Origin of the sequence: Delftia sp. WSY_12 (assembly GCF_043104645.1) — a bacterium.
Classification (GTDB): Bacteria; Pseudomonadota; Gammaproteobacteria; order Burkholderiales; family Burkholderiaceae_C; genus Comamonas; species Comamonas tsuruhatensis.
This window is the reverse complement of record NZ_JBICKW010000060.1, coordinates 1-56755: the sequence shown is the minus strand read 5'-3', so window position 1 is coordinate 56755 and position 56755 is coordinate 1. Positions and strand designations below refer to the sequence as shown.

Here is a 56755-nt window from a genome sequence, read left to right as displayed (position 1 = left end):
TGCAGTTGGCACTGGGTGTCTCCATTGCCCTGCATGCCGGGTTGCTCTCGTTCCGGTTCATCGATCCGGAACGCTTCGACCGCGTGTTCCAGGACACGCCGCTGGAAGTCATCCTGGTCAATGCCCGCGCCAACGAGCAGCCCGACAAGGCGCAGGCCATCGCCCAGACCTCGCTGGCCGGCGGCGGCGAAGCCGACAAGGGCCGGGCCTCCAGCCCCATGCCCTACTCGGCGCTCACCGCCGTGGGCGACGACTTCGAGGAACGCCAGCGCCAGATCGACTCCATGCAGGAGCAGCAGACCGTCTTGCTGACGCAGTTGCGCAAGCAGGTCGCGGCCCTGCCGCCGCTGGACCCGCGCGAGGCGGCAAAGCAGACCAAGGAGCAGCAGGCCCAGCAGGAAAAGCGCCAGCAGCTGGTCAAGCTGCTGGCCGAGATCGAAAAACGCATCAACGAAGAAAACGCCCGCCCCAAGAAGCGCTATATCAGCCCGTCCACGCGCGAGGCCGTCTACGCCATCTACTACGACGGCCTGCGCCGCAAGGTCGAGGACAAGGGCACGGAGAACTTTCCCGAGCAGGCCGGCAAGAAGCTCTATGGCGAGCTGGTCATGATCCTCACCGTCAACCACGACGGCCGCGTGCTGTCCACCGAGATCGTGCAGGGCTCGGGCAACCGCCTGCTGGACACCCGCGCCGAAGCCATCGCGCGTGCGGCCGGCCCCTTCGGCCACTTCGGCCCCGCCATGCGCGCCAAGGCCGACCAGATCGCCGTGGTCTCGCGCTTCAAGTTCACGCGTGAGCAGACGCTGCAGACCACGGTCCAGTAGCCCAGTAGCGCCCCGCCCTCTTCGCACTCCATTTTTTCGACATGACTTCCGTTGCCGCCACCTCCTCCGACCGCTACTGCGTCATGGGCAACCCCGTCGCGCACAGCCGTTCGCCCTGGATCCATGCCCGCTTTGCCGAACTGTGCGGGCAGGACCTGCGCTACGAGCGCCAGCATGTGGAGCTGGATGGCTTTGCCGAGGCCGTGCGCGCCTTCGTCACGGCAGGCGGACGCGGCTGCAATGTCACCGTACCCTTCAAGCTGGAAGCCGCACAGCTGGCCACCACCTCCAGCGAGCGCGTGCAACTGGCCGGCGCCGCCAACACCCTGGTGCTGGCGGCGGACGGCATCCATGCCGACAACACCGACGGCCTGGGCCTGGTGGCCGACATCGTGCGCAATGCGGGCGTGCCGCTGGCCGGGCGCGACCTGCTGCTGCTGGGCGCGGGTGGCGCCGCAGCCGGCGCACTGGGCTCGCTGCTTGCCGAGCGCCCGCGCCGCATCGCCGTGGTCAACCGCACCTTCGAGCGCGCCCAGGCCCTGGTGCAGCGCCATGCCGCCATTGCCGCGCAACATGGCGTGGAACTGGTGGCGCTGGAGCAGCAGGCCGTGGATGAGGATTTCGACGTGGTCATCAACGCCACCGCCAGCAGCCTGGCCGGTGCCGAGGTGCCCGTGCCGGCCCGCGTGCTGCGCACTGGCAGCCTGGCCTACGACATGATGTACGGCCCCGCGGCCCAGGGCTTCATGCAGTGGGCCGAACAGCACGGCGCCACGGCCCGCGACGGGCTGGGCATGCTGGTGGAGCAGGCGGCCGAATCGTTTGCGCTGTGGCGCGGCGTGCGCCCGCCCTCGGCCCAGGTGCTGAACGAGCTGCGCGCCCATATTGCTCAAGGCGGCTGAGCGCTTCATGAAATCCCTGGCACGCGCCCTGCTGCTGGTGCTGTGCGCCGGCCTGCTGCTGCAGCTGTTCTTCGTGCTGCGCATTGCGCTGATGGTGGTGGTCGATCCCGAGTCCACGGCCTTCCAGCGCTCCGAAGCCTGGCAGATGCTGCGCAGCTCCGAAGGCCTGCACTGGAGCCAGCAATGGCTGCCCTATGACCGCATCGCGCCCACGCTCAAGCGCGCCGTCATTGCCTCCGAAGACGACAGCTTCACCGAACACCACGGGGTGCAATGGGAAGCCATCGAGAAAGCCTGGCAGCGCAACCAGCGCGCCGAAGCCCGGGCCATGAAGGCCGACAACGGCAAGGCGCCCAAGATCTATGGCGGCTCCACCATCACGCAGCAGCTGGCCAAGAACCTGCTGCTGTCGGGCGAACGCAGCCTGCTGCGCAAGGGGCAGGAACTGGTGCTGACCCAGCTGCTGGAACTGATGCTGAGCAAGCAGCGCATCCTGGAGATCTACCTCAACAGCGTGGAATGGGGCCAGGGCGTGTTCGGCGCCGAGGCGGCTGCTCGCCACTACTTTCGCAAGAGCGCCTCCCAGCTCAGCGCCGCCGAGGCCGCGCGCCTGGCCGTGATGCTGCCCCAGCCCAAGCGCTTCGAGAAGCTGCCCAACTCCGGCTATCTGCTGCAGCGCACGCGCACGGTCATGCAGAGAATGCCCAGCGCCGTCGTCCCCTGAACAGCTACATTCACTCCATGCGCATCCTTGGAATCGACCCCGGTCTGCAGACCACGGGATTCGGCGTGATCGACGTCGACGGCCACCGCCTGGCCTATGTGGCCAGCGGCACCATCCGCACCACGGGCATCGCGCTCGGCGACCTGCCGGGCCGGCTCAAGCTGCTGTTCGACGGCATCTCGGAAGTCGCCAGCCGCTACCAGCCCGACACCTCGGCCGTGGAAATCGTCTTCGTCAACGTCAATCCCCAATCCACCCTGCTGCTGGGCCAGGCACGCGGCGCCGCGCTCACGGCCCTGGTCAATGCGGGCCTGCCGGTGGCCGAGTACACGGCACTGCAGATGAAGAAGGCCATGACCGGCCACGGCCGCGCGGCCAAGAGCCAGATCCAGGAAATGGTGCGCCGCCTGCTGCAACTGCCCGGCCTGCCCGGCACCGATGCCGCCGACGCCCTGGGCCTGGCCATTACCCACGCCCATGCAGGCGCCGCCATGACGAAGATGGCCGAGGTCACGCAGCTGCAGCGCCGCCAGCATGCGGTCTACAAGGGCGGCAGGGTCTACTAAGCTCCCTGTGTCGCCCCGTTGCAAAAAACTGGCGGCACCCAAAGCGAGAGATGCCGAGCAAGAGCCGCCTCGCGGCGATGGCATCGTCCCCCTCCCTTGCGAAGCAAGTAGAGAGGGGGAAGGCGCGCAGCGCCTCAGGGGGTGCTTCTATCTCAGACGATGCGTCCAAAGAACAGCACGGCGAAGAAGGTCACGCCGGCAATCACGGTCCACTTGAGGATGATGAAGCCCCAGCGCTTGTAGCGGGGCTGGCCCGTGCCCAGGTAGAACGCAAAGGACACGGCTGATGCCAGCAGCAGCACGGTGGCCAGCCAGCGGAAGATCAGCATGGCGGCGCCCGCCTCACCAGGCCCGCGCGGGCTGGGCGAAGCCCTTGGGCGCCTGGCGCTCGCTGTCGAAGCTGACCATTTCCCAGGCGTCGGGCTGGGCCAGCAGGGCACGCAGCAGCTGGTTGTTCATGCCGTGGCCCGAGCGGAAGGCGCTGTAGGCGGCCAGCAGGGGCCTGCCGATCAGGTACAGGTCGCCGATGGCGTCCAGGATCTTGTGCTTGGCGAACTCGTCGTCGTAGCGCAGGCCGTCGCTGTTGAGCACCTTGTAGTCGTCCATGACGATGGCGTTGTCCATGCCGCCGCCCAGCGCCAGGCCGTGGCTGCGCAGCATTTCCACGTCCTTGGTGAAGCCGAAGGTGCGCGCGCGCGCGATGTCGCGCGTGTAGTTGTCCTCGCCCATGTCGAACTCCACGCACTGGCCGGTGGAGTCCACGGCAGGATGGGCGAAGTCGATCTCGAAGCGCAGCTTGAAGCCGTGGTACGGGTCGAAGCGTGCCCACTTGAGGTTCTGGCCCTCGCCCTCGCGCACCTCGACGGGGCGGATGACGCGGATGAAGCGCTTGGGCGCCTTCTGCAGCTCGATGCCCGCGCTTTGCAGCAGGAATACGAAGGAGGCGGAGGAACCGTCGAGGATGGGCACTTCCTCGGCGGTGATGTCTATGTAGATGTTGTCGAGCCCGAGGCCGGCGATGGCCGACATCAGGTGCTCCACGGTATGCACCTTGGCGCCGCCCGTGCCGATGGTCGAGGCCATGCGCGTGTCGGTGACGGCTTCGGCGGATATCGGGATGTCCACGGGCTCCGGCAGGTCCACGCGACGGAACACGATGCCGGTGTCGGGCTGCGCGGGACGCAGCGTCAATTCGACGCGCTGGCCGCTGTGCAGACCCACGCCCACGGCACGGGTGATCGTCTTGATGGTGCGTTGTTGGAGCATCCGGCTATTTTAAAGTGCGGCAGCCGTGCGCAGGGCATGGCCCTGGCACGGCATTCGCTATCACAACCATGCAGCGACCGTATCGGCCGCTGCTCAGTCAGCCTGCTTGCGCAGGAAGGCCGGGATTTCCAGATCGTCCATGCCGCCGGAGGCCAGGGCATCGACGCGGGCAGCGGCCTGCGTGCGGTTGGTACGCCAGACGCTGGGCACCGACATGTTGTTGGCATAGTCGGCGCCGCCAGCGGCACCGCCGACCAGGCCGCCGGCTGCCGTTGCGGCACCCATGGAGGCCGAAGGCAGCTGGTAGCTCATGTTGTCGGTACCGGTGCGCAGGCCGCCCTGCACCACCTGCATGTTCTGGCGGCGTGCGCTGGGGCGCGACAGGCCGGTGGCCACCACGGTGACGCGGATTTCGTCACCCAGGCTGTCGTCGTAGGCAGCGCCGTAGATCACATGCGCATCGGGCGAGGCGTAGGCATTGATGGTGCTCATGGCCAGGCGCGACTCGGACAGCTTGAGGCTGCCCTTGGCGGCCGTGACCAGCACCAGCACGCCCTTGGCGCCCGACAGGTCGATGCCCTCCAGCAGCGGGCAGGCCACGGCCTGCTCGGCAGCGATGCGCGCGCGGTCGGGGCCGGCGGCCTTGGCCGTGCCCATCATGGCCTTGCCGGGTTCGCCCATGACGGTGCGCACGTCTTCGAAGTCGACGTTCACATGGCCGTACTCGTTGATGATTTCGGCAATGCCGCCCACGGCGTTCTTGAGAACGTCGTTGGCATGGGCAAAGGCCTCGTCCTGCGAGATGTCGTCGCCCAGCACGTCCAGCAGCTTCTCGTTGAGCACGACGATCAGCGAATCGACGTTGGCTTCGAGTTCGCTCAGGCCGCTGTCGGCGTTGGCCATGCGTCGGCCGCCTTCCCACTCGAAGGGCTTGGTGACCACGCCCACGGTGAGGATGCCCATTTCCTTGGCCACGCGCGCGATCACGGGCGCAGCGCCCGTGCCCGTGCCGCCGCCCATGCCGGCTGTGATGAACAGCATGTGCGCGCCTTCGATGGCAGTGCGGATGTCGTCCTCGGCCAGCTCGGCGGCTTCGCGGCCCTTGTCGGGCTTGCTGCCCGCACCCAGGCCGCTGCCACCGAGCTGGATGGTGCGGTGGGCGCTGCTGCGCAGCAGCGCCTGCGCGTCGGTGTTGGCGCAGACGAACTCCACGCCCTGCACGTTGCGCGCAATCATGTGCTCGACGGCATTGCCGCCGCCGCCGCCAACGCCGATCACCTTGATCTGCGTACCCTGGTTGAATTCTTCAACTTCAATCATGTCGATGGGCATGTTGGTTCTCCTGTAGCTCTCTGTAAGTGGTCACCACCGTCTGGGGAAAATTCTGTCTTCTGTCCGGTATTCGGAAGCCGGTGGGCGGGCCGGTAATGCGCAGTCGATGAAAGCACATATCAAAAGTTCCCCACGATGAAGTCTTTGAAACGGCCAAAAGCGGTCTTCATCGACCCACTCTTTTGTGCCACCTTGAAACCGCGCAGGCGAGCCAGGCGGGCCTCTTCGAGCAATCCCATCACGGTGGCGGCGCGGGGTTGAGCCACCATGTCAGCCAATGCGCTCGAATACTTGGGGATGCCGCGGCGCACGGGCTTGAGGAAGATGTCCTCGCCCAGTTCCACCATGCCCGGCATGACGGCGCTGCCGCCGGTCAGCACGATGCCCGAGGACAGCACTTCCTCGTAGCCTGAATCGCGCACCACCTGCTGCACCAAAGAAAAGATCTCTTCCACGCGCGGCTCGATCACGCCGGCCAGCGCCTGCTTGCTGATCATGCGCGGGCTGCGGTCGCCCAGGCCCGGCACTTCGACCTGGGCGTCGGGGTCGGCCAGCAGCTGCTTGGCATAGCCGCTTTCGACCTTGATGTCCTCGGCGTCCTTGGTGGGCGTGCGCAGCGCCATGGCGATGTCGCTGGTGATCAGGTCGCCCGCGATGGGAATCACGGCCGTGTGCCGGATGGCGCCGCCCGTGAAGATGGCCACGTCGGTGGCGCCCGCGCCGATATCGACCACGGCCACGCCCAGCTCGCGCTCGTCATCGGTGAGCACGGCCTGGCTCGATGCCAGCGGGTTGAGCAGCAGCTGCTCGACCTCCAGGCCGCAGCGGCGCACGCACTTGATGATGTTCTCGGCCGCGCTCTGCGCGCCCGTGACGATGTGGATCTTGGCCTCCAGGCGGATGCCGCTCATGCCGATGGGCTCGCGCACTTCCTGGCCGTCGATCACGAATTCCTGCGGCTCGACCAGCAGCAGCCGCTGGTCCGAGGAGATGTTGATGGCCTTGGCCGTCTCCATCACCCGCGCCACGTCGGTGGCCGTGACTTCCTTGTCCTTGATGGCCACCATGCCGCTGGAGTTCAGGCCGCGGATGTGGCTGCCGGTGATGCCGGTGCACACGCGCTGGATCTTGCAGTCGGCCATCAGCTCGGCCTCCTTCAGCGCCTGCTGGATGCTCTGCACCGTGGCGTCGATGTTGACCACCACGCCACGCTTGAGTCCGTTGCTCGGGGCCACGCCGAGGCCTGCGAGCTTGAGTTCGCCGTTGTACAGGACCTCGGCGACCACGACCATGACCTTGGCCGTGCCGATGTCCAGTCCGACGATCACATCTTTGTATTCTCTTGCCATATCAGCATCCGCCCCCGGTTGGTTCTGTCCTGTCGCTGTGTCGCTGCTTGGTGTGCATGTACATAGGTCTGTCCTCCCTCGTCTTCAGCGTCGGGGACGCACTGCAGCCGGCGCCTTGGCCGTGCCGGTGGTCACACCGCGCAGCCTCAGCGCATATCCGTCTTCGTAGCGCAGGTCGGCCGACTCGATGGCGTCGGCCTTGCGCTTGTATTGGGTCGTGATCTGGGGCAGCGTGCGCACGAAGCGCTGCACGCGCTGCAGCACGGCCTCCACGCTGCCGCCACCCAGTTCGATCTGTGCGTCGTTGGCCAGCCTGAGCTGCCAGCTGCCGCGCGCATTGAGCGTCAGCCCGTCGATCTCCACATCCAGCGGCCCCAGCGCCGGCACCAGCAGCCGGTACATCTGCAGCATCTGCGGGGCGCTGTCCTCGGGGCCCTGCAGGCGCGGCAGGCCGTCGCGGTCCAGCTCGCCCAGGTTGGCCTCGAAGACCTCGCCGAAGCTGTTGACCAGGCCGGTGCCCGAATCAGGCCCCCAGAAGGCCTCGGCCACATGCTCGTGCAGGATGACGCGCAGGCTGTTGGGATAGTCGCGGCGCACCTGCGCCTCCCGCACCCAGGGCACCTGCTCGAACGCCGCCTTGGCGGCCTTGAGATCCACGGTGAAGAAGTTGCCCGTGAGCACCGGCGCCACATTGGCGCGCAGCGTCACCGCGTTGTTGTGCACCAGCTCGCCCTCGACCACGATGCGGCCGATGTTGAAGGCCGGATGGCGCAGCGCCCACCAGCTCACCGCTGCCAGCCCCAGCGCAGCCACGCCCACGAACAGGACCGTGGCGGTCACGTTCATGAGCTTGACGTCGAAGGGGGCCGGCAGGGAGTAGCTCATGCGTGCTCCTGCTCCGGTTGCGCGTCCAGCGCGGCGCTGGCCAGGATGCCCAGGCACAGGTTTTCGTAGCTCACGCCGATGGCGCGGGCCGACATGGGCACCAGCGAGTGGCCCGTCATGCCCGGCGAGGTGTTGATCTCCAGCAGGAAGGGCTTGCGGTCGCTGCCGCGGATCATGATGTCGGCGCGCGACCAGCCGCGGCAGCCCAGCGTGCGGAAGGCCCGCACGACGATGCGCCGGATCTCGGCCTCTTCCTCGGCAGGCAGGCCGCTGGGGCAGTGGTACTGGGTGTCGTCGGTGAAGTACTTGTTCTGGTAGTCGTAGTTGCCTTCGGGCGCGACGATGCGGATCACGGGCAGGGCGTGGGCGCCCTCGCCGGTTCCGAGCACGGGGCAGGTGGTCTCGTCGCCTTCGATGAACTCTTCGCAGAGCACTTCGGGGTCGTACCGGGAGGCCAGCACATAGGCCTGCTCACATTCCTCGGCTGTCCAGACCTTGGTCAGGCCGATGGTCGAGCCCTCGCGCGAGGGCTTGACTATCATGGGCGCGCCCAGCGCCTGCAGCGCGGCGCGGGTCTCGTCGGCGCTGGCGACCAGCCGCCAGTCGGGTGTGGGCAGACCCTCGAAGCGCCAGATGCGCTTGGTCATGATCTTGTCCATGGCGATGCTGGAGGCCATCACGCCGGGGCCCGTGTACGGGATGCCCAGCAGCTCCAGCGCGCCCTGCACCGTGCCGTCCTCACCGTAGCGGCCATGCAGCGCGATGAAGCAGCGGTCGAAACCGTCCTTCTTCAACTCGCCCAGGTCCCGCTCGGCGGGGTCGAAGGCATGGGCATCCACGCCCTGCGACAGCAGGGCCTTGAGCACGCCCGTGCCCGACATCAGCGAGACCTCGCGCTCGGCCGAGCGGCCGCCCAACAGCACGGCCACCTTGCCCAGGGCCTTGACATCGATCTGGGTGCCGAAGCTGCTCATTGCGCAGCTCCCTGCTGCGCCTGCAGCTCTTGTTTCTGAAGCATTTCAACCAACTTTCCGGGCACGGCGCCAATCGAGCCGGCCCCCATGCACAACAGCACGTCGCCATCGCGGGCGTGGGCGGCCAGGGCCGCCGGCAGCTCGGCAACGTCTTCCACAAAGACCGGCTCGACCCGGCCGGCCACGCGCAGGGCGCGCGCCAACGAGCGGCCATCGGCCGCCACCACCGGCGCCTCGCCGGCCGCATAGACCTCGGTCAGCAGCACGGCATCGGCCAGGCCGATGACCTTGACGAAATCCTCGAAGCAATCGCGCGTGCGGCTGTAGCGGTGCGGCTGGAAGGCCAGCACCAGGCGACGGCCCGGGAAGGCGCCGCGCGCAGCAGCCAGCGTGGCCGCCATCTCGACAGGGTGGTGCCCGTAGTCGTCGATGACGGTGAAGATGCCACCGTCCGCTGCAGGGAGTTCGCCATAGCGCTGGAAGCGCCGGCCCACGCCCTTGAAGCTTTCGAAGGCGCGCAGCAGCGCCTCGTCGGCAATCTCCAGCTCCATGGCGACGGCCACGGCCGACAGCGCGTTGAGCACGTTGTGCTCGCCCGGCAGGCTCAGCACCACGTCCAGGTCGGGATAGCTTTGGCCGTTGCTGCGGCGCACCGTGAAATGCATGCGGCCGGCCTCGGCGCGCACGTTGAGGGCGCGCACCTGGGCGTCCTCGGCAAAGCCGTAGGTGGTCACGGGGCGGGCCACCTGGGACAGGATCTCGCGCACGGCCGGGCTGTCCACGCAGACGATGGCGCGGCCGTAGAACGGCATGCGGTGCAGGAAGTCGACGAAGGCGCCCTTGAGCCGGCCGAAGTCATGGCCGTAGGTTTCCATGTGGTCGGCGTCGATGTTGGTGACGACGGCCATCACGGGCAGCAGGTTCAGGAAGGAGGCGTCGGACTCGTCCGCCTCGACCACGATGTAGTCGCCCTGGCCCAGCTTGGCGTTGGCGCCCGCGCTGTTGAGCTTGCCGCCGATGACGAAGGTCGGGTCCAGCCCGGCCTCGGCCAGCACGCTGGTCACCAGGCTGGTGGTCGTGGTCTTGCCGTGGGCTCCTGCGATGGCGATGCCCTGCTTGAAGCGCATCAGCTCGGCCAGCATGAGTGCACGCGGCACGACGGGGATCTTGTGCGTGCGCGCAGCGACCACCTCGGGGTTGTCGGACTGCACGGCGGTGGAGGTGACGACGGCGTCAGCCCCTTCGATGTTCGCGGCCGCATGGCCGACGTGGGTGGCAATGCCCAGGCCTGCGAGCCGGCGCAGCGTGGCGCTGTCGGACAGGTCCGAGCCCGAGACGGCGTAACCCAGGTTGTGCAGCACCTCGGCGATGCCGCTCATTCCGGCGCCGCCGATGCCGACGAAATGGATGTGATGAATGGCGTGCTTCATGCGGCCAGTTCCTCACAGGCGGCGACCACCTCGGCGGTGGCTTCGGTCTTTTGCATTTTCTTGGCTTTTCCAGCGCGCTCCAGCAGCGTCGCACGCTGCATATTTTGTAGCATTTCGGCCAGGCTTTGGGCAGTCAGTGCGCTTTGTTGCATCAACCATCCACCACCGGCATCGACCAGGAAACGCGCGTTCGCGGTCTGGTGGTCGTCCACGGCGGCCGGGAAAGGCACATAGATGGCGGCTGCGCCCACGGCCGCGATCTCGGTCACCGTGCTGGCACCGGCGCGGCAGACGATGACATCGGCCTCGGCAAAGGCGCGCGCCGTATCGTCGATGAAGGGCGTCAGCTCGGCCTGCACGCCTGCCGCCGCGTAGTTGGCGCGCAGGGCGTCGATCTGTGCGGCGCCGCTTTGGTGGAGCACGACGGGGCGCACATCGGCCGGAATCAGGGCCAGCGCCTGCGGCACGATCTCGTTGAGCGCCTTGGCGCCCAGGCTGCCGCCCACCACCAGCAGGCGCAGCGGACCGCTGCGGCCCGCAAAGCGCTGCTCGGGCGCGGGCTGCTCGGTGAAGGCCTGGCGCAAGGGGTTGCCGACCCAGCGGCCCTTGGGGAACACGTTGGGGAAGGCGGTGAAGATGCGGTGGGAGACGCTGGCCAGCACCTTGTTGGCCATGCCGGCCACGGAGTTCTGCTCATGCAGCACCAGGGGCTTGCCGGCCAGCACGGCCATCATTCCACCGGGGAAGCTGATGTAGCCGCCCAGGCCCACGACCACGTCGGGCTTGACGCGGCGCACCACGGCCAGCGCCTGCCAGAAGGCACGCAGCAGGCGCATGGGCAAAAAGGCCAGGGTCATGATGCCCTTGCCGCGCACGCCCGAGAACTCGATGGTCTCCAGCGGGAAGCCCTGGGCCGGCACGATGCGCGACTCCATGGAGCCGGGGGCGCCCAGCCAGCGCACGTTCCAGCCGCGCTCGCGCAGCGCCTGGGCCACGGCCAGGCCCGGGAAGATATGGCCACCCGTGCCGCCGGCCATGATCAGGGCCGTGCGCTGGCGTTGCGTGCCTTGAGAGGTGGACTGCGTCATGCATGCCCTCCCTTCATCAGCAACTTGTTCTCGTAGTCCACCCTTAACACCACCGCTATCGCTATCAGATTCATGAGGATGGCCGACCCGCCGAAGCTCATCAGGGGCAGCGTCAGTCCCTTGGTCGGCAGCGCGCCCAGGTTCACGCCCATGTTGATGAAGGCCTGGAAGCCCATCCAGATCGCAATGCCCTCGGCCACCAGGCCGGAGAACACCCGGTCCAGCGCAATGGCCTGCCGCCCTATGAGCATGATGCGGCGCGTGAGCCACAGGAAGGTGACGGCGATCAGGAGCACGCCGACCAGGCCGAATTCCTCGCCGATCACGGCCAGCAGAAAGTCGGTGTGCGCCTCGGGCAGCCAGTGCAGCTTCTCGACGCTGCGGCCCAGGCCCACGCCGAAGATCTCGCCGCGCCCGATGGCGATCAACGCATGCGACAGCTGGTAGCCCTTGCCCAGGGCATGCTTTTCATCCCAGGGATTGAGGTAGGCAAAGATGCGCTCGCGCCGCCATTCGGAGGTGGCGATGATGAGCACGAAGGCCAGCACCACCAGGGCCGCGATCAGGAAGAACATGCGCGCGTTCACGCCGCCCAGGAACAGGATGCCCATGGCGATCACCACGATCACCATGAAGGCGCCCATGTCGGGCTCGGCCAGCAGCAGCACCCCGACCAGCACCACGGCCAGCCCCATGGGCAGCACGGCGCGGAAGAAGCGCTCCTTGACCTCCATCTTGCGCACCATGTAGTCGGCCGCATAGATGAGCACGGCGAACTTGGCCAGCTCGGACGGCTGGAAGTTCATGATGCCCAGGGACAGCCAGCGCCGCGCGCCGTTGACCACGGTGCCCACGTGCGGGATCAGCACGGCCACCAGCAGGACCAGGGACACCAGGAAGAGCTTGCGCGCCATGCGCTCCCAGGTGGCCATGGACACCTGGAAGGCCAGCAGCGCGCCGACGAAGGCCATGCCTATGGACATGGCATGGCGCATCAGGAAATGGGTGGGCGCGATCTTGCCGAAGCGCGGATTGTCCGGCATGGCGATCGATGCCGAATACACCATGACCAGGCTCCAGGCCAGCAGGCCTATGACCACCCAGATCAGGGCCTGATCCAGGCCGAGCACGCTGGCCGGCGTCTGCGTGGGCCGGTGGTACTGGGGACCGCCCAGGCGCACGGGCAGCACGTCGATGGCCTTTTCCTGCGCGCCTCCGAACCAGGAGCGCATGCGGCCCAGGGCCTGGTTCATGGCGTTCATCGCGCTCATGCAGCACCTCCGAGTTCATGCCCGGCATCCAGCGCCAGCGCGCGCACGGCATCGACGAACTGGTGGGCCCGGTCCTCGTAGTTGCGGAACATGTCCAGGCTGGCGCAGGCGGGCGACAGCAGCACGGCATCGCCTTCATGGGCGCGCGAGGCGGCCAGCTGCACGGCATCGGCCATGGTGGTGGCATCGACCAGGGGCACGCCGCAGTCCTGCAGCGCAGCGCGGATGCGGCCCGCGTCGCGGCCGATCAGCACGGCGGCGCGCACGTGGCGCGACACGGGTGCGGCCAGCGGAGAGAAATCCTGGCCCTTGCCGTCACCGCCCAGGATGACCACGATGCGGTGGTCAGGCCCCAGGCCCGACAGCGCGGCCACGGTGGCGCCCACGTTCGTGCCCTTGCTGTCGTCGTAGTACTCCACGCCGTTGACGCGGCCGATGGGCTGGACGCGGTGAGGCTCGCCCCGGTACTCGCGCAGGCCGTAGAGCAGGGGCGCCAGCGTGCAGCCGCCCGCGCTGGCCAGGGCCAGGGCGGACAGGGCATTGATGGCGTTGTGCCGGCCACGGATGCGCAGTGCGTCGGCAGGCATGAGGCGCTGGATGTACAGGTCTTCGGCGTTCTTGCCCTTGGCGGTTTCGTCGGCCTCATGGGCGCGCACCAGCCACGTCATGCCGCTGACCACTTCCAGGCCGAAGTCGCCGGGGCGGCGCGGCATGTCGCCGCCGAAGGTGATGTGGGCGCGCTGCTGGGGCTTTTGGCGCTTGCCCGGCGGCACCACGGGCGCCGGCAGCATGCGCATGACCTCGGGGTCTTCGCGATTGAGCACCATGGTGCCGCTGCTGCCGAAGATGCAGGCCTTGGCATCGGCATAGGCGCGCAGGCTGCCGTGCCAGTCCAGGTGGTCCTGGGTGATGTTGAGCACGGCGGCGGCCGTGGGCTCGAACATCTGCACGCCATCGAGCTGGAAGCTGGACAGCTCCAGCACCCAGGCCTGGGGCAGCGCTTCGGCATCGATGGCCTGGGTCAGCGTGTCCAGCAGCGTGGGGCCGATATTGCCGGCCACGGCCACGCGCAGGCCCGCATGCTCCAGCAGTTGGCCGGTCAGCGAGGTGACCGTGGTCTTGCCGTTGGTTCCGGTAATGCCCAGCACGGTGGGACGGTAGCCATGGGCTGCGGCCAGGGCCTTGAGCGCCATGGCGAAGAGATCGAGTTCGCCGCCCACGGGAAGGCCCTGGGCGCGCGCGGTATCGACCACGGGCGCCACGGCGGCCGGGCTCAGGCCGGGCGAGCGGTAGACCAGGCCCAGGCTCTGGCCGTCCACCAGTTGCGCCGTGAACTCGCCGGGCACGAAGCGCACCTGGGGCAATTCGGTGGACAGCTGCTGCAGCTGGGGCGGTGCCTGGCGCGTATCGGCCACGATGACTTCGGCGCCGCAGCGCACGCACCAGCGTGCCATGGCCAGGCCCGAGGCGCCCAGACCCAGCACGAGCACGCGCTGGCCCTGCAGGTGCTGGACCTGCTCGCCGGGCCAGCCGGCAGCCACGGGTGGCAGTACCTGTTCGGCTTCAACCGCCTCTTCGGTGGCGACCGGGGTGACCTCGGCGTCGGAGGAATCCGAGATGCTGGGGTCGGCAAAGATCTGGGCCACGAAGGCAGCGGCATCCCTGGCTGCCGTCAGCGTGGAGATGTCGGGTACAGGCTCGGTCATCGCCGCAGGGGCCGGGGCTGCCTCAAGCCCAAGCGCCTGCGAAGGCTCCGCAGCCAGCGGCTGCTCTGCGCCTTCCAGAGCCGCAGCCGGCGAATCGTCCAGGACCGGATCCGCGACCGGCTCGTCCGCCCGCTCGCCGGCAGACTCCGAGGCAAAGTCGGCCCCCTTGGCCAGTTCCGCATGCAGCGCCGGGACAGCGGGCTCGCCAGCCGGCAGCGCAGGAGGTTCGGTCTTGAAGTCTTCGGTGTTCATGGACTCACCTCAGCTTCAGCGTGGACAGGCCCAGCAGGCACAGCAGCATGGTGATGATCCAGAAGCGGATCACGACCTGGGTCTCCTTCCAGCCACTCTTTTCGAAGTGGTGGTGCAGCGGCGCCATCTTGAGCAGGCGGCGTCCCTGGCCATAGCGCTTCTTGGTGAACTTGAACCAGGTGACCTGCAGCATCACCGACAGCGCCTCGACCACGAAGATGCCGCCCATGATGGCCAGCACGATTTCCTGGCGAACGATCACGGCGATGGTGCCCAGCGAAGCGCCCAGCGCCAGCGCGCCCACGTCGCCCATGAAGACCTGGGCCGGATGGGCGTTGAACCACAGAAAGGCCAGACCCGCTCCGGCCATGGCCGCGCAATACACCAGCAGCTCGCCCGAGCCCGGGATGTGCGGGAACAGCAGGTACTTGGCGTAGCCGGCATTGCCGGTGACGTAGGCAAAGATGCCCAGGGCCGAGCCCACCATGATCACAGGCATGATGGCCAGGCCGTCCAGGCCATCGGTCAGGTTCACCGCATTGCTGGCGCCCACGATGACCAGGTAGGTCATGACCACGAAGCCGAGCACGCCCAGCGGGTAGCTGACTTCCTTGAAGAAGGGAACAAGCAGGCCGGCCTTGGGCGGCAGGTCCAGCGAAAAGCCCGACTGCACCCAGGTCACGAACAGCTCGAAGACCTGGGCATTGGTGTTCTCCGAAATGCAGAACACCAGGTAGAGCGCGGCCAGCAGTCCGATGACGGACTGCCAGAAATACTTCTCGCCCGAGCGCATGCCCTCGGGGTCCTTGTTGACCACCTTGCGCCAGTCATCGACCCAGCCGATGGTGCCGAAACCCAGGGTGACCAGCAGCACGATCCAGACGAAGCGGTTGGACAGGTCGAACCACAGCAGCGTGGACACGGCGATGGACAGCAGGATCAGCGCCCCGCCCATGGTGGGCGTGCCGCTCTTGGCCAGATGGGTTTCCATGCCGTAGCCGCGCACGGGCTGGCCGATCTTGAGCGAGGTCAGCATGCGGATCAGGCGCGGTCCGGCCAGCAGGCCGATGACCAGGGCCGTGAGCGCGGCCATCACGGCGCGCATCGTGAGGTACTGGAAGACGCGCAGAAAGCCGAACTCGGGGGACAGGCCCTGCAGCCATTGGGACAGCATCAGCAGCATGCGGCCTCCTTCTTGCAACCGTCATCCTTGCCGGCCGCCTCGACCGCCTGAACCACCTGCTCCATCTTCATGAACCTCGAACCCTTGACCAGAATGCTACCCACCTCAGGCAGCGCGGCACAGGCTGCCTGTTGCAGCGAGGCCATGTCTTCGAAATGCCGGGCACCTGCACCGAATGCGGTGGCGGCGGATGTGCTTTGCGCGCCCAGCGTGAACAGCCGGGCAATGCCCAGGCTGCGCGCCAGCGCGCCCGCCTCGGCATGGAATTGCGGCCCCTGGTCGCCGACCTCGCCCATGTCGCCCAGCACCAGCAGCTGGGGAGCGGGCAGTTCGCGCAGCACCTCGATGGCAGCGGCCACCGAATCGGGATTGGCGTTGTAGCTGTCGTCGATCACGGTGACCGGGCGGCCTTGCACCGAAACGCCCAGCGCGCGCGAGCGGCCCTGCACGGGCTCGAACACGCTCAGGCCGCGTGCGATGTCGGCCAGCGGCACGCCGGCAGCCTGGGCGCAGGCCGCTGCGGCCAGCGCGTTGCGCACGTTGTGGCGGCCGGCGATGTGCAGGCGCACCGGCGCCTCGCCCTCGGGCGTGGCCAGGGTGAACTGCCAGGCATCGCCCAGCCACAGCGCGTCACGCGCGTGGATATGGGCGTCGTCGCCAGACTCGCCGAACAGCAGGCATTGGCGGGCGCCCGCCAGCTCACGCCACAGCGGCGTGTAGGTGTCGCCTGCGGGGAACACGGCCACGCCGTCGGCGGGCAGGGCCAGCAGCACGCTGCCGTTTTCGCGCGCCACGGCCTCGACCGTGTGCATGAATTCCTGGTGCTCGCGCTGGGCGTTGTTGACCAGGGCCACCGTGGGTTGGCCGATGGCGGCCAGCTCGGCAATCTCGCCGGGATGGTTCATGCCCATCTCCAGCACGGCCACGCGGTGCTGGCCGGTCATGCGCATCAGGCTCAGCGGCAGGCCGATGGAGTTGTTGAAGTTGCCGCGCGTGGCCAGCGCCGCCTCGCCCGCATGGGCACGCAGGATGGAGGCCACCATCTGCGTGACCGTGGTCTTGCCGTTGCTGCCGGTGACGGCGATCAGCGGCAGCGCAAAGCGCGCGCGCCAGGCCGTGGCCAGCGCGCCCAGGGCGGCCAGCGAATCGGGCACTTCGATGCCGGACAGGCCTGCAGCCTCCAGGCCGCCATGGGCCAGGGCTGCGGCGGCACCGGCCTCGCGGGCCTGGACCAGGAACTGGTTGGCATCGAAACGCTCGCCCTTCAAGGCGACGAACAGATCCCCGGCCTGCAGCGTGCGAGTGTCGGTGTGCACGCGCGTGAGCACGGTCTGGCCGTTGCCGACCAGCCGTGCCTGGGGGATATGCGACTGGATCAGCTCCAGCGCTTGTTGCAAGGTCATCATGACCGCTTCTTTCCTTCACGGGCCGCCAGCGCCTTGCGCGCCTCGGCCATGTCGGAGAACGGATGGCGCTGGCCTGCCGTCTCCTGGTAGTCCTCATGTCCCTTGCCGGCGATCAGCACCACGTCGCGTTCGCTGGCGTGCGCGATCGCCTGGGCGATGGCCGCCGCGCGATCGGCCTGGGACTGCAGGTTCTCGCCCGGCTGCATGCCGGCCAGGATCTGGTCGATGATGCGGTCGGGCACTTCGCTGCGCGGGTTGTCGCTGGTGACCAGCACGCAGTCGGCATTCTTCTGGGCGGCCTGCCCCATGAGCGGCCGCTTGGTGGCATCGCGGTCTCCACCGCAGCCGAACACGCACCACAGCCGGCCCTGGCGCTGCTCGGCGGCCGGGCGCAAGGCGCGCAGGGCCTTGTCCAGCGCGTCAGGCGTGTGGGCGTAGTCCACTGCCACCAGCGGCTGGCCGGGCTGGACGATCTGCTGCATGCGGCCGGGCACGGGCTCCAGGTGGGCGCAGGCAGCGACGGCCTGGTCCAGGCTCAGGCCCAGGCAGCGCAGCGCTGCCAGCACACCCAGCAGGTTGGATACGTTGTACTGGCCCACCATGCGCGTGTGCATGCGCAGGCTGTGGCCGGCCTCGATCACGGTGAAGCTCAGGCCCTCGGCGCCCAGCGCGATGTCCTTGGCCTGCAGGCGCGCCGCGCCCTCGATGGAAATGCTCCAGACATCGAGCGCGGCAGAGGATGGGCGCGACTGCAGCGTGGCCCACAGGCGCGCGCCGTGCGCGTCGTCCACATTGACGACGGCGGCCTGCAGGCCGGGCCAGTCGAACAGCGCGGCCTTGGCATCCCAGTAGGCCTGCATGCTGCCGTGGTAGTCGAGATGGTCCTGCGTGAAATTGGTGAACATCGCCACGCGGATGCGCGTGCCGTCCAGCCGGTGCTCGACGATGCCGATGGACGAGGCCTCGATGGCGCAGGCCGCCAGGCCCGCATCGGCGTACTCGCGGAATGCGCGCTGCAGCCGCACCGGGTCGGGCGTGGTCATGCCCGTGGATTCCAGGGCGGGCGGGATGCCCACGCCCAGCGTGCCCACCAGGGCGCAGCCGCTGCGCTCTTGCAGCTTCACCTGGGCCAGCGCATGCGCCAGCCACCAGGCCGTGGTGGTCTTTCCGTTGGTGCCGGTGACGGCCAGCACGTCGATCCGGGCGCTGGGATGCTGGAACCACTGGTCGGCGATCAGGCCCGTGGCGGCCTTGAGGCCGGGCAAGGCCGCGATGTGCTCGCCGGAAAAACCGAAGGGCTCGACGCCCTGCGCTTCGACCAGGCAGGCCACGGCGCCGCGCTCCAGGGCCGAGGCCACATGGGCGCGGCCATCGGTGGCCGCGCCGGGCCAGGCAATGAAGGCATCGCCGGGCCGGACCTTGCGGCTGTCGGTCTGCAGCGTGCCGCTGCCTTGCAGGCGGGCGGCCAGCCATTGGACAGCCTCGGTGGCCGACGACAGCATCAGCAGGGCTTGGGAGGAACTCATAGCGAGGGCTCCTCCACGGGATTGGCGACGATCAAGGGCTTGACTTCCATATCGGGCTGCACGCCCATCAGGCGCAGCGTCTGCTGCACCACTTCGCTGAACACGGGTGCCGCCACGGTGCCGCCGTAGATGGTGCCGGCACTGGGCTCGTCCACCATCACGGCGACGATGATGCGCGGGTTCTCGATGGGCGCCATGCCCGTGAACCAGGCGCGGTACTTGCCGGCGGCATAGCCCTTGCCCTGCTGCTTGCGGGCCGTGCCCGACTTGCCGCCCACCGAGTAGCCGATGGTCTGGGCGCGCTGGCCCGTGCCGCCGGGGCCGGCCGCCAGGGCCAGCATCTTGCGCACCTCGTTGGCCGTGCGCGGAGAGAACACGGGCACGCCCACGGGCGGCTCGTCGGTCTTGACCATGGTGGCCGGGATCACGCGCCCGCCGTTGGCAAAGACGGTGTAGCTGCGCGTCATCTGCAGCAGGCTGGCGGACAGGCCGTAGCCATAGCCCATGGTGGCCTGCTCCACCGGCCTCCAGGTCTTGTAGGGACGCAGGCGACCGCTGGCGGCGCCGGGAAAGGAGATCTGCGGCTTCTGGCCGAAGCCCACGGCCGAGAAGGTTTCCCACATTTCCTTGGCCGGCATCTGCAGCGCGATCTTGGTCGTGCCCACGTTGCTGGACTTCTGGATCACGCCGGCCACGGTGAGCAGGCCGTAGTTGTGGGTGTCGGAAATCGTCGAGCCCGTGACGTTGACGCGGCCCGGCGTGGTGTCGATGGGCGTTTCCGGCTTGAAGCGGCCCGACTCCAGCGCCAGGCCGATGGTGATGGGCTTCATGGTCGAGCCGGGCTCGAAGGTGTCGGTGATGGCGCGGTTGCGCAGCTGCTCGCCCGTCAGGTTCTTGCGCTTGTCGGGCACGTAGCTGGGGTAGTTGGCCAGGGCCAGCAATTCGCCGGTGTGCGCATCCATGACCACCACGCTGCCCGCCTTGGCCTTGTGCGCGATGACCTGCTCCTTGAGCTTCTGGTAGGCGAAGTACTGGACCTTGCTGTCCACGGACAGCTGGATGTCCCGGCCGTCCTGAGGCGGCACTTCCTCGCCCACGCCCTCGACCACGCGGCCCAGGCGGTCCTTGATCACGCGGCGCGAGCCGGGCTTGCCACCCAGCTCCTTGTCGAAGGCCAGCTCCATGCCTTCCTGGCCATGGTCTTCCACATTGGTGAAGCCCACGATGTGGGCGGCCGATTCGCCTTCCGGGTACTGGCGCTTGTATTCCTTGCGCTGGTAGATGCCCTTGATATTGAGGGCATGGATCTGCTGGCCCACGTCCCAGTCGAGCTGGCGCTTGATCCAGACGAAGGTCTTGTCCTCGTCGGCCAGCTTTTCCATCAGCGCGGGCAGCGGCATCTCCATGAGCGCGGCCAGCTGCTTGAGCTTGGCCTTGACCTCGGGGTCGTCCTGCTCGACATCTTCGGGAATGGCCCAGATGCTGGCGGCCGGCACGCTGGAGGCCAGGATCAGTCCATTGCGGTCCAGCAGGCGGCCGCGGTTGGCCGGCAACTCCAGCGTGCGCGCAAAGCGCACCTGGCCCTGGCGCTGGAAGAAGTCGTTGCCGAACACCTGCACATAGGCCGCGCGTGCACCCAGGCCGACAAAGCCCAGGCCCAGCATGGCCACGATCATCTTGCTGCGCCACAGGGGTGTCTTGGACGCCAGCAAGGGGCTGGAGGTGTAGAGCACGCTGCGCGTCATGGAGCCACTCCCGTGCGCGCATCGTCATTGACGTACTGGGCGATGGCCGGCGTCGCCGGCTTCATCTGCAGGCGCTCGCGCGCCATGACCTCGATGCGCTGCGGCGTGGCCTGGGCGCGCTTTTCCACCTGCAGGCGCTGCTGCTCGGTGGCCAGGCGGCGCGATTCGGCCACGGCGCGGTCCAGTTCGGTGAACAGCCGGCGCGACTCGTACTGGTTGTGCACCAGGAAGATGGCGCTGGCCATCACCGCCAGCAGCAGCACGAGGTTCAGGCGCAGCATGCCACGCCCTCCTCTTGCGCCAGACGGTGCGTGCGCTTCATGCAGGCACCTCGGTGCGGCGGGCCACGCGCATCACGGCCGAGCGCGAACGCGCATTGGCGGCGACCTCGGCCTCGCTGGGCTTGATGCGGCCCAGGGCTTCAAGGCGCATGGGTGTGGGCGCGGCAAAGGGTGCGCGCCGGTCATAGACTTCCTTGGAATGCCTGGCAATGAACTGCTTGACGATGCGGTCTTCCAGCGAGTGGAAGCTGATCACCACCAGGCGCCCGCCCGGCGCGAGCACGCGCAGGCTGGCCTCTAGCGCCTGTTCGAGTTCTTCAAGCTCGGCATTGATGAAAATCCGAAGAGCCTGGAATGTGCGTGTCGCTGGGTTCTGCCCAGCCTCGCGGGTCCGGACCGCGCCAGCCACGAGCTCGGCAAGCTCCGCGGTATTGCGAAGGGGCCCCTGGCTTTCGCGCCGAGCAACAATCGCCTTTGCAATGGGGCCAGCAAACCGTTCTTCGCCGTAGTCACGTATCACCTCCGCAATCTGCTGGGCATCGGCTTCCGCCAGCCAGTCCGCCACGCTCTGACCGCGCGTGGTGTCCATGCGCATGTCCAGCGGACCCTCGAAGCGGAAGCTGAAGCCACGCTCGGGGTTGTCGATCTGGGGAGAGCTCACCCCCAGGTCCATCAGCACGCCCTGCACGCTGCCGGCCGGCAACTCGCCCAGGTGGCGAAACCCTTCGTGCCGAATCGAAAAACGCGCATCGGTGATGCGCGCTGCCTCTTCGATCGCGTCCGGGTCCTTGTCGAACGCCAGCAAGGTCCCGCCCGGCCCTAGCCGCTGGAGAATGCGCCGGGAATGCCCGCCTCGCCCGAACGTCGCGTCCACCCATTGCCCGGCAACGGGCTGCGCGGCGCCGCCCAGCAGCGCATCGACGGCCTCGTCGAGCAAAACGGTGATGTGTTGCAACGGCTGATTCAAGAGAACGCCTCTTTCCTAGAAAGCAAAATCCTGGAAGGCCGCAGGCATCTCTTCCTGCATGGCCTTCGCTTCATGTGCCTCATAAGTGGCCTTGTCCCACAGCTCGAAATGGTTGCCCATGCCCAGCAGCACGACCTCCTTGGTCAGACCCACGGCGTCGCGCAACTCGGGCGACACCAGCACACGGCCGGTGGCATCCATGTCCACGTCCATGGCGTTGCCCAGGAAGATGCGCTTCCACCACTGCGCCGACATGGGCAGCTGCGCGATCCGCTCGCGGAACTGCAGCCACTCCGTGCGCGGGAACAGCATCAGGCAACCATGGGGGTGTTTGGTGAGGGTGACCTGGCCCTGCGCCATGGCCAGGAGGGCGTCACGATGCCGGGTCGGCACAGACAGCCGCCCCTTGCCATCGAGATTCAGCGAGGACGCCCCTTGAAACACGGTCAGTCACCCCGGTCGGTTGGAGCCATCGCGTCCCGGAAATCGGGGCACAAAGGCAACTTTCACCACTTAATTGCACTTTTTTGCACTGTAGCAGCAATTTGGTGTTTCACAACCCGGGAATGGACAATTATTTGCAATGAAATCAACAACTTAGAGATCGAATGCAATGTGAGTGATGACAAAAAACCGAGACTTTACAAGCACTTAGGGGAGTGATTGCAAGTGAACTCTCAATCCCGGCAGGCAATTGCAACGATTCAATTCGCTGGCGACCGGGTGCAACTCGGGCCGGCCTCCTACAAAAAGTGACTGCCCGGCAATGCGGGCAGTCACTTCGACGGCGGCCGCTCGGCCGCCGGGGCAGGCTTCAGAGGATGAAGCGAGACAGGTCTTCGTCCTGGCTCAGGGACTGCAGGCGCTGGTCCACGTAGGCCGCGTCGATGGTGACGGTCTGCCCCGAAAGCTTGGCCGCATCGAAGCTGACCTCGTCCAGCAGCCGCTCGAGCACGGTGGACAGGCGGCGCGCGCCGATGTTCTCGGTGCGCTCGTTGACCTCGAAGGCGATGCCGGCCAGCCGGGTGATGCCTTCGGGCGTGAACTCCAGCGTGACGCCTTCGGTGGCCAGCAGAGCCTGGTACTGCTTGACCAGGGAGGCATGGGTCTGGGTGAGGATGGCCTCAAAGTCCTGGACCGACAGCGAGTCCAGCTCCACGCGGATCGGGAAGCGCCCCTGCAGCTCGGGGATGAGGTCGCTGGGCTTGGACAGGTGAAAGGCGCCCGAGGCGATGAACAGGATGTGGTCGGTCTTGACCACGCCGTACTTGGTGGAGACGCTGGTGCCCTCGACCAGGGGCAGCAGGTCGCGCTGCACGCCCTGGCGCGAAATGTCGGAGCCGCTGCTTTCCTGGCGCGTGGCGACCTTGTCGATCTCGTCGATGAAGACGATGCCGTTTTGCTCCGCATTGGCAATGGCGCGCGTGCGCACGTCTTCCTCGTTGACGAGCTTGGCCGCTTCCTCGTCGGTCAGCAGCTTCATGGCCTCGGCAATGCGCAGCTTGCGCGTCTTGCGCTTTTCCTGGCCCATGTGGCTGAACATGCCGCGCAACTGCTCGGCCATCTCCTCCATGCCCTGCGGGCCCATGATCTGCACCTGAGGCGGCGCGTCGGCCACGTCGATATCGATTTCCTTGTCGTCGAGCTGGCCTTCGCGCAGCTTCTTGCGAAAGACCTGGCGGGCCGTGCTGTCGGCAGCCACCTCGCCGCTGCGGGCCTGGGGCACGAGCACGTCGAGGATGCGGTCCTCTGCAGCGTCTTCGGCGCGCAGGCGCAGCTTCTTCATGTCGGCCTCGCGCGTCTGCTTGACGGCGACCTCGGCCAGATCGCGGATGATGGCATCCACGTCCTTGCCCACGTAGCCCACTTCGGTGAACTTGGTGGCCTCGACCTTGATGAAGGGCGCATCGGCCAGCCGCGCCAGGCGGCGCGCGATCTCGGTCTTGCCCACGCCGGTGGGGCCGATCATGAGGATGTTCTTGGGCGTGATTTCCTGGCGCAGGCCGTCGGCCACGTTCTGGCGGCGCCAGCGGTTGCGCAAAGCGATGGCCACGGCGCGCTTGGCACCGGTCTGGCCGACGATGTGGCGGTCCAGTTCGGAGACGATCTCCTGGGGGGTCATGGCAGAGGACATGGTGTGTATTCGAAGCATTGCGCCGCCAGCCCCGCTTCCGTTACCTGGCCGCTGGCGGCTATCCGTTTCAATGGCCGGGCGAGAACCGCCCGCGCCGCGAGGGTCTCAGAGCGTCTCGACCGTGTGATGCATGTTGGTGTAGATGCACAGCTCGCCGGCAATCGCCAGCGACTTGCGCACGATCTCCTCGGCCGACAGCTCGGTGTTGGTCAGCAGCGCCTTGGCCGCCGAGTGCGCGTAGGCGCCACCCGATCCGATGGCCACGATGCCCTGCTCGGGCTCCAGCACATCGCCGTTGCCGGTGATGATCAGCGAGGCCGATGCATCGGCCACGGCCAGCATGGCCTCCAGCCGGCGCAGCACGCGGTCGGTGCGCCAGTCCTTGGTCAGCTCGATGGCCGCGCGCGTCAGATGGCCCTGGTGCTTTTCCAGCTTGGCCTCGAAGCGCTCGAACAGCGTGAAGGCGTCGGCCGTGGCGCCGGCAAAGCCGGCCAGCACCTTGCCGTGGTAGAGCTTGCGCACCTTGCGCGCCGTACCCTTGACGACGATGTTGCCCAATGTGACCTGGCCATCGCCACCGATGGCGACCTGCACGCCTTCGGGGGTCTGCCGGCGCACGCTGATGATGGTGGTGCCGTGATACTGTTCCATAGCGGTGCCAGATGAGGGCGGCTCCCGCCTTCTCAAGAGCCCCTCCAAAGAATGCCGCCGCTCGGCAGGTCAGTCCCGTCTCGGCGTTACCTGCGCATGCTCCTGGATGCCGATCACATTGAAGAATACGGCCACCAGCTGGTGCAGCTGACCGAACTGCAGCACATGGCCCAGCGACTGCATGTGGGCCGCCCAGTTGAGCACGGAGCCGGCCGCCGCAAAGTCCATGCGCACCAGCTGGGTGCAGTCGATGAACACCGGCTCGCCCAGGCTGGCGCCTTCCTGCACCGGGTCCAGCCAGGTGGAGGCATCGCCTTCGATGGTGCCGGACAGCGCAAATCGCACGGCATCCGCCGGGGCGGCAGCGCCCGGCTGCACAGGGGCTTGTGCACCGCCGGACTCGACGGCTTGCGTCAGGCACTGGCAGACCGGGTCCACCCATGCAGGTGGCGAGACTTCGTAGGTCACGCAGTAGTCCAGGGCCACCAGCTCGAAATCATCCTGCCGGTTCATCAGGCGCAGCACGGCCATGCGCAGGCGCCACCACAGCGTATCCACAGCGGAGTCGCCCGACGGAGCCAGCTCACCCAGCAGCGCCTGCAGCCGGTCCGCGTTGAGCAGCACGAATACGCCCTGGGAATCGGCCCATTGCTGCAGCAGCGCCTCCAAGGCGGTGGCTGCCGCCTCGTCGATGTGGCTCACGGCAGCCCAGTCCAGGGTCCAGGGACCGGCGGCCTTGGCCTGGGAGGCCTTCAGCGCCGTGACGGCGCTGGGCGTGACCTGGGCAGGAGCGCTCCAGCGCCAGCCGCGCCCTGCCGCTGCGCCGGGAAGGGGCGCCATCGCGGCGGTGCGCTGCTGCGGCATCGCGAACCACTGGGGAGCGGAGCGGCCGAAGCGCGCCGCGAATTCAATGCCGGCCTTGTCGAACTGCAGCGGGCGATCGGCCGCGCGGTACAGGTCCAGCAAGGCCAGCCAGACCGGCAGCTGCGCAGGCACATCGCGCCGCTCGATCAGCTCCAGCATGCCCTGCTCGGCGCCGTCCACGTCACCATTGGCAAAGAGGATGGCCGGCTCTTCGAGGTCGGGATCGTGCTCGAACACCACGAAGGATGGCGGCACCATGTCCATGGGCTGCGGGGCAGAGACCTCGGTGGCCGCGAAGGCGGGCAGAAAATCGGTGGCCCCTTCCAATGGCCGCAGAGGGCGGGCCATGGGCATGGAATCCATGAGGGGAGCCGTGGAGACGGACGGCACCTGCGGCGCAGGTGCCAGGCTCATGGGCAAGGTGGTGGCAAAGGCCGCCACATCGCCGGCCGAGGCGATGGCCGCAGGCACCACGTCGCTGAGCATGGGGATCTGGCCCGGCGGCGGCTGCTTGCGAAACGACGCCGGCGCGGGGTTGCCGCCAGCGGGCAGCGCCATGGGAATGGTGGTGGCGTCGGCCGCCTGCTTGCCCCGCCACCATTGCTGGGACATCTGGGCCTCGATCTCGTCGATCTTCTTGAGCGTGACGGCGCGCTCGCCGGAGGATTTGGAGCTCAGCAGGCTGCTGAGGAATTGCGAGCCCTGCGCAGCCGGTCCGGGCACGCCGACGCCGACAGATGCGCTGCCCGGCCGGGAGGCCTGTTGCAACTCGGCCTGGCGCAGGCGGCGCAACTGGTCGAATTCGCGCTTGCGTACGAAGTCGTTGCGGCGCTTGCGCTCGATCATTTCCTTGAGCGCCTGCTTGCTGTACTGGCTCTCCTGGTCAGCGTCGAGGCCGTCGAGATCGGACCAATTGACCGTCGGGTGGCGCACAAAGCGCACCACCTTGGACAACAACCCTCCCGATTTGCTGCTCTCTTCTTTTGCCATGGCGAATCAGATTAGCACCACCGTTCCGAAGGCCGTTGCCGCAACTCAATCTCCGTACATCTTCTGCTTGAGCTCGCGTCGCTGCTGGGCCTCCAGCGACAGCGTGGCCGTGGGACGGGCCAGCAGGCGGCCCACGCCGATGGGCTCGCCGGTTTCGTCGCAGTAGCCGTAGTCGCCTGCGTCGATGCGTGCAATGGATTGCTCGATCTTCTTGAGCAGCTTGCGCTCGCGGTCGCGGGTGCGCAGTTCCAGCGCGTGCTCTTCCTCGATGGTGGCGCGGTCGGCCGGATCGGGAACCACCACGGTGTCCTCGCGCAGGTTTTCTGCCGTCTCGCCCGCGTTGGTGTGCATGTCGTGCTTGAGAGTGAGCAGCTTCAGGCGGAAGAACGCCATCTGCTTCTCATTCATGTAGTCGTCATCGGACATGGCCAGCACTTCGGCATCCGTCAGCTCCTCCGCCGACTTGGTCTTCCAGGCATTGGCCAGCTTGGGGTCTCGTTTCGTCGATCCCGACGAAGGCGTTTGCGTAGTGGTAGGCATAGTGTTGGTTTCGCTAACTTAGTCCGAGCCGGGGGCATCGGACGGGGCCATGGATGGTACTGTCAATCGAGGCGCCCGGGTCGAATGCCATGTAGGACAGCCGATCGCCGCAGTTGCGGAACCTGCCGGCTTCCCCTTGCGGCGGGGTGCGGCAATCCAGGCCGTGCGGCGGCCGTGCGTGCAAAGAGCCCTTTTCCAGCCGGCGCGGGAGGCCAGGTCGACGACGCCGACCGCAGTGCGGACCGCGGCCTTCTGGCTTGCAGCCGGGGCCTGGGCGACCACTGACGGCTTCTTGCTGGATTCGGCGCTCACTTGCTGTCTCCTCACGGTATGGGCGACCCCTGCGGGGCAGTCCATTGGGCTTGGGGGCTCTCTTCAGGGGCGCGATTGTATCGATGCTCTACAGGAGCGCAAGCCGTTGCACATACCCCACATGAAAGCAGAGGAACCGCCTGCAGATGCGGGCGGCTCCTGCGTCAATCAGATGTCAGCAAAAACCATGTGATTCCTCACAAAAGTTCACAGACGGCTCAGACCAGGCACTGCTCCAGGCCCTGCAGGAAGATGTCCTGGGGCAGGTCGATGCCGATGAAGACCATCTTGCTCTGGCGCTTTTCGTCTTCGGCCCATTGCGGTCCCAGGTCGCTGCCCATGAGCTGGTGCACCCCCTGGAAGATGACCTTGCGCTCCGTGCCCTGCATGTTCAGCACGCCCTTGTAGCGCAGCATGCGCGGGCCATAGATGTTGACGATGGCGCCCAGGAAGTCCTCCAGGCGGGCCGGGTCGAACGCCCGGTCGGCACGGTAGACGAAGCTCTTGACGTCGTCATCGTGGTGATGGTGGTGAGGATGATTGCAGTGTTCGCCGTGCTCGTGCTCGTGATCATGGGCGTGGCTGTGGGCGTGGTCGTGCCCGCAGTTCTCGTCATGCTCGTGGTCATGGCTGCAGTGCTCGCCATGCTCGTGCTTGTGATCATGGCCGTGGTCGTGATCGTCTTCCTTGAGGAAGTCGGGATCGATGTCCAGCTTGGCATTGAGGTTGAAGCCACGCAGGTCGAAGACTTCGTTCAGGGGCACTTCGCCGAAATGCACGGCGCGGATGGGCGCGCGCGGGTTCATGTGCTTGAGGCGGTGGATGAGCGCGTTCTTCTCGTCCTCGCTGACCAGATCGGTCTTGGACAGGAAGAGCTGGTCGGCAAAGCCGACCTGGCGGCGCGCTTCCTGGCGGTCGTCCAGCTGCTGGTTGGCGTGCTTGGCGTCGACCAGGGTCAGGATGGAGTCGATGAGATAGGTCTCGGCGATCTCGTCGTCCATGAAGAAGGTCTGGGCGACGGGACCGGGATCGGCCAGGCCCGTGGTCTCGATCACGATGCGGTCGAACTCCACCAGGCCCTTGCGGCGCTTGGAGGCCAGCAGCTGCAGGGTCTCGCGCAGGTCTTCGCGGATGGTGCAGCAGATGCAGCCGTTGCTCATCTGCAGGATCTGCTCCTTGGACTCCGTCTTGAGAATGTCGGTGTCGATGTTTTCTTCGCCGAACTCGTTCTCGATCACGGCGATCTTCATGCCGTGGGACTCGCTGAGCACGCGCTTGAGCAGCGTGGTCTTGCCCGAGCCCAGGAAGCCGGTAAGGATGGTGACGGGAATCAGTGCCATGGGATTGCTTTCAGAAAATTCAGCAAAGGGAAGCGGCAAGGCCCGTCCACCATGGACGGGCCTTGTCGAAAAGACGTTCCGAATAAGTTTAGCGAGCCTGTCAAGTGCTGTTTTGCCAGAGGGCTTGGCCTTTTTTATTCGAGGTTGTCCTTTTCAGGGGTTTCGCCGATTTCGCCGACTTGCCTGCTGTCGCCGCTCTTGCGGCGCGCGCGCGGGTGGGCGCTCTCGTAGGCCTGGGCCAGATGCTGGAAATCCAGGCGCGTGTAAATCTGCGTGGTCGAGATGCTGGCGTGGCCCAGCAGCTCCTGCACGGCGCGCAGATCGCCACTGGACTGCAGCATGTGGCTGGCGAACGAATGCCGCAGCACATGGGGATGGACACCGGCCGAAAGGCCGGCCTGCTGCCCGCGCTGGCGCAGCCGCGCCCAGACCGACTGCGCGCCAAGGCGCTCGCCGCGCCGGCCGATGAAAAGGGCGGGTTCGTGTTGCGCAGCCTGCGCGGCCGCACCCGCAAGACCCGTTTCCCGAAGGGCCAGCCAGCGCTGCAGCGCCTGCAGCGCGGCCGCTCCCACGGGCACGGTGCGACGCTTGCCGCCCTTGCCCTGCACGTGGGCGTCGGCGGACTGCAGGTCTATCCAGCCACGGCCCTGGCGCTGCGTGTCCTGGCCGGGCGCCACGTCCAGCCCCACCAGCTCGCCCACGCGCAGGCCGCAGCTGTACAGCAATTCGGTGATGGCGGCGTCGCGCGCCTCGATCCAGGGGTCGGCATCGGCGTTGCTGAAGGCGGCCAGCTGCACGGCGTCATCCACGCCCAATGCCTTGGGCAGGGGTTTGGGTGCCTTGGGGCCGCGCACGCCCTCCACAGGATTGAAAGGCACCAGCGACTGCTGGGCCGCCCAGCGGAAGAAGCTGCGCCAGCCGGACAGGATGAGCGCAATGCCGCGCGGGCTGCGGCCCCGGGAATGCATCCGGGCCACGAAACGGCGGATGTGGGCGGGCTGCAGCGCCAGCAGATCCAGGCCGGCGTCGCGGGCCATGGCGCACAGCCGGGCCATGTCCAGCGCATAGAGCTCGCAGGTGCGGTCGGCCAGGCGCTTTTGCACGCGCACATGCTCCAGATAGGCATGGACGGCGGAGGGGAGCAGCGCCAGGTCCTCTGCCTCCAGATCCTCTGCCGGAAGGCCGCCTTCCGGGAGCCCGTCCCTGTCCGATGCCCCCGGCATGGGCTTTCAGCCGATCAGCCGCGCGCCAGGGTCAGCGCCACGGGCCGCATGCGCGAGAGGGCCGCGCTGGCCAGGGCCGCGATGCGCGAGAGGAATTCCGTGCCCATGGTGGCCTCGAAGCGCAGCGGATCGGGCGAACCCAGGACCAGCATGCCGAAGGCATGGGCCGGGTTGCCGGGGTCGCCATCGTGCAGGGTGAGCAGGGCCAGGGACTGGGCCGCGTCGGGATCGACCAGCCAGCCGCCGGGCTCGAAGCCCATGTTGGGGCCGCAAAACGGCATGGTCAGCGAGGCAGCGAAGGACTTGGCATCGTCGCTGACGCCCATGGTGTAGATGCTGCTGGTCTGCGCGCCGGAGACGTTCCACAGGCGCAGGGCCACCTGGGGCACCTCGAAGACATGCTGCAGGCTGGCCGTCAGCGCATGGGGCAGTTCGCGCAGGTCCTGGACCTTGGCCAGGGCGCAGCTCCAGGCGTGCAGCTTGTCGGCGATGGAGGCGTTCTCGCTGCTGTGCCGCATCATGTCCATGATGCGGTGCTCCAGGCCCTTGATCTTCTCGCGCAGCATCTCGGCCTGGCGTTCCTGCAGGCTTACGGTGCGCGGGCTGTGGCTGCTGACCAGCTGCACGCGCGCGAGCATCTCGGCGTGGCGCTCGAAGAATTCCGGATGGTTCAGCAGGTAGTCGGCAATCGTCTCTTCGGTGACGGCGATATCGGTAGTGCTGTTCATGGCTGGTCGGGAACCTCGATCTGTCCTTCAAAAACAAACTCTGCGGGGCCGGTCATGCGCACTGCGCCGCCGTCCCACTCGATGGTCAGCCGGCCGCCGCGGGTGTGCACATCGACGCGCGCGTCGAGCAGCCCCCAGCGGATGCCGGCCACCACGGCCGCGCAGGCGCCCGTGCCGCAGGCCAGCGTCTCGCCGGCACCGCGCTCGTACACACGCAGCCGGATCTGGCCGCGATCGACGATCTGCATGAATCCCGCATTGACGCGCTGGGGAAAGCGCGCATGGCGCTCGATCAGCGGGCCCCAGGTGGCCACGGGCGCATGGTCCACATCGTCCACCAGCTGCACCGCATGCGGGTTGCCCATGGAAACGGGGGCGATCCAGACCGTGGCCTCGTCGCCCAGCTGCAGAGGCCATTGCTGCGCCGCACCCAGCGGGCGGGGAACCAGGCCTGCACCATCGAAGGGCACCAGGGCGGGCTCCAGCACGGGCTGGCCCATGTCCACGGTGACGCGGCCATCGGCATGCAGCTCGGGGGCGATGAGGCCGGCCAGCGTCTGCACGCGGATGACGGACTTGTCCGTCAGTCCCTTGTCGTGCACATAGCGGGCAAAGCAGCGCGCGCCGTTGCCGCACTGCTCGACCTCGCCGCCGTCGGCGTTGTGGATCACGTATTCGAAGTCGATGCCTTCGGCGGGCGAGGGCCGCACCGTGAGGATCTGGTCGGCGCCCACGCCGAATTGGCGGTGGGCCAGAAAGCGGTACTGGGCTGCGCTCAGGCCCAGCGGGCCGGCGGTTTCGTCAAGGACCACGAAATCGTTGCCAGCGCCCTGCATCTTGGTAAAGCGGATCTGCATCCCGCGATTATCCCCTGCACGGCAGCCTCATGGCGCAATCCGGGGCATGCCCTGGTGCAGACCGCCATCCAGCCGCCTGCGTCTCCGGCGCAACAGCACGATGCAGGTCCATCCGCATAATGCCCCCATGACCCGCCCCAGCCAGCTCCTGCACCCCCAGCGCCAGCCCGTAGACACGCTCAAGGCCTCCACCGTTTTGCTGATGCGCGACCGCGCCGATGGCAGCGGACTGGAAGTGCTCATGACAAGGCGCTCGCCCAAGGCCAGCTTCGTGCCCAGCGCCTATGTCTTCCCGGGCGGCGGCATCGAGGCCCAGGACTCTGCCGACGCCGCCCATGCCTGCGCCAGCACCCGCCCCGCCCAGGCCGGCGATGGCCTGCGCGTCACCCAGGCCATCGCCGGCCTGCGCGAGACTTTCGAGGAGCTCGGCATTTTGCTGGCCCACGATGCCCAGGGCCGACCGGTATCGGCCGCCGAGCTGGCCACGCTGGACCGCAATGCTCCCCTGGTTCCCCAGTGCGAGGCACGCGGCCTGCGCCTGGCCGTGGATGCGCTGTGGTACCTGGCCCACTGGACGGCCGACCGCGACCTGCCCCGGCGCTTCGATGTGCCTTTCTTCGTGGCGCGCATGCCCGAAGGCCAGGAGCCTGACGCCGACGGATCGGAACAGTTCGAGCCCATCTGGGTGAGCCCCCAGCAAGCGCTGGAGCGCCACCGCGCCGGCAGCTTTCCCATGATCTTTCCCACCATCCGCACGCTGGACCGGCTCAGCCGCTTCGCGGGCACCGATGCCGTGTTCGCCGCCCTGCAAGGCGAGCGGCCGCTGTGGCAGTGCTGCCCGCGCACCGGCTTTCTCGATGGCAAGGAAGCCCGCCACATGGAGGACGAGGCCCCCTTCGGCGAGCTGGAAATGGTCTGCCCGGACGGCCAGATCCTGCACACGCTGGACTGGCAGAGCGAGCGCGCCGTGCCCCTGCGCAAGAACCTGCTGCGCCTGACGGCCCCCAACCCCGGCGTGATGACCGGCCCCGGCACCAACAGCTATCTGGTGGGCGATGCCGCCACGGGCTACATCTGCATCGATCCCGGCCCGGCCGACGCCGCCCATGTGCAGCGCCTGTTCGAGGCGGCCGGCGGCGACATACGCCACATCCTGTGCACCCACTCCCATGCCGACCATTCGCCGGGCGCAGCCCTGCTGCAGGCGCTGGCGGTGCAGGCCGGCAAGCCACGCCCGGCCATCGGCGGCCTGCCTTCGGCACCCACGGCCCGGCCGGCCAGCCGCTTCACGCCAGACCACGTGCTGGCAGATGGCCAGCGCATCGCCGTGCAGGATGCGCAAGGCACCGTCACCCACACGCTGCAGGCCGTGTTCACGCCGGGCCATGCGGCCAACCACGTGTGCTTTCTGCTGGAGGAAGATGCCCTGCTGTTCAGCGGCGACCACATCCTCAACGGCAGCACCACCATCATCGATCCGCCCGACGGCAACATGCGCGAGTACATCGATTCGCTGGACAGGCTGGACGCGCTGTGCGCCGCGCACGATGCGCGCTTCATCCTGCCGGCCCATGGCTATGTGCTGGGCTTTGCGCGCCAGGCGATCGCCAAGCTGAAGGCCCACCGGCTGGCGCGCGAGGCCAAGGTGCTGGCCGCCATGCAAAGACAGCCCGACGGCAGCGTGCAGGACTGGGTGCGGCTGGCCTATGACGACGCCCCGCCGCAGCTGTGGCCGATTGCCGAGCGCTCGCTGCTGGCGCATGTGGAGCGCATCCGTGCGCTGTGCGGGCGGCAATGACCAGCAATGACCGGCAATGACCGACGACGCGCGCGGGGCCTGGTATCTGGTTAAGCTGCGCGCATGTCTGAATCTGAAAGCGTTCGCCTGGCCAAGCGCCTGGCCGAACAGGAACAATGCTCGCGCCGCGAGGCCGAGCTGCATATCACCGCCGGCAACGTCCAGGTGGACGGCAAGGTCGTGCAACTGCCCGAGACGCGCGTGCGCCCCGAGCAGCAGGTCACGCTGCGCAGCGGCGCCCAGCCCGAGGCCGTGCCGCCCGTCACCCTGCTGATGAACAAGCCTGCGGGCTATACCCAGGGCCGGCCCTATGGCCGGGTGCGCAGCGCCCACTCCCTGCTGGGCGAAGCCAGCATGGCCCAGGTGGACACGCCCATGCCGCTGCTGGTGCTGGCCCAGCACTTCAAGAACCTCGAGTCCTTTTTGCCCCTGCCGCTGCCGGCCAGCGGCCTCATCGTCTACACCCAGGACAAGCGCGTGGCGCGCAAGCTGGGCGAGGAAGGCATGTGGCTGGAGCAGGAATGCATCGTCGGCGTCGAGGGCCAGATCCACGAGGACGGCCTGGAGCTGATGAAGGCCGGCCTGCCGATCGGCAAGCGCCAGCTGCCGCCCTGCCGCGTGAGCTGGCAGAACGAGAACCATCTGCGCTTTGCGCTCAAGGGCATCGCCCCCGACGAGATCGACGCCATGTGCACCGAAGTGGGCCTTCGCGTGGTCAGCCTGCGCCGCCTGCGCATTGGCCGCCTCTCTCTGGCCAAGGTGCCCGAAGGCCAGTGGCGCTACCTGATGCCCTGGGAGCGGTTCTAGGCCGGCATTGCCGGGTGCGCGGCGGGCAGCGCATTCGGCAAATGAGAATCATTTCATAGAATGCGGGATTCCCGTGCTGCCTTCGGGCCTCCCGCATGCCTGCGCCCGCCTCTTCCTCTTCTTCCCTGCTGAGCACCTTCCAGGACAGCTACCACGAGCTGGTGCGCTTCGTGGCGCGCCGCGCCGGCCCGCAGGCCGCGCGTGACCTGGTGCATGACGCCTGGATACGCCTGGCCGAACGCCAGCGCGGCGAAAGCAATGCGCCCGCCGCGCCGGACAGTCCGCCAGGCGCCAGCCGCGCCTATCTCTACGCGGTGATGGAGAACATCGCCATCGACCACCTGCGCCATGGCCAGCGCACGGCCGAGCGCTTTGACACCAGCGCGAGGGAAGGCGAGCCGCCCTCCCCCCTCAGCCCCGATGTGGCCGACACCCATTCCTACCGCCAGGCCCTGGCCGGGGTCGAAGGCGCCCTGGCGCAGTTGCCCGCGCGCTGCCGCGACATCTTCCTGGCCGACCGCATCGAGGGCGCCTCGCATGCCGAGCTGGCCGAGCGCCACGGCGTCTCGGTCAAAACCGTGGAACGCGAGGTCATGCGCGCCATGGACAGCGTGGAAGCCTCGCTGCGCCGCTGGCGCGGAGACACCGCCGCACCCGCACCACGCACGGGCCGCCGCCGCGCCCTGTCCACCCTGCTGGGGATGGCGGGCCTGGGTGTCGGCAGCCCGGCGATGTGGCTGGCCTGGCGCCAGTGGATGCCGCAGTACCAGGTGCGACTGGCCACGGCCACCGGCCGCCTGCTGAACCAGCCCCTGCCCGACGGCAGCAGCTTGACGCTGGACGCCGCCAGCCGTGCCGAGGTGGACTTCTACGCCACGCGCCGCCAGGTGCGGCTGCTGGCCGGCAGCGCATTCTTCGCCGTGGCGCGCGACACGGAACGGCCCTTCATGGTCCAGGCGGCGGACGTACAGGTCACCGTGCTGGGCACGCGCTTCGAGGTGGCGCTGGAGGACGATGCGGTGCTGGTCGCCGTCGATGCGGGCCGCGTGCAGGTGCGCGACGGCAGCGGCGCCCGGCATGAACTGGGCGCAGGCCAGATGCTGCGCCTGGCGCCAGGCCAGACGGCCGCCGTGCAAACGGTTGCGGCTGTGGCCGCTTGGCGCGAAGGCTGGCTGGACTTCCAGAACACGCCGCTGGCCGAGGTCGCCCGCCGCCTGGAGCGCTACAGCCTGCAGCCACTGCGCGTGGAGCCCGACGCCGCCGCCCTGCCCGTGCTCGGGCGCGTGCGCATTGCGGCGGCCCAGGGCTGGCTGCGCATGCTGCCGCGCACCCTGCCGGTCAGCGTGCAGGAAGAGGTGCAGGAAAAGGAGCAGGGCCCGGGAACCGGGCGCACCCTGGTCATCCGCCGCCGCAGCTGATGCGCTGATGCGCCCATGGCACCGGAATGCACGGCGCATGCGCACCAGGCGTGAGGGAATGTCTGCGCCCGTTCGTATAGGCATGAGGACCCGGGAACGCGACGCATTCGCAGCCCGGGAATCGCCATTGCCCAGATCCGCCACGGGACCTTCCATGTCTTCATTCCCCTCCAAGCCTTCCCGCCTTGCCTGCAGCCTTGCCCGCCACCATGCCGTTGCCGCGGGCATCGCGCTGCTGGCCCTGCAGCTGTCTCCAGCCGCACTGGCCCAGGCAGCACCGGCCCCGGCCACGGCCGCCAGCACCGACTTCCACATTCCCGCCCAGCCGCTGGACCAGGCGCTGGCCCAACTGGCCCGCCAGGCTGGCCTGCAGCTGCTGGCCGCGCCTGAACTGGTGCAGGGCCGCCGTGCGCCCGCCGTGGAAGGGCGCCTGAGCACCGCCGCCGCCGTGGCCCGGCTGCTGCGCGGCAGCGGGCTGGAAGGCCATGTGAGCCAGGGCACGCTGGTGGTGGAAAAGCCCGCCGGCACCGTGGCCCTGCCCGAAGTCACGGTCTCCGCCGTGGGCGAGACCACGACCACCGAGGGCTCGGGCTCCTACACCACGGGGCTGATGAGCACCTCGACCAAGCTGCCGCTGTCCATCCGCGAGACGCCCCAGTCCCTCACCGTGGTCACCCGCCAGAAGATGGACGACCAGGGCATGCTGTCCATCGACGACGTGGCCAACAGCGCCACCGGCATCACCATCAACCGCTGGAGCGACGACCGGGCGCGCTATTTCTCGCGCGGGTTCGTGATCGGTTCGTTCCTGCAGGACGGCGTGCCCGTCTCGTATGAAACCGACACCTCCACCTACGACACCATGGCCATGTACGACCACGTGGAAGTGGTGCGCGGCCCCACGGGGCTGATGACGGGCGTGGGCGACCCTTCGGGCACCATCAACTTCGTGCGCAAGCGCGCGCCGCGCACCACCCAGCGCTCGGTCACCCTGCGCGGCGGCAGCTGGAACCAGGCCGTGGGCGAGGTCGATGTGGGCGGCGCCCTCAACGAGGACGGCTCGGCGCGCGGGCGTGTGGTGGCCTCGGCCCAGTCGCGCGACCACTTCATCGATGGCTACAGCAGCCGCCGCCAGCTGCTGTACGGCACCGCCGAGTTCGACCTGGGGCGCGACACCACGCTGAGCGTGGGCGGCTCCTATGTGAACGAAGACAATCCCGGCTCGCAATGGATGGGCGTGCCCATGGGCTTCGATGGCTCCTTCCTCGACATTGCGCGATCCAGGCGTTTCTCGCCCTCCTGGAGCAAATGGGACAAGAAGGAGGTCAGCCTGTTCGCCGACCTGGAGCACCGCTTCGACAACGGCTGGAAGGCCAGGCTGGCCGCGCGCGCCCTGCAGGCCAAGTCCGCGCTGGACGGCGCCTACCTGGTCTCGGGCGGCCTGGACGACCAGGGCCGCACGCGCTACGACGTGGCCGGCGGCCTGTACGACTACGACAAGCGCCAGCTCAGCCTCGATGCCTCGGCCCAGGGCCCCGTGCGCCTGTTCGGCCGCGAGCATGACCTGGCCTTCGGCCTCAGCCGCCGCACCATCCGCTGGAGCGACCAGGGCTACAGCTACCTGTCGCCCACGGGGGAATGGCTGATCGCCAATGGCGTCGATCCCTATACCTGGAACCCCGACTCGCTGGACCGCTCCGGCCTGCTGGCCGAAGACCTGTGGACGCGCCGCCAGAAGACCACGCTCACCTCGGCCTACGCCACGGGCCGCTTCCTGCTGGCCGAGCCACTGAACCTGATCGCCGGCGCGCGCCTGGACTGGTACGACTTCACCAACGTCCAGCGCCAGGGCAGCTGGAGCCGGGAGCGCGAATTCAGCGAGAAAGCCCATGCCACGCCCTATGCGGCGCTGACCTATGACATCAGCAAGACCTACTCGGCCTATGCCAGCTACACCAGCATCTTCCGGCCGCAGGATTTTCTGGATGTCTCGGGCAGCATGCTGGCGCCGGTGGAGGGCCGCAACTTCGAGCTGGGCCTCAAGGGCAGCTACCTGGACGAGCGCGTGAACCTGGCCGTTGCCGTGTTCAACACCACGCAGGACAACCTGCCCCAGGCCATCGCGGACATCAACTCCTGCACAGTGAAGACCAATTGCTACCGCTCCGTCGGCAAGGTCAAGAGCAAGGGGCTGGACGTGGACATCAGCGGCGAGATCCTGCCGCGCCTGAACGCCGGCCTTGGCTATACCTTCACCCAGGCCAAGATCGCCAGCGACAGCACCGAAGGCGCCAAGGGCGCGCCCTATGCCAGCTACACGCCGCGCCACCAGCTCAAGCTGTCGGCCATGTACCACCTGGGCGGCGAGCTGGGCGCATGGCGCGTGGGCGGCGGCCTGCGCTACCAGAGCCGCACCACGTCCGAGTCGCTGACCAGCGCCGAGGGCTATGCAATCCGCCAGCCCGCCCATGCCGTGGCCGACCTGGTCATCGGCTATCGGGTGAACCGGCAGCTGGACCTGCAGATGAACATCAGCAACCTGTTCGACCGCCACTACTTCGAGACCCTGGGCACGAACAACGGCGGCAACTATTTCGGCGTGCCACGCAGGCTGCTGCTGACGGCCAAATACCAGTTCTGAACCGCCCATGAAAATGCCCCGCCGGTGGCGGGGCATGGAAAAAAGTGTGAAGCGCGCCGATAAGCCGGATTCTGTGCACGCGGTTGCCCGCATGTGACCGCCATTAATCTGGGCCGGGCGTCGCCGCCCGGCTCGGTGCTACCTACCCGCACACTCCGGGGGCCCCGTCAACGTATGCCTACTTGGTATTGCTGCGCGTAGAGATTGCCCGTTTCACCCGGGGACGCGTTCCGCGTCCCCGGGTGGCTATGGGGCCCAGGCTTTCGCCTGGGCGTCTGGCTTGCGCCATCCGTCGCCAGCTTGCGCTGGCACCCCATAGAACACCAAGTTGGCGGCACATGTCCCCGACTCGTCTCTGTTGCTCTGATCCTCACCTCACGGTGGACAGCCGTTAGCTGCTACGCTGCCCTGTGCAGTCCGGACGTTCCTCCAGTGCCGTGTTTCCACGATTGCACCAGCGGCGGTCTGGCGTGCTTCACGGGCGGCATTATCTCGCGGCTGGGGCCGGGCTGCAGGCAGATGGCGCAACAGCCTCACGGCGGCATGCAGAACTCGCGGCGGAATTGTTCGGGTGAGGTGCCGGCCTCGCGCTGGAACATGGCGATGAAGGCCGAGGGCGTGCTGTAGCCCAGGTCATAGGCGATCTGCTGCACGCTCAGGCCGGCCTCCAGCGCATCGATGGCCAGCAGGTAGCGCATGCGCTGGCGCCATTCGCCCAGGCCCATGCCCAGTTCGCGCTGGCAGTGGCGCGCCAGGGTGCGCTCGGTCATGTGCACGCTGGCGGCCCATTGGGCCAGGCTGCGGTGGTCCTCGGGCGCAGCGCGCATGCGGGTCAGCACTTCGACCAGGGCCGGGTGTTCGGCGGCCGGCAGATAGCCGGGCTCCACGGGAACGGCCCGCAACTGGTCGTAGAGCACACGGGCCAGGCGCAGGTCGGCGTCGGTGGCGGGAATGTGCACGTCGCGCACGGCAAAGTCGGCCAGGATGGCCTTGACGATGGCGCCGATGCGCATGGAGCACGGCTGCGCCGGCAGCTCCCTGCACAACGCAGGCGCCAGGTAGACCGAGCGGTAGACCACGGCGTGCGCCACATGGCAGCTGTGCACCACGCCGGGCGGCACCCAGACGCCGTACTGCGGCGGCGAGACCCAGCGCTGGCCTGCCGTGTCCATGCACATGCTGCCGTGGGGCGTGTAGTTGAGGTGACCCCAGCTGTGGCTGTGCGGCGGCACCTCGGTGTCGGCGCCGAATTCGTCGTAGCGGAAGTAGTACTCGCCCGGCACATCCTCGACGTTCTGGATGCGCATGGGCTTGCTGGTACGGGGCATGGCGGATGGTCCGGGTTGCGCTATCGATTGTCCGAAACCAGGGATGCACTCCAAGTCGGACAGAACGATCATAGGACCAGTCTTAGGAGTCTTCCAATGGGGTCTTACCTTTTCCCTTTGATCGCCGTGCTCATCTGGTCGGTCAATACCGTGGTCAGCAAGATGGCGGCCGACAGCATCGGCGCGGCCGAGATCGGTTTCTACCGCTGGCTGGTGGCAGCCGTGCTGTTCACGCCTTTCCTGCTGCCGTCCATCTGGCGCCAGCGCGCCGACATCCGGCCGCTGCTGCCGCGCCTCGTCGTGCTGGGAATGCTGGGCATGGTGATCTACCAGAGCCTGGCCTACTACGCGGCCCATATGACATCGGCCACGCACATGGGCCTGATCGGCTCGCTCACGCCCATGATGGTGCTGGGCCTGTCCACCGCCATGCTGGGCCAGGCGCTGAGCCGGGGCGCCGTGCTGGGCTGCGTGCTGGCGATTGCGGGCGTGGCCCTGGTGGTGTCTTCGGGGCAGCCTGCCACCTTGCTCACCCAGGGCCTCAATGGCGGTGACGCGCTGATGTTCGTGGCCATGCTGGCCTATGCCGTCTACAACATCCTGCTCAAGCGCTGGCCCATGCCGCGCCTGGCCACGGTGCAACTGCTGTACCTGCAGATCCTGGTGGCCGTGATCGCGCAGCTGCCGCTGTTCCTGATGGCGCCGCGCACGGGGCTGAACGCGGCCAACCTGCCGCTGGTGGGCTTTGCGGGCATCATGGCCTCCATCGCCGCGCCGCTGCTGTGGATGATGTCGGTGGCGCGCATCGGGCCGGGCCGCTCCAGCATGTTCTTCAACCTGGTACCCATCTTCACGGCCGTGATCGCCTTCATGGCATTGGGCGAGCCCCTGGCGGCCTACCACGCCGTGGGCGGCGTGCTGACCATCGGCGGCCTGCTGCTGGCCGAGCTGTGGAAGCAGCCCTTGCGTGCGCCGCGTGCCGCCGCCACCGCCTGAAAAAATCAGGGTTTTCCCGAGCGCAAATGGTGCACGCATGCCGCATGCCGGTGCGGCGCCCGCACCATTGCTGCCCATAAGAATTTGCATTCAGGCCTGCTCATAATTTCTTGTTGGACAGCCCTGTCCTGCCTTTCGATACTGCCGCCAAAGGAACCGCTGCAAGCGCCAGACGCCTGAGGTTCCCACGACACACGGGCCCGGTCCCAGCGGCCTGGCCCGTGTGCCCGCTGCACTTTCGAAGACAGGAGACACCCCATGAGCAGCCCGGCATCCGCCGCACATCCCCTCGCACAGAGCACAGGCGCCGGCGAGGCCGCGTCCCTCGACATGGACGCCACCTACCGCAAGATCGCCTGGCGCCTGATCCCTTTTCTGGTCCTGCTCTTCATCCTGGCCTGGATAGACCGCGTCAACGTCGGTTTCGCCAAGCTGCAGATGCTGGACGACCTGCAGTTCAGCGAGGCCATCTACGGCCTGGGCGCAGGCATCTTCTTCATCGGCTACTTCCTGTTCGAGGTGCCCAGCAACCTGCTGCTGGAGAAGATCGGCGCACGCAAGACGCTGGCGCGCATCACCATCCTGTGGGGCGCGGCCTCCATGGCCATGGCCTACGTGACCACGCCCACCATGTTCTACGTGCTGCGCTTCGTGCTGGGCGTGGTGGAGGCCGGCTTCTTCCCCGGCGTGGTGCTGTACCTGACCTACTGGTTCCCGGCCCGCCACCGGGCGCGCGTCAACGGCCTGTTCATGACCTCGTTCGCCATTGCCGGCGCCGTGGGCGGCCCGATTGCGGGCGCCATCATGAATGGCATGCAGGGCGTGGGCCATCTGTCCAACTGGCAGTGGCTGTTCATCCTGGAAGGCATTCCCTCGGTGATCGCCGGCTTCTTCGTGCTGCTGTACCTGCCCGAAAAGCCCGCCAACGCCAGGTGGCTGAGCGCGGCCGAGCAGCGCGCCGTGACCGCCGCCGTGGAGGCCGAGAACCAGGGCGGCCACAAGCATGTGTCCTTCCTGGATGCCTGCCGCAACTACCGCGTGTGGCTGTGCGCCGCCGTGTATTTCTGCATCGTCAGCGGCAACGCCACCATCGCGTTCTGGTCGCCGTCCATCATCAAGGAGATCGGCATCCAGAACACGCTGCAGATCGGCCTGATCTCGGCCATTCCCTTCCTGGCCGGCACGCTGGCCATGGTCTGGAACGGCATGCATTCGGACAAGACCGGCGAGCGCCGCATGCACTGCGCCCTGTCCGCGCTGATCGCGGCGGCGGGCCTGATCCTCACGGGCCTGTTCCTGCACAACGCCGTGCTCGCCCTGTGCGCGCTGACGCTGGCCTCCATCGGCATCCTCGCGGCCTTTCCCGTGTTCTGGTCGATTCCTGCCGCCTTCCTGGCCGGCACGGCGGCGGCCGGCGGCATTGCACTGATCAACTCCATCGGCAACCTGGCCGGCTTCGTGGCGCCCTACATGATCGGCGCGCTCAAGACCAGCACGGGATCGCTGTCCTCGGGCCTGTACTTCGTGGCAGCCCTCGAATTCCTGGCGGCCTTCCTGGTCGTGCTCTTCGTCAGGAAGCAGTGAGGCCTGCGCGTGCGGTGCCGCTCCACGCCCTCCGCACGCCACAGCCTGACTTCCGCGTTTTCTCACCGGGGCCCGCGGCCCCGAATTCCCCCTGGATCGCCTGCCATGCAACTGCAGTTCACCACCCCCGAAGGCCAGACCTTCGCCCCTGAATTCGACACCCTCATCGTCGCCGGCTGGGCCGGCCGCGACCGCGAGGCCATCGAGCACCACATCGAGGAGCTGGCCGCCATCGGCATCCCGCGCCCCAGCGCCGTGCCGCTGTACTACCGCATCTCCAGCAACCAGCTGAGCCAGCACAGCGCGCTGCAGGTGCTGGGCCCGGACTCCTCGGGCGAGGTCGAGGTCTTCGTGTTCACGCACGAAGGCGAGATGTTCGTGAGCCTGGCCTCCGACCACACGGACCGCAAGCTGGAAGCCTACAGCGTGGCCTTTTCCAAGCAGGCCTGCGTCAAGCCCGTGGCCACCCAGGCCTGGCGCTTTGCCGACGTGGCCGGCCACTGGGATGAGCTGGTCGTGCGCTCGTGGATCGTGGAAGACGGCCGCGAGGTGCTCTACCAGGAAGGCACGCTGGCCAGCCTGCGCACGCCCCAGGACCTGATCGCAGGCTTCACGGGCGGCAAGGATCTGCTGCCCGCAGGCTGCGGCATGACCTGCGGCACGGTGGGCGCCATCGGCGGCATCCGCCCCTCGACGCAGTTCTCCATGGAGCTGTACGATCCCCGCAGCCAGCGTTCCATCCGCCACAGCTACCGCAGCGAACTGCTGGACGTCGTGGCCTGAGCCGCGACTCCGATCCGCCCACGCCCGCCTTCACCCACAGGACTTCCCACATGACCCAAGCCCTCCCCCTGCCCAGCCTGGAACTGGCATCACAGCGCCTGCATGGCGGCGAAACCACCTCGGTGCAGCTGACCGAGCAGGCCCTGGCCCGCACCATGTCGGGGGAAGGCCCCAAGGTGTTCACGCGCGTGTTCCAGGGCGCGGCCCTGGCCGAGGCCCGCGCCAGCGACGTGCTGCGTGCGGCCGGCCTGGCGCGCTCGCCCATCGAGGGCCTGCCGGTCTCGGTCAAGGACCTGTTCGACATCGCCGGCTTTCCCACGCTGGGCGGCTCGCGCCTGCTGGCCGACGCACCGCCCGCGCAGCGCACGGCCGAAGTGGTGCAGCGCCTGCGCCAGGCCGGCGCCGTCATCGTGGGCACGACCAACATGACCGAGTTCGCCTACTCGGGCCTGGGCATCAACCCGCACTACGGCACGCCGCGCAATCCCTGGCAGCGTGACGAGGGCGGCGGCCGCATCCCGGGAGGCTCGTCCTCGGGCGCGGCCATCTCGGTCACCGACGGCATGGCCATGGCGGCCATCGGCTCGGACACGGGCGGCTCGGTGCGCATTCCTTCGGCGCTGTGCGGGCTCACGGGCTTCAAGCCCACGGCGCGCCGCGTGAGCATGGAGGGCGTGCTGCCGCTGTCGGCCAACCTGGACTCCATCGGCCCGCTGGCCCCCAGCGTGCGCTGCTGCGCCACGCTGGACGCCATCCTCTCCGGCGAGCCGCTGGGCGAGCTGCATGCCGCGCCGCTGCAGGGCCTGCGCCTGCTGGCACCCACCAACGTGGTGCTGGACGGCATGGACGCCACCGTGGCCGCCGCCTGGGAGCGCGCCCTGTCCCTGCTGTCGCAGGCGGGCGCCCACATCGCCCACGCCGTGGTCGCGCCCTTCGGCGAGCTGGCCGACATCAATTCCAAGGGCGGCTTCACGGCCGCCGAGGCCTGGGCCTGGCACCGCCAGCACATCGCCACGCGCCTGTCCGAGTACGACCCGCGCGTGGGCACGCGCATCCTGCGCGGCAAGGACATCAGCGCGGCCGACTACATCGACCTGCTGGCACGCCGCAGGCAGTGGATTGCCGCCGTGATCGCCCAGATGGCCGACCATGACCTGATCGTCATGCCCACCGTGCCCGTGGTCGCCCCGAAGATCGCCGACCTCACGCAGAGCGACGAGGCCTACTTCGGCGCCAACGGCCTGATCCTGCGCAACCCCACGCTGATCAACTTCCTCGACGGCTGCGCCATCTCCCTGCCCTGCCACCGCGCAGGCGAGGCGCCCGTGGGCCTGAGCCTGGCCGGCCTCGGCGGGCAGGACCGGCGACTGCTGTCCGTGGCCCTGGCCGTGGAGCAGCTGCTGGCTTCGGCGCAGGGCTGATCGACCAGACGGCCTCGGGCCTAGCCGCCCAGGCCGCTGCCCGGCAGCCGCGCCACGGCCTGGCCGTGGTTCAGCGCAAAGGCGGCGGCGGTCTCCTCGGCCGCGCGCGCCACCACTTCGGTCAGCGGGTTCTGGTGGTCATTGCGGTAGCAGGCCACCAGCGGCAGCGAGGGGAACTCACGGTCCACGCGCAGCAGGCGCAGGCGCTGCTCGGCCAGCTCGCGCTGGATGATGGCCGGCGGCACGGCGGCCACGCCCAGGCCGTCGCAGACCACGCGGATCATGGTGGCCACCGAGGCAATGCAGTTCAGGTGCACCGAGGCACTGCTTTCGGTGGAGAACAGCTGCTCGATCACCGCATAGGGCTCGGAGCCGCGCGCAAAGCACATGATGGGAAAGGCCGCCAGCTCGGCCAGGCTCAGGGTCTCGTCGCCGATGCCCAGCTTGGGGCTGCCCACCCACGCCATGGGAAATTCACCCAGCGACAGATGGCCCACGCCGGCCGCCGTCACGGGCTTGGCCTGCAGCGACAGGTCCAGCTGGCCCTTCACCAATTGCTCGGACATGTGCAGCGTGGTGTCGCAGGCAATCTCCACCTGCAGGCGCGGATAGCGCTGCTGCAGCAGCGCCAGGAAATCGGGGAACCAGCTGTGCACGATGGACTCGATGGCGCCGATGCGGATCACGCCCGCATAGGCCTGCTTGTCCAGCATGTCCTCGCGCATCTCGCGCATGAGGCGCAGCATGCGCTCGGCATGGACCAGGGCCTTGGCGCCGTCGGCCGTCAGCGTGACCTCGCGCACGCCACGGTCGAACAGGCGCACGCCGAACTCCTGCTCCAGCGTGGCGATGCGGCTGGAGACGGCGGCCTGCGTGGTGTACAGCCGCTCGGCCGTCATGCGGAAATTGCGCAGCTCGGCCAGCAGCACAAAGGTTTCCAGGAACCGTAGATTCATGCGGCGATGTTAGCCGTCCAGGCCATATCGATATAGCCCATGCATGGAACGCCTGCGTGCACAATGCTCCGTGACCGCGCACGCTGGCTGCGCAACACCCCGACTGTCCAACCACCACCCCAAAATCGCGGAGGTCCGATGAGAGCTGACAACATCCTGCAAACGATTGGCAACACGCCCCACGTGCGCATCAACCGCCTGTTCGGCGCCGGTGCCAATGTGTGGATCAAGTCCGAGCGCGGCAACCCCGGCGGCTCCATCAAGGACCGCATCGCCCTGGCCATGGTCGAGGACGCCGAAAAATCCGGTGCCCTGCAGCCCGGCGGCACCATCATCGAGCCCACCAGCGGCAACACCGGCGTGGGCCTGGCCCTGGTGGCCGCCGTCAAGGGCTACAAGCTGGTGCTGGTCATGCCCGAGAGCATGAGCATCGAGCGCCGCCGCCTGATGCTGGCCTACGGCGCCAGTTTCGACCTCACGCCCAAGGAAAAGGGCATGAAGGGCGCCATCGCCCGCGCCCAGGAACTGGCCAGCCAGACGCCCGGCGCCTGGATTCCCCAGCAGTTCGAGAACCCCGCCAACATCGATGTGCATGTGCGCACCACGGCACAGGAAATCCTGGCCGACTTCCCCGAAGGCCTGGATGTGCTGATCACCGGCGTGGGCACGGGCGGCCACCTGACCGGCGTGGCCAAGGTGCTCAAGGCCAGGCTCCCCCAGCTCAAGGTCTTTGCCGTGGAGCCTGCCGCCTCGCCCGTGATCTCGGGCGGTCAGCCCTCGCCCCACCCCATCCAGGGCATTGGCGCAGGCTTCGTGCCCAAGAACCTGGACACCAGCCTGCTGGACGGCGTGATCCAGGTCGAGGCCGAACCTGCGCGCGAGTACGCACGCCGCTCGGCCCGCGAGGAAGGCATCCTGGTCGGCATCTCCTCGGGCGCCACGCTGGCCGCCATCGCGCAGAAGCTGCCCGAGCTGCCCGCAGGCGCCAAGGTGCTGGGCTTCAACTACGACACGGGCGAGCGCTACCTGTCGGTGGAAGGCTTTCTGCCGGCCTGACCGCCCTGCACCCTGAACAAGCCAAAGGCCCTTCGCGGGCCTTTTGTCATGGCAGAGCCGTTCAGATCGTCAGGCCCTGAGCCAGGTGCCGCAGCAGCGCATCCACCTTGGGCAGCAACTGGCGGCTGCGCGGCCAGACCAGGTGCAGCGGCAGGCCATCGACTTCGGCGCCGGGCAGCAGCCGCAGCAGGTGGCCATCGCGCAGCGGCGCCTCAACCATCCACGTGGCCAGTTGGGCGATGCCGCAGCCCGCCATCACGGCAGCCACCACCGCTTCGCCATCGCCCAGCACCATGCGCGGCTGCACCGCAATGGCGCCGGCACTGCTCTGCCATGCACTCATGCCTGCATCGGTCCTTCCATAGGCCACGGCATCATGGCCGGCCAGTGCCTGCAGGCTGTCAGGCGCTCCGCGCCGCTCCAGATACGCAGGCGATGCGCAGAACACCAGCCGCTCCCGCCCCAGCAGACGCTGGCCCAGTCCCGCAGGCAGCTGCACGCTGCCGCCTATGCGCACGGCCACGTCGATGTCTTCGTCCACCACGTCCACGAAGCGGTCCGTGAACGACACCTGGGGCTGCACCGCCGCATGGCGCTGTGCAAACTCCAGCAGCAGCGGCATCACCTTCATCCGTCCGTACAGCGCCGGCAGGTCCACGCGCAGCCTGCCTGCCGGCTCCAGGTGCTCGGCGGCCAGCACCTGCTCGGCCGACTCCAGCTCGCCCAGCACGCGCACACAGGTGCGGTAGAAGGCCTCGCCGGCATCGGTCAGCCGCAGCCGCCGCGTCGTACGTTCAAACAGGCGCGTCGCCAGCCGGGCTTCCAGCCGGGCCACGGCCTTGCCCACGGCCGAGCCCGTCAGGTGCAGCCGCTCGGCAGCAGCCGTGAAACTGCCCGCGTCTGCGGTACAGACAAAGGCCTCGATGCCCTTGAGACGCTCCGAAGGAAACATGGCGATGGCGGCTTTCATTCAAGAATCAATTTCCAGTATCTGCAGAAAATTCATCCGAGATAAGAATTCACATCTTAAATAAGCTCGCGGGCCTGTTGTTTCTTTTCCCGGAGTCTTTGCGCATGTCTCCTGCCCCATCCCTGAACCGCGATGCCCGCCCCTCCATTCCTGCCACCCAAGGCAAGGCCGCCACCGCCGTGCTGGCGGTGGCGGCTTTCGTCATCGTCACAACGGAGTTCCTGATCGTCGGCCTGCTGCCGGCGCTGGCGCGCGACCTGGGCACCAGCGCTGCGGCGGCCGGCCAGCTGGTCACGCTGTTCGCCCTGGTCGTGGCGCTGGCCGGTCCGCCGCTCACGGCCTGGCTGGCACCGGTGGGCCGCAAGCGCCTGTTCGTGGCCATTGCCCTGCTGTTTGCGGGCTCCAATGCGCTGGCGGCCGTGGCGCCCAGCCTGGGCGTGCTGGCACTGGCGCGCCTGCTGCCGGCCATGGCGCTGCCGGTGTTCTGGGGCACGGCCAGCGAAACCGCTGCGCAACTGGCAGGACCGTCACGCGCAGGCCGTGCCGTGGCCAGCGTCTACCTGGGCATTTCTGCGGCGCTGCTGCTGGGCATTCCCCTGGGCACGCTGGCCGCCGATGCCGTGGGCTGGCGCGGCGCCTTCGGCCTGCTGGCCCTGCTGTCGCTGCTGGTGGCCCTGGCCCTGCAATGGAAGATGCCGGCGCTTGAAGGCGCGCCCCGCATGCCCCTGGCGCAGCAGTTGCGCGTGTTGCGCACTCCCCGGTTCCTGGCGCAGATTGCGCTGTCGGTGCTGGTCTTCACGGCCATGTTCACGGCCTATACCTATCTGGCCGAAATCCTGGAGCGCGCCGCCGGCGTGGCACCCGCACGCGTGGGCTGGTGGCTGATGGGATTTGGCGCCGTCGGCCTGGCCGGCAACTGGCTGGGCGGGCGCTGGGCCGAGCGCCACGCGCTGAGAGTCACAGCGGCCCTGTGCCTGTTACTGGCCCTGGGCATGGCGGCCACCGTGCAGCTGGCCCAGGCCCTGCCCTGGCTGGTGGTCGCGCTGGCCGTCTGGGGCGTGGCCAACACGGCCCTGTACCCGGTCTGCCAGATCCGCGTCATGCAATCCGCACCCCAGGCGCAGGCCCTGGCGGGCACGGCCAATGTCTCGGCCGCCAATGCCGGCATTGCGCTGGGTGCCCTTTTGGGCGGATGGGCACTGCAGACCGCAGGCCCTCTGTCCACGGGCCGGGTTGCCGCCGGCCTGGCCATGCTGGCGGCCGTGGCGGCGCTGTGCATGGCACGCTCGGGGCGAGCAAGGCACGCGCACTGCGCATGATCCACTCCATGAAGAGCCAGGGCCGGCAATCGCAGCGGCGTGCATTGTTGCTGGCCGCTGCATGCTGCGTTGTCTGCTCGCGCACAAAGTGAACCGCCTCGGGCCTGGACAATCCGTACCGGCGCCGCGACCGCATCCCGGACCGCCGCCTGTGTGCAGCGCAGACGTGACGCCCAGCCCGGCGTAAGACAGTTGTGTGGAGATCTCTTACAAAACATGTTGCGCCCAAAGGTCATGCTGAACGCGCATCGGGCAAACCCGACTCTGGCCTACGATGGTCTGACCAAGGAGTAAAAAAATCTTGTTCGGTTTCTTTGAAAAACGCGTCCCGCCCTATCCCAGCGTCGAGCCCACGGTCCCGCCCAAGGGCTTTTTCGCCTTCATCTGGGCCTGCACGCAAGGCATGCGCGGCTGGATCGCGCTGCTGACCTGCACCTCGGCGCTGCTGGCCGTCTACGAGGCGGCGCTGTTCGCCCTGATGGGCCATGTGGTGGACTGGCTTTCCACCGTGTCGCCGGCAGGCTTCTGGGAGCAGCAGCGCGGCACGGTCTGGGGCATTGCCGCCATCCTCTTGTCCAGCGTGCTGCTGCTGGCCTTTCACACGGCAGTGATGCACCAGGTGCTGGCCATCAATTTCCCCATGCGCCTGCGCTGGGTGTTCCACCGGCTGATGCTGGGCCAGAGCATGTCGTTCTATGCGGACGAGTTCGCGGGCCGCATCACCACCAAGATCATGCAGACGGCGCTGTCGGTGCGCGAAGTGGTGTTCATGGTGGTCGATGTGCTGGTGGGCGTGAGCGTCTACATGATCGGCATCCTGGTGCTGGCGGCCAGCTTCGAGTGGCGGCTGATGATTCCGTTCGCGCTGTGGCTGCTGGCCTATATCGGCGCCTGCTTCTACTTTGTTCCGCGCCTGGGCAAGATCGGCAAGGAGCAGGCCGATGCGCGCTCCATGATGACGGGCCGCGTGACCGATGCCTATACCAACATCGCCACCGTCAAGCTGTTCGCCCACACGCGCCGCGAGGCAGAGTACGCGCGCAACGCCATGGACGCCTTCAAGTCCACCGGCTATGCGCAGATGCGGCTGGTCAGCCTGTTCGAGATCACCAACCACCTGATGATCACCCTGCTGCTGGTGGGCTCCACGGGCACGGCGCTGTACCTGTGGTCTGCCGGTCAGGCCAGCGCGGGCGTGGTGGCAGCGGTGATTGCCATGGCGCTGCGGCTGATGGGCTATTCGCACTGGGTGATGTGGCAGATGACGGGCCTGTTCGAGAACGTGGGCACCATCCAGGACGGCATCCTCACGCTGACCAAGCCGCGCACCATCGTGGATGCGCCCGACGCCAGGCCGCTGCAGGTCACGCACGGCGCCATCGCCTTCGAGGACCTGAGCTTTGCCTACAAGGACGGCGGCAAGCAGGTGATCGACCACCTGAACCTGCACATTCGCGCGGGCGAGCGCATCGGCCTGATCGGCCGCTCGGGCGCGGGCAAGTCCACGCTGGTGAACCTGCTGCTGCGCTTCCATGAACCCCAGGGCGGGCGCATCACCATCGACGGGCAGGACATCCGCACCGTCACGCAGGACAGCCTGCGCGGCGCCGTGGGCATGGTGACGCAGGACACCTCGCTGCTGCACCGCTCCATGCGCGACAACATCCTCTACGGCCGCCCCGATGCGACCGAGCAGGAAATGCTGGCCGCCGCGGACAAGGCCGAGGCCTCGGACTTCATCGCCACGCTGACCGACCTCAAGGGCCGCAGCGGCTACGACGCCCAGGTGGGCGAGCGCGGCGTCAAGCTGTCGGGTGGCCAGCGCCAGCGCGTGGCGATTGCGCGCGTGATGCTCAAGGACGCGCCCATCCTGCTGCTGGACGAGGCCACCAGCGCGCTGGACAGCGAGGTCGAGGCCGCCATCCAGCAAAGCCTGGACAGCCTCATGCACGGCAAGACCGTGATCGCCATCGCCCACCGCCTGTCGACCATCGCGGCCATGGACCGGCTCATCGTCATGGACCAGGGCCAGATCGTCGAGCAGGGCACGCACCAGCAACTGCTGGAGCTGGGCGGCATCTACGCCAAGCTGTGGTCGCACCAGAGCGGCGGCTTCCTCGCAGAGCAGGGCTCGGAAGCTGCCAACGCCAACGGCTAGACGCTCGCCAGATCCCGGTCCAGCTGCGTATGCAATGTGTAGCGGCTGGCCGGGTGCAAGGTCACGCTGAGGTCCATCAACTCCCCATCGGTATCCAGGTAGCGGCGCACGATCTTCAGCGCCGCTGACCCTGCCGGGGCCTGCAATTCTTCCGACAGCGCATCCGGAATGAGCGCTCCCACCACGGCCTGCCGCACCCGCGCGATGCGCAGGCCGTATTGCTGCTCCAGCAGGCTGCTGACCAGCAACTCGGGCGCGGCGCGCACGCGCTCGGCCAGCTCCTGCGTGTCAAAGCGCTGCGCATCCACATAGACCACGGTCCAGGCAATGGGCAGGTGCGGTGCGGCGCCGTCGCGGCGCAGGCTGCAGATGGCCAGCCAGCGGCTGCCGGCCGGGCAGTCCAGCTCGGCGGCCAGGTCCTGGTCCAGCACCACCTCCTCGATGCGCCGCACTTCGCGCACATGGGTGGCGCCGAACTGCACCAGGTCCTCCAGCGAGGTCAGCGCCTGGCGGTAGTGCGCATGGGGCTGCGCCGCCTCCACGCGCGTGCCGACCTTCTTGCGCCGCGAGACCAGCCCCGACTGCTGCAGCTCGGCAATCGCCGCGCGCACAGTGTGGCGGCTCACGCCATAGCGGTCGCACAGCTCCAGCTCGGTAGGCAGCAGGGCGCCCACGGCGTATTCGCCCGAGGCAATGCGCTCGGACAGGTCGCGCGCCACCTGGGCATAGCGTGTCTCAGCCATGGGCGCAGGCCTTCCCCCCAGGCAAACCCGGATGTTCGTAATGTACGTACATAAATAAAAATATCGATATGTCCGAACTTAATCGCAATTACGCACCATGACCCTTCCGTCCTTCACCGCCAGCACCGCCATCGATTCGCTGCTGTTCCGCGACGCCTTCGGCACCCCCGCCATGCGCGCCATCTTCGCCGACAGCGCGCTGGTGTCGCGCTACATAGAGGTCGAGGTCGCGCTGGCACGCGCCCAGGGCCGCTGCGGCGTGATTCCGGCCGAGGCCGCACACGAGATCGCGCAGCGCTGCAGCCTCGAAGCGCTGGACTTCGAGCTGCTGCGCAAGGAAACCGACATTGTCGGCTACCCCATCCTGCCGCTGGTGCACCAGCTGGTGAAACAGTGCGGCGACGCAGGCCGCTACATCCACTGGGGCGCCACCACCCAGGACATCATGGACACGGCCACCGTGCTGCAGGTGCGCGATGCGCTGGACCTGGTCGATGCCGACATCGCCGCGCTGCGCACCATCCTGGCCGACCTGGCAGAACGCCACCGCGACACGCCCATGGCCGGCCGCACGCACCTGCAGCACGCCCTGCCCATCACCTTCGGCTACAAGGCCGCCATCTGGCTGGCCATGTTCGACCGCCATGCCCAGCGCCTGAAGGAACTGCGCCCGCGCGTGCTGGTGGGCCAGTTCGCGGGGGCGGCAGGCACGCTGGCCTCGCTGAGCGGCCGGGGCCTGGAAGTGCAGCAATTGCTCATGGAAGAACTGGGCCTGGGCGTGCCCGCCACCACCTGGCATGTGGCGCGCGACGGCCTGGCCGAGGCCGTGAATTTCCTGGCACTGGTCACCGGCTCGCTGGGCAAGATCGCCTACGACGTGATGCTGCTGTCCTCCACCGAGTTCGGCGAGGTGTTCGAGCCCTTCGTCACCGGGCGCGGCGCCAGCAGCACCATGCCGCAAAAGCGCAACGCCATCTCCAGCGAGCTGATGCTGGCCGCCTCCAAGGCCGTGCGCCAGCATGCGGGCCTGATGCTGGACGCCATGGTCCAGGACCTGGAGCGCGCCACCGGCCCCTGGCACGCCGAATGGGTGGCCCTGCCCGAGAGCTTCGTGCTCTCGGCCGGCGCCCTGCACCAGGCGCGCTTCATGCTGGGCGGCCTCATCGTCGATCCCGAACGCATGGCCCGCAACCTGGACATGACCGACGGTCTGATCGTGGCCGAGGCCGTGATGATGGGCCTGGCCCCGCACACGGGCCGCCAGCAGGCGCACGACATCGTCTATGCCGCCTGCCGCAGCGTCAACGCCGAGGGCGGCACGCTGGCCGATGCGCTGGCCCGCCTGCCCGAAGTCACGGCCCATTTCGACCGCGCGGCGCTGCAGCGCCTCACCGACCCGCGCAACTACCTGGGCGAGGCCCCGCAGATGGTGGACCGCGCCCTTGCGCTGTCGCGCGCCCATACAGCCAGCGGCCGCTGACATCCCGGCCCAGGACAGAACACAGCACTACAGGAGACAACACCATGCCTTTCCATCTTCCCCGCCTGCCACGCCTGGCCCTTGCCCTGGCCGCCACCACCTTCGCCCTGGCCGCGCACGCCCAGGGCGGCTACCCCGCCAAGCCGCTGACCTGGATCGTGCCCTTCGCGGCCGGCGGCCCCACGGACGCCATGGCGCGCGACATCGCCCAGCGCACCAGCACCCAGCTGGGCCAGCAGATCATCATCGAGAACGTTCCGGGTGCGGGCGGCACCATCGGCGCGGCCAAGGCGGCGCGCTCGGCGCCCGACGGCTACAGCTTCCTGGTCGGCCACATGGGCTACATGGGCGCGGCGCCGTCGCTGTACAAGAAGCTGGCCTATGACCCGGTCAAGGACTTCGAGGCGGTGTTCCGCTTCCCCGACACGCCGCTGGTGCTTCTGGTGGGCAAGAACTCCCCGTACAAGACGGCCGAGGAGCTGGTGGCCTTCGGCAAGCAGAACCCGGGCCGGCTGAACTTCGGCAACGCGGGCGTGGGATCGACCTCGCACCTGGTGGCAGCGCTGTTCGCCAGCCGCGCGCAGATGGAGATCACCCAGGTGGCCTACAAGGGCGCGGCACCGGCCATGACCGATGTGATCTCGGGCCAGGTCGATGCCATGTTCGACCAGACCAACACCGCCCTGCCCCAGCTGGCCGGCGAGCGCATCCGCGCCATCGCCCTCACCTCGGACAAGCCCATGCCCCAGTTCCCGGGCGCCGCCGCGCTGGGCCAGAAGCTGCTGCCGGGCTTCGAGACCGCCACCTGGTACGGCATCTACGCGCCCAAGGGCACGCCGCGCGACGTGGTGCAAAAGGTCTACCAGGCCTATACCAAGGCCCTGGCCGACAAGGCCTGGACCGACAGGATGGCCGCCCAGGGCATACGCCTGCTGCCCGCAGATCAATACGCGCCCGAAGCCCTGGCACGCCACACGGCCGCCGAGGTGGAGCGCTGGCGCAAGGTGGCAGCCGACGCGAAGATCTCGCTGGACTGAGCCCATGGACCAGACACGCACCCAGGCCCAGGCACAGACCCAAGCTCATACCCGCATCGAGCACGATGCCTTCGGCCCCGTCCACATCCCTGCCGACCGCCTCTGGGGCGCGCAGACCCAGCGCGCGCTGGAGCTGTTCACCATTGGCGAGGAGCGCTTTCCGCAGGGCCTGTACCGCGCATTCGGGCTGCAGAAGCTGGCGGCAGCGCGCGCCAACCGGCGCCTGGGCGTGCTGGACGACCAGCGCGGCGCGGCCATCGAGGCCGCAGCCGCCGAACTGCGCGACGGCCTGCTGGACGCGCATTTCCCGCTGACCATCTGGCAGACGGGCTCGGGCACGCAGACCAACATGAATGCCAACGAGGTCATCGCCAACCGCGCCAACCAGATGCTGGGCCAGCCCCCGGGCACGCGCAGCCCGGTCCACCCCAACGACCATGCCAATGCCTCGCAGTCGTCCAACGACAGCTTTCCCACGGTGATGCACCTGGCCACGGCGCTGGAGCTGCGCGACCACCTGCTGCCCGCCCTGGAACAGCTGCAGCAGCGCCTGCAGGAACGCGCCCTGGCCTTTGCCGGCGTGCTCAAGGTGGCGCGCACGCACCTGATGGACGCCGTGCCCATGACGCTGGGCCAGAGCTTCGAGACATTCGCCCACCAGGTGGGCCACGGCATCCACCGGCTGCGGGACACCCAGCCCCGGCTGTGGAGCCTGGCCCAGGGCGGCACTGCGGCCGGCACGGGGCTCAACGCGCCGGCCGGATTCGACCGGATCTTCTGCGAGGAGATACAGGCGCTCACGGGCCTGGCGGTCACGCCCAATCCCTGCAAGTTCGAAGGCATGGCCGCGCACGATGCGCTCATCGAGGTCTCGGGCGCACTCAATGTGGTGGCCGGTTCGCTGGCCAAGATGGCCAACGACATCCGCCTGCTGGGTTCAGGCCCGCGCTGCGGCCTGGGGGAGCTGGTGTTTCCCGACGATGGGCTGAGCTCCTCCATCATGCCGGGCAAGCGCAACCCGACCGTGGCCGAGGTCGTGGTGCAGGCCGCCTACCAGGCCATGGGCCACCACCTCACCGTCACGCTAGCGGGCTCGGCCGGGCACTTCGAGCTCAACGTGGCCAAGCCCGTGCTGATCCACCACCTGCTGCGCGCCATGCGCGCGCTGGGCGACGCCATCCGCGTGTTTGCCGAGAAACTGGTGGCCGGCCTGCAGGCACATACGGAGCGGCTGGAGCAGCAGGTCAGCCACTCGCTGCTGCAGGCCACCGCGCTCAACCCGGTACTGGGCTATGACGCCGTGGCACGCATCACGCGCGAGGCCATGGCGCGCGGCATTGCGCCGCGCGAGGCAGCCGTGGAGCTGGGGCTGATCACGGCGGCCGAGTACGACCGGCTGGTGGACCTGCGTGCCATGGCCGGGCTGCCGCCCGCGTAGCGGCCTCAATCCTCCAGGCCTATGTTCTGCACGATCTTCTTCTCGTCCTCGAACGCCTTCCTGGCGAACGCCGTGTACTCCTGGCTGCCGCGGAACTGCGTGCGCACGCCGTAGTTGCCGACGACCTGGCGGAAGGCCGGGTCGTCCATGGCGGCCTTGATGGCGGCTTCGAGCTTGCGCACGATCTCTGGCGGCAGGCCGCGCGGCCCGGCGATGCCCAGGGGCGAGGGCACATCGAAGGCATAACCGGCCTCGCGGAACGTGGGCACGTTGGCAAAGGCCTCGGGCCGCACCTCGGAGGCCGAGGCCAGCGCGCGCAGCTTGCCCGAGCTCAGGTACGGCAGCACCGTGTTGGCGTATACGCCTGACTTGATGTGGCCTGCCATCAGCGAGTTCAGCGCCTCGGCATCGCCCTTGAAGGGCGCATGCGTGAAGCGTGCGCCCGTGGCCTGCTCCAGCAGCGCCATCACCACGTGGTTGGCCGTGAACTTGCCCGGCGTGCCGTAGTCCACGGCACCCGGATTCTTCTTGGCGAACTCGACCAGGTCCTGCACCGTCTTGAACGGCGAGTCCTGGGGCACGGCCAGCACGAAGTCATAGGTCATGTAGGTGGCGATGTAGCTGAGATCGCGCACCGGGTCGTACTGCACCTTCTGGATGTGCGGCTGGCGGAAGATGCTCACGGGCGCCAGCGTCAGGCGGTAGCCGTCCGGCTTGGCCGATCGCATGTCCATCACGCCCATGGACGCGCCTGCGCCGGGCTTGTTCTCGATCACCACGGTCTGCCCCAACTGCTTGCCCATGCCCTGGGCCAGCGCACGCGCCACCACGTCGGTCACGCCGCCCGCGCCGTAGGGCACGACCAGGCTGATGGGACGGCTGGGATAGCTGTCCTGCGCCCATGCTGCGCCCGTCATCAGGACCGATGCGCACATCCATGCGCCAAACACTCGTCTTTGCATTTCCATCTTCCTCAGAGGCTCACGACCATCGAACTTGCTGCTGTTCAATTTAGATGGATGCATGCCAACCATGGATTCGGGCAAGCCCGTAGCGTTGGTGCGTCTGGGGAAAACGCGCAGCGTGGGTGCGGGACTGATGGCTCTATAGCAGGGGGTGGCGTGGTTGCTTGGTTTGCGGGGGGTGGTGGGGTGTTTTTTTGCGCATTGTGGGGGGTGGGGCATGTCTTTGAGGCGACAGTCATGGGGCGTGTGCCCTCAGAGTGGCTGCCATTCCGGGATGCTTTTTTGTCCCTGCCGGGGGGTTGTTTTTCGAGGCCGGGTTTCGGCCCGGCGGCCGACCTACTTTCTTATCGCGCGATAAGAAAGTAGGCAAAGAAACGCGCCCAGGTACGACTCACACTCATAGGTGACACATCAGTACAAGGACATGGGTAACAGATCCAAGCTTGGCAGCTGGAGCCAACAGCAGCCAAGGAGCGATCACCATGCCCTGGAAGGAGTGCGCACCCATGGACGAGAAACTGCTCTTCATAGCCGACCA

48 protein-coding genes and 1 other RNA gene (1 of these 49 cut by a window edge) are annotated in these 56755 nt (G+C 67.9%); 18 read left to right on the top strand and 31 right to left on the bottom strand.

Features of this window, described 5'->3' with window-relative positions:
• The 4 genes in view from ACF8LI_RS26195 to ruvC are tightly spaced (at most 41 nt apart) and all read left to right on the top strand, a layout consistent with a single transcriptional unit that may run on beyond the window.
• A protein-coding gene (locus ACF8LI_RS26195) for an energy transducer TonB (protein ID WP_016448020.1) crosses the window boundary here: on the top strand, positions 1-827 show its 3' portion. It extends 37 nt beyond the left edge of the window; only the last 827 of its 864 coding nucleotides appear in the window; its start codon lies beyond the left edge, outside the window; the stop codon is at positions 825-827.
• Between the two features lie 41 nt (positions 828-868).
• A complete protein-coding gene (gene aroE / locus ACF8LI_RS26190; protein WP_047217446.1) occupies positions 869-1729 on the top strand; it encodes a shikimate dehydrogenase in 861 nt (286 codons plus the stop codon).
• A 7-nt stretch (positions 1730-1736) separates the two neighbouring features.
• Positions 1737-2453 carry a monofunctional biosynthetic peptidoglycan transglycosylase gene (gene mtgA / locus ACF8LI_RS26185; protein ID WP_016448022.1) on the top strand — a complete coding sequence of 239 codons (717 nt, stop codon included), beginning with the start codon at positions 1737-1739 and terminating at the stop codon, positions 2451-2453.
• A 17-nt stretch (positions 2454-2470) separates the two neighbouring features.
• Positions 2471-3019, top strand: a complete 549-nt coding sequence (gene ruvC / locus ACF8LI_RS26180) for a crossover junction endodeoxyribonuclease RuvC (RefSeq protein WP_016448023.1) — start codon at positions 2471-2473, stop codon at positions 3017-3019.
• Between the two features lie 152 nt (positions 3020-3171).
• Here the strand turns inward: ruvC and ACF8LI_RS26175 are convergent, their stop codons facing one another.
• The 25 genes from ACF8LI_RS26175 to dapF all read right to left on the bottom strand — a co-directional run bounded on the left by ACF8LI_RS26175 (position 3172) and on the right by dapF (position 31319).
• Positions 3172-3348: a hypothetical protein gene (locus ACF8LI_RS26175; RefSeq protein WP_016448025.1), complete on the bottom strand. Its 177-nt coding sequence runs from the start codon at positions 3346-3348 to the stop codon at positions 3172-3174.
• Positions 3349-3361: 13 nt separating this feature from the next.
• Entirely contained in the window at positions 3362-4285 is a 924-nt protein-coding gene (gene lpxC, locus ACF8LI_RS26170) for a UDP-3-O-acyl-N-acetylglucosamine deacetylase (protein ID WP_016448026.1), read from the bottom strand.
• A 93-nt stretch (positions 4286-4378) separates the two neighbouring features.
• Entirely contained in the window at positions 4379-5617 is a 1239-nt protein-coding gene (gene ftsZ / locus ACF8LI_RS26165; RefSeq protein ID WP_016448027.1) for a cell division protein FtsZ, read from the bottom strand.
• Between the two features lie 119 nt (positions 5618-5736).
• Positions 5737-6966 carry a cell division protein FtsA gene (ftsA, locus tag ACF8LI_RS26160; protein WP_012203404.1) on the bottom strand — a complete coding sequence of 410 codons (1230 nt, stop codon included), beginning with the start codon at positions 6964-6966 and terminating at the stop codon, positions 5737-5739.
• Positions 6967-7050: 84 nt separating this feature from the next.
• Entirely contained in the window at positions 7051-7851 is an 801-nt protein-coding gene (locus tag ACF8LI_RS26155) for a cell division protein FtsQ/DivIB (RefSeq protein ID WP_016448028.1), read from the bottom strand.
• On the bottom strand, positions 7848-8825 hold the full coding sequence (locus tag ACF8LI_RS26150) for a D-alanine--D-alanine ligase (RefSeq protein ID WP_151019273.1): 978 nt from the start codon (positions 8823-8825) through the stop codon (positions 7848-7850). The genes ACF8LI_RS26155 and ACF8LI_RS26150 overlap by 4 nt, the downstream gene beginning before the upstream one ends.
• Positions 8822-10255, bottom strand: coding sequence for a UDP-N-acetylmuramate--L-alanine ligase (gene murC, locus ACF8LI_RS26145; RefSeq protein ID WP_016453132.1), 1434 nt, complete (start codon positions 10253-10255; stop codon positions 8822-8824). The genes ACF8LI_RS26150 and murC overlap by 4 nt, the downstream gene beginning before the upstream one ends.
• Positions 10252-11343 (bottom strand): undecaprenyldiphospho-muramoylpentapeptide beta-N-acetylglucosaminyltransferase, encoded by a 1092-nt coding sequence (gene murG / locus ACF8LI_RS26140; RefSeq protein WP_016448031.1) that lies wholly within the window; start codon positions 11341-11343, stop codon positions 10252-10254. The genes murC and murG overlap by 4 nt, the downstream gene beginning before the upstream one ends.
• Positions 11340-12605: a putative lipid II flippase FtsW gene (ftsW, locus tag ACF8LI_RS26135; protein ID WP_017404612.1), complete on the bottom strand. Its 1266-nt coding sequence runs from the start codon at positions 12603-12605 to the stop codon at positions 11340-11342. The genes murG and ftsW overlap by 4 nt, the downstream gene beginning before the upstream one ends.
• A gap of 5 nt (positions 12606-12610) precedes the next feature.
• Positions 12611-14572 carry a UDP-N-acetylmuramoyl-L-alanine--D-glutamate ligase gene (murD, locus tag ACF8LI_RS26130; protein ID WP_392414522.1) on the bottom strand — a complete coding sequence of 654 codons (1962 nt, stop codon included), beginning with the start codon at positions 14570-14572 and terminating at the stop codon, positions 12611-12613.
• 4 nt (positions 14573-14576) lie between these two features.
• Positions 14577-15755 carry a phospho-N-acetylmuramoyl-pentapeptide-transferase gene (gene mraY, locus ACF8LI_RS26125; RefSeq protein ID WP_392414521.1) on the bottom strand — a complete coding sequence of 393 codons (1179 nt, stop codon included), beginning with the start codon at positions 15753-15755 and terminating at the stop codon, positions 14577-14579.
• Positions 15746-17161 carry a UDP-N-acetylmuramoyl-tripeptide--D-alanyl-D-alanine ligase gene (gene murF / locus ACF8LI_RS26120; RefSeq protein ID WP_392414520.1) on the bottom strand — a complete coding sequence of 472 codons (1416 nt, stop codon included), beginning with the start codon at positions 17159-17161 and terminating at the stop codon, positions 15746-15748. The genes mraY and murF overlap by 10 nt, the downstream gene beginning before the upstream one ends.
• A complete protein-coding gene (locus tag ACF8LI_RS26115; RefSeq protein WP_016453129.1) occupies positions 17158-18687 on the bottom strand; it encodes a UDP-N-acetylmuramoyl-L-alanyl-D-glutamate--2,6-diaminopimelate ligase in 1530 nt (509 codons plus the stop codon). The genes murF and ACF8LI_RS26115 overlap by 4 nt, the downstream gene beginning before the upstream one ends.
• Positions 18684-20432, bottom strand: coding sequence for a penicillin-binding protein 2 (locus ACF8LI_RS26110; RefSeq protein ID WP_013804112.1), 1749 nt, complete (start codon positions 20430-20432; stop codon positions 18684-18686). Before ACF8LI_RS26110 ends, ACF8LI_RS26115 begins: the two co-directional genes overlap by 4 nt.
• Positions 20429-20713, bottom strand: a complete 285-nt coding sequence (gene ftsL, locus ACF8LI_RS26105) for a cell division protein FtsL (RefSeq protein WP_012203393.1) — start codon at positions 20711-20713, stop codon at positions 20429-20431. The genes ACF8LI_RS26110 and ftsL overlap by 4 nt, the downstream gene beginning before the upstream one ends.
• Positions 20714-20750: 37 nt before the next feature.
• Positions 20751-21680: a 16S rRNA (cytosine(1402)-N(4))-methyltransferase RsmH gene (gene rsmH, locus ACF8LI_RS26100; protein ID WP_034366292.1), complete on the bottom strand. Its 930-nt coding sequence runs from the start codon at positions 21678-21680 to the stop codon at positions 20751-20753.
• A gap of 15 nt (positions 21681-21695) precedes the next feature.
• Positions 21696-22124: a division/cell wall cluster transcriptional repressor MraZ gene (mraZ, locus tag ACF8LI_RS26095; RefSeq protein WP_026062826.1), complete on the bottom strand. Its 429-nt coding sequence runs from the start codon at positions 22122-22124 to the stop codon at positions 21696-21698.
• A gap of 370 nt (positions 22125-22494) precedes the next feature.
• Positions 22495-23814 (bottom strand): ATP-dependent protease ATPase subunit HslU, encoded by a 1320-nt coding sequence (gene hslU / locus ACF8LI_RS26090; RefSeq protein ID WP_191625484.1) that lies wholly within the window; start codon positions 23812-23814, stop codon positions 22495-22497.
• Positions 23815-23919: 105 nt separating this feature from the next.
• Entirely contained in the window at positions 23920-24465 is a 546-nt protein-coding gene (gene hslV, locus ACF8LI_RS26085; protein ID WP_016448040.1) for an ATP-dependent protease subunit HslV, read from the bottom strand.
• A 69-nt stretch (positions 24466-24534) separates the two neighbouring features.
• Positions 24535-26319, bottom strand: a complete 1785-nt coding sequence (locus ACF8LI_RS26080; protein ID WP_252653258.1) for an STAS domain-containing protein — start codon at positions 26317-26319, stop codon at positions 24535-24537.
• A gap of 45 nt (positions 26320-26364) precedes the next feature.
• The gene (gene dksA / locus ACF8LI_RS26075; RefSeq protein WP_016448042.1) at positions 26365-26859 is read right to left on the bottom strand and encodes an RNA polymerase-binding protein DksA; all 495 of its coding nucleotides are present in this window, start codon (positions 26857-26859) and stop codon (positions 26365-26367) included.
• Between the two features lie 530 nt (positions 26860-27389).
• A complete protein-coding gene (locus ACF8LI_RS26070) occupies positions 27390-28511 on the bottom strand; it encodes a GTP-binding protein (RefSeq protein ID WP_252653259.1) in 1122 nt (373 codons plus the stop codon).
• A 134-nt stretch (positions 28512-28645) separates the two neighbouring features.
• Positions 28646-29734, bottom strand: a complete 1089-nt coding sequence (locus ACF8LI_RS26065) for a tyrosine recombinase XerC (protein ID WP_016453127.1) — start codon at positions 29732-29734, stop codon at positions 28646-28648.
• Between the two features lie 14 nt (positions 29735-29748).
• Positions 29749-30462 (bottom strand): DUF484 family protein, encoded by a 714-nt coding sequence (locus ACF8LI_RS26060; RefSeq protein WP_016448045.1) that lies wholly within the window; start codon positions 30460-30462, stop codon positions 29749-29751.
• Positions 30459-31319, bottom strand: a complete 861-nt coding sequence (gene dapF / locus ACF8LI_RS26055; protein ID WP_016448046.1) for a diaminopimelate epimerase — start codon at positions 31317-31319, stop codon at positions 30459-30461. The genes ACF8LI_RS26060 and dapF overlap by 4 nt, the downstream gene beginning before the upstream one ends.
• 127 nt (positions 31320-31446) lie before the next feature.
• Between dapF and ACF8LI_RS26050 the strand changes: the two genes are divergently transcribed.
• From ACF8LI_RS26050 to ACF8LI_RS26035, 4 genes are all read left to right on the top strand, one after another.
• The gene (locus ACF8LI_RS26050) at positions 31447-33117 is read left to right on the top strand and encodes an MBL fold metallo-hydrolase (protein ID WP_070080665.1); all 1671 of its coding nucleotides are present in this window, start codon (positions 31447-31449) and stop codon (positions 33115-33117) included.
• Positions 33118-33180: 63 nt separating this feature from the next.
• Positions 33181-33924 carry a pseudouridine synthase gene (locus ACF8LI_RS26045; RefSeq protein WP_012203381.1) on the top strand — a complete coding sequence of 248 codons (744 nt, stop codon included), beginning with the start codon at positions 33181-33183 and terminating at the stop codon, positions 33922-33924.
• A gap of 95 nt (positions 33925-34019) precedes the next feature.
• A complete protein-coding gene (locus ACF8LI_RS26040) occupies positions 34020-35342 on the top strand; it encodes a sigma-70 family RNA polymerase sigma factor (protein ID WP_392414519.1) in 1323 nt (440 codons plus the stop codon).
• A 154-nt stretch (positions 35343-35496) separates the two neighbouring features.
• Positions 35497-37983, top strand: coding sequence for a TonB-dependent siderophore receptor (locus ACF8LI_RS26035; protein ID WP_392414518.1), 2487 nt, complete (start codon positions 35497-35499; stop codon positions 37981-37983).
• A gap of 44 nt (positions 37984-38027) precedes the next feature.
• Here the strand turns inward: ACF8LI_RS26035 and rnpB are convergent.
• Together rnpB and ACF8LI_RS26025 are read right to left on the bottom strand one after the other, a co-directional pair.
• Positions 38028-38460: RNase P RNA component class A (rnpB, locus tag ACF8LI_RS26030), an RNA gene on the bottom strand.
• Between the two features lie 56 nt (positions 38461-38516).
• Positions 38517-39311 carry a helix-turn-helix domain-containing protein gene (locus ACF8LI_RS26025; protein WP_016448050.1) on the bottom strand — a complete coding sequence of 265 codons (795 nt, stop codon included), beginning with the start codon at positions 39309-39311 and terminating at the stop codon, positions 38517-38519.
• Positions 39312-39407: 96 nt separating this feature from the next.
• Here ACF8LI_RS26025 and ACF8LI_RS26020 point away from each other — a divergent pair, with 96 nt between their 5' ends.
• The 4 genes from ACF8LI_RS26020 (at position 39408) to ACF8LI_RS26005 (ending at position 44095) form a co-directional block, all read left to right on the top strand.
• The gene (locus ACF8LI_RS26020; protein WP_016448051.1) at positions 39408-40307 is read left to right on the top strand and encodes a DMT family transporter; all 900 of its coding nucleotides are present in this window, start codon (positions 39408-39410) and stop codon (positions 40305-40307) included.
• A 258-nt stretch (positions 40308-40565) separates the two neighbouring features.
• Positions 40566-41891 carry an MFS transporter gene (locus tag ACF8LI_RS26015; protein WP_016448052.1) on the top strand — a complete coding sequence of 442 codons (1326 nt, stop codon included), beginning with the start codon at positions 40566-40568 and terminating at the stop codon, positions 41889-41891.
• Positions 41892-41996: 105 nt separating this feature from the next.
• Entirely contained in the window at positions 41997-42674 is a 678-nt protein-coding gene (locus ACF8LI_RS26010; RefSeq protein WP_043822013.1) for a DUF2848 domain-containing protein, read from the top strand.
• 50 nt (positions 42675-42724) lie between these two features.
• Positions 42725-44095, top strand: coding sequence for an amidase (locus ACF8LI_RS26005; protein WP_392414517.1), 1371 nt, complete (start codon positions 42725-42727; stop codon positions 44093-44095).
• Positions 44096-44115: 20 nt separating this feature from the next.
• Here the strand turns inward: ACF8LI_RS26005 and ACF8LI_RS26000 are convergent, their stop codons facing one another.
• A complete protein-coding gene (locus ACF8LI_RS26000) occupies positions 44116-45051 on the bottom strand; it encodes a LysR family transcriptional regulator (protein ID WP_047470973.1) in 936 nt (311 codons plus the stop codon).
• A gap of 138 nt (positions 45052-45189) precedes the next feature.
• Here ACF8LI_RS26000 and cysK point away from each other — a divergent pair, with 138 nt between their 5' ends.
• Positions 45190-46107 carry a cysteine synthase A gene (gene cysK / locus ACF8LI_RS25995; RefSeq protein WP_392414516.1) on the top strand — a complete coding sequence of 306 codons (918 nt, stop codon included), beginning with the start codon at positions 45190-45192 and terminating at the stop codon, positions 46105-46107.
• Between the two features lie 61 nt (positions 46108-46168).
• Here cysK and ACF8LI_RS25990 read toward each other — a convergent pair whose 3' ends face one another.
• The gene (locus ACF8LI_RS25990) at positions 46169-47077 is read right to left on the bottom strand and encodes a LysR family transcriptional regulator (protein ID WP_392414515.1); all 909 of its coding nucleotides are present in this window, start codon (positions 47075-47077) and stop codon (positions 46169-46171) included.
• A gap of 104 nt (positions 47078-47181) precedes the next feature.
• On the opposite strand from ACF8LI_RS25990, the gene ACF8LI_RS25985 reads away from it, so the two are divergent.
• Together ACF8LI_RS25985 and ACF8LI_RS25980 are read left to right on the top strand one after the other, a co-directional pair.
• Positions 47182-48396: an MFS transporter gene (locus tag ACF8LI_RS25985; RefSeq protein WP_047217433.1), complete on the top strand. Its 1215-nt coding sequence runs from the start codon at positions 47182-47184 to the stop codon at positions 48394-48396.
• A 301-nt stretch (positions 48397-48697) separates the two neighbouring features.
• Complete coding sequence (locus ACF8LI_RS25980) at positions 48698-50554, top strand: ABC transporter ATP-binding protein (RefSeq protein WP_016448059.1); 1857 nt, start codon at positions 48698-48700, stop codon at positions 50552-50554.
• Here the strand turns inward: ACF8LI_RS25980 and ACF8LI_RS25975 are convergent.
• Positions 50551-51297 (bottom strand): GntR family transcriptional regulator, encoded by a 747-nt coding sequence (locus ACF8LI_RS25975; RefSeq protein WP_013804129.1) that lies wholly within the window; start codon positions 51295-51297, stop codon positions 50551-50553. The genes ACF8LI_RS25980 and ACF8LI_RS25975 overlap by 4 nt on opposite strands.
• A gap of 97 nt (positions 51298-51394) precedes the next feature.
• On the opposite strand from ACF8LI_RS25975, the gene pcaB reads away from it, so the two are divergent.
• The 3 genes from pcaB to ACF8LI_RS25960 are packed head-to-tail and all read left to right on the top strand — an operon-like array spanning position 51395 to position 55252.
• Entirely contained in the window at positions 51395-52777 is a 1383-nt protein-coding gene (gene pcaB / locus ACF8LI_RS25970) for a 3-carboxy-cis,cis-muconate cycloisomerase (RefSeq protein ID WP_392414514.1), read from the top strand.
• Positions 52778-52821: 44 nt separating this feature from the next.
• The gene (locus tag ACF8LI_RS25965) at positions 52822-53814 is read left to right on the top strand and encodes a tripartite tricarboxylate transporter substrate-binding protein (protein WP_012203368.1); all 993 of its coding nucleotides are present in this window, start codon (positions 52822-52824) and stop codon (positions 53812-53814) included.
• Between the two features lie 4 nt (positions 53815-53818).
• Positions 53819-55252 (top strand): class II fumarate hydratase, encoded by a 1434-nt coding sequence (locus ACF8LI_RS25960; protein ID WP_392414513.1) that lies wholly within the window; start codon positions 53819-53821, stop codon positions 55250-55252.
• A gap of 5 nt (positions 55253-55257) precedes the next feature.
• Here the strand turns inward: ACF8LI_RS25960 and ACF8LI_RS25955 are convergent, their stop codons facing one another.
• Entirely contained in the window at positions 55258-56214 is a 957-nt protein-coding gene (locus ACF8LI_RS25955) for a tripartite tricarboxylate transporter substrate binding protein (protein WP_016448063.1), read from the bottom strand.
• Positions 56215-56755: the final 541 nt, after the last annotated feature.

What these genes read in the sequence shown, in the direction of transcription:
- aroE (WP_047217446.1), top strand. Translation starts at nt 869, where the DNA reads ATGACTTCCGTTGCCGCCACCTCCTCCGACCGCTACTGCGTCATGGGC.
- cysK (WP_392414516.1), top strand. Translation starts at nt 45,190, where the DNA reads ATGAGAGCTGACAACATCCTGCAAACGATTGGCAACACGCCCCACGTG.
- ACF8LI_RS26035 (WP_392414518.1), top strand. Translation starts at nt 35,497, where the DNA reads ATGTCTTCATTCCCCTCCAAGCCTTCCCGCCTTGCCTGCAGCCTTGCC.
- ACF8LI_RS26000 (WP_047470973.1), bottom strand. Translation starts at nt 45,051, where the DNA reads ATGAATCTACGGTTCCTGGAAACCTTTGTGCTGCTGGCCGAGCTGCGC.
- mraY (WP_392414521.1), bottom strand. Translation starts at nt 15,755, where the DNA reads ATGCTGCTGATGCTGTCCCAATGGCTGCAGGGCCTGTCCCCCGAGTTC.
- dapF (WP_016448046.1), bottom strand. Translation starts at nt 31,319, where the DNA reads ATGCAGATCCGCTTTACCAAGATGCAGGGCGCTGGCAACGATTTCGTG.
- ACF8LI_RS26115 (WP_016453129.1), bottom strand. Translation starts at nt 18,687, where the DNA reads ATGAGTTCCTCCCAAGCCCTGCTGATGCTGTCGTCGGCCACCGAGGCT.
- pcaB (WP_392414514.1), top strand. Translation starts at nt 51,395, where the DNA reads ATGACCCTTCCGTCCTTCACCGCCAGCACCGCCATCGATTCGCTGCTG.
- mtgA (WP_016448022.1), top strand. Translation starts at nt 1,737, where the DNA reads ATGAAATCCCTGGCACGCGCCCTGCTGCTGGTGCTGTGCGCCGGCCTG.
- lpxC (WP_016448026.1), bottom strand. Translation starts at nt 4,285, where the DNA reads ATGCTCCAACAACGCACCATCAAGACGATCACCCGTGCCGTGGGCGTG.
- ftsA (WP_012203404.1), bottom strand. Translation starts at nt 6,966, where the DNA reads ATGGCAAGAGAATACAAAGATGTGATCGTCGGACTGGACATCGGCACG.
- ACF8LI_RS26155 (WP_016448028.1), bottom strand. Translation starts at nt 7,851, where the DNA reads ATGAGCTACTCCCTGCCGGCCCCCTTCGACGTCAAGCTCATGAACGTG.
- ACF8LI_RS26080 (WP_252653258.1), bottom strand. Translation starts at nt 26,319, where the DNA reads ATGGCAAAAGAAGAGAGCAGCAAATCGGGAGGGTTGTTGTCCAAGGTG.
- ruvC (WP_016448023.1), top strand. Translation starts at nt 2,471, where the DNA reads ATGCGCATCCTTGGAATCGACCCCGGTCTGCAGACCACGGGATTCGGC.
- ACF8LI_RS25955 (WP_016448063.1), bottom strand. Translation starts at nt 56,214, where the DNA reads ATGCAAAGACGAGTGTTTGGCGCATGGATGTGCGCATCGGTCCTGATG.
- ACF8LI_RS26060 (WP_016448045.1), bottom strand. Translation starts at nt 30,462, where the DNA reads ATGAACAGCACTACCGATATCGCCGTCACCGAAGAGACGATTGCCGAC.
- ACF8LI_RS26025 (WP_016448050.1), bottom strand. Translation starts at nt 39,311, where the DNA reads ATGCCCCGTACCAGCAAGCCCATGCGCATCCAGAACGTCGAGGATGTG.
- murF (WP_392414520.1), bottom strand. Translation starts at nt 17,161, where the DNA reads ATGATGACCTTGCAACAAGCGCTGGAGCTGATCCAGTCGCATATCCCC.
- ftsZ (WP_016448027.1), bottom strand. Translation starts at nt 5,617, where the DNA reads ATGCCCATCGACATGATTGAAGTTGAAGAATTCAACCAGGGTACGCAG.
- hslU (WP_191625484.1), bottom strand. Translation starts at nt 23,814, where the DNA reads ATGTCCTCTGCCATGACCCCCCAGGAGATCGTCTCCGAACTGGACCGC.
- ACF8LI_RS25960 (WP_392414513.1), top strand. Translation starts at nt 53,819, where the DNA reads ATGGACCAGACACGCACCCAGGCCCAGGCACAGACCCAAGCTCATACC.
- ACF8LI_RS26110 (WP_013804112.1), bottom strand. Translation starts at nt 20,432, where the DNA reads ATGACGCGCAGCGTGCTCTACACCTCCAGCCCCTTGCTGGCGTCCAAG.
- ACF8LI_RS25990 (WP_392414515.1), bottom strand. Translation starts at nt 47,077, where the DNA reads ATGAAAGCCGCCATCGCCATGTTTCCTTCGGAGCGTCTCAAGGGCATC.
- dksA (WP_016448042.1), bottom strand. Translation starts at nt 26,859, where the DNA reads ATGCCTACCACTACGCAAACGCCTTCGTCGGGATCGACGAAACGAGAC.
- ACF8LI_RS26150 (WP_151019273.1), bottom strand. Translation starts at nt 8,825, where the DNA reads ATGAGCAGCTTCGGCACCCAGATCGATGTCAAGGCCCTGGGCAAGGTG.
- ACF8LI_RS26065 (WP_016453127.1), bottom strand. Translation starts at nt 29,734, where the DNA reads ATGCCGGGGGCATCGGACAGGGACGGGCTCCCGGAAGGCGGCCTTCCG.
- murG (WP_016448031.1), bottom strand. Translation starts at nt 11,343, where the DNA reads ATGACGCAGTCCACCTCTCAAGGCACGCAACGCCAGCGCACGGCCCTG.
- ACF8LI_RS26015 (WP_016448052.1), top strand. Translation starts at nt 40,566, where the DNA reads ATGAGCAGCCCGGCATCCGCCGCACATCCCCTCGCACAGAGCACAGGC.
- ACF8LI_RS26040 (WP_392414519.1), top strand. Translation starts at nt 34,020, where the DNA reads ATGCCTGCGCCCGCCTCTTCCTCTTCTTCCCTGCTGAGCACCTTCCAG.
- murC (WP_016453132.1), bottom strand. Translation starts at nt 10,255, where the DNA reads ATGAAGCACGCCATTCATCACATCCATTTCGTCGGCATCGGCGGCGCC.
- ACF8LI_RS25985 (WP_047217433.1), top strand. Translation starts at nt 47,182, where the DNA reads ATGTCTCCTGCCCCATCCCTGAACCGCGATGCCCGCCCCTCCATTCCT.
- ACF8LI_RS25975 (WP_013804129.1), bottom strand. Translation starts at nt 51,297, where the DNA reads ATGGCTGAGACACGCTATGCCCAGGTGGCGCGCGACCTGTCCGAGCGC.
- hslV (WP_016448040.1), bottom strand. Translation starts at nt 24,465, where the DNA reads ATGGAACAGTATCACGGCACCACCATCATCAGCGTGCGCCGGCAGACC.
- ACF8LI_RS26020 (WP_016448051.1), top strand. Translation starts at nt 39,408, where the DNA reads ATGGGGTCTTACCTTTTCCCTTTGATCGCCGTGCTCATCTGGTCGGTC.
- murD (WP_392414522.1), bottom strand. Translation starts at nt 14,572, where the DNA reads ATGAACACCGAAGACTTCAAGACCGAACCTCCTGCGCTGCCGGCTGGC.
- ftsL (WP_012203393.1), bottom strand. Translation starts at nt 20,713, where the DNA reads ATGCTGCGCCTGAACCTCGTGCTGCTGCTGGCGGTGATGGCCAGCGCC.
- ACF8LI_RS26070 (WP_252653259.1), bottom strand. Translation starts at nt 28,511, where the DNA reads ATGGCACTGATTCCCGTCACCATCCTTACCGGCTTCCTGGGCTCGGGC.
- ACF8LI_RS26045 (WP_012203381.1), top strand. Translation starts at nt 33,181, where the DNA reads ATGTCTGAATCTGAAAGCGTTCGCCTGGCCAAGCGCCTGGCCGAACAG.
- ACF8LI_RS26175 (WP_016448025.1), bottom strand. Translation starts at nt 3,348, where the DNA reads ATGCTGATCTTCCGCTGGCTGGCCACCGTGCTGCTGCTGGCATCAGCC.
- ACF8LI_RS26050 (WP_070080665.1), top strand. Translation starts at nt 31,447, where the DNA reads ATGACCCGCCCCAGCCAGCTCCTGCACCCCCAGCGCCAGCCCGTAGAC.
- ACF8LI_RS26010 (WP_043822013.1), top strand. Translation starts at nt 41,997, where the DNA reads ATGCAACTGCAGTTCACCACCCCCGAAGGCCAGACCTTCGCCCCTGAA.
- ftsW (WP_017404612.1), bottom strand. Translation starts at nt 12,605, where the DNA reads ATGAACGCCATGAACCAGGCCCTGGGCCGCATGCGCTCCTGGTTCGGA.
- ACF8LI_RS26005 (WP_392414517.1), top strand. Translation starts at nt 42,725, where the DNA reads ATGACCCAAGCCCTCCCCCTGCCCAGCCTGGAACTGGCATCACAGCGC.
- ACF8LI_RS25965 (WP_012203368.1), top strand. Translation starts at nt 52,822, where the DNA reads ATGCCTTTCCATCTTCCCCGCCTGCCACGCCTGGCCCTTGCCCTGGCC.